The organism is Gluconacetobacter azotocaptans, assembly GCF_014174355.1.
Taxonomy (GTDB): Bacteria; Pseudomonadota; Alphaproteobacteria; order Acetobacterales; family Acetobacteraceae; genus Gluconacetobacter; species Gluconacetobacter azotocaptans.
In genome coordinates, this window is the sequence record NZ_JABEQF010000016.1 from 1 (window position 1) to 57671 (window position 57671).

Below are 57671 nucleotides of genomic sequence, written 5' to 3' on the forward strand. Positions count from 1 at the left end.
ATAGAACAGCGCCAGGCCCGGAATGGTCATCATCAGCACCAGCGCCGTGCTGACCAGCATCCACGCCGTGTCGCCCGTGTCGATCGCGGGGTCCGCCGCCAGCGCCGGGGTAGCGAGGAAAAGGGACGCGATCGCGAAAAGGGAGAGAAACGCCTTGATGGTACCCGAAACATGGGGACCCCGTATCGTGGGGGAGGAAGTGCTCATAGGGCGCCTTCTCCCGTTTCTCCTGTACGAATGCGCATGGCTTGCTCCAGATCAAAGACGAAGATTTTCCCGTCACCAATTTTGCCGGTATTCGCGGCCAGACGGATGGCTTCCACCGCACGATCGGCAAAAGCGCTGGGAACAGCGACTTCCAGTTTCGATTTCGCTATGAAATTCGTCTGGTATTCTGCGCCACGATAGATCTCGGTCTGGCCTTTCTGCCGGCCAAACCCCTTCACGTCCGTCACGGTCAGGCCAACCACGCCAATGGCGGCGAGAGCCTCGCGAACATCTTCGAGCTTGAAGGGCTTTATGATTGCTACGATCAGTTTCATGACCTGTTCCCATCCAGGATGCGACAAATTATTTCATTGTCGTTTGTTGAGCGCAATAGATTTGATCGAAAATTCGACTGTCGGAAAATTTACTATCGGCCGCCGCCAAATGCGCGATCGGGAACTATATAAATAAAATATCTATAATATATATCATCTTCACGGATATGTTTCCTCCGTGAAGATGATCCACATCCGACGGATCCGGTAAACGCGCCCGCAATGGTTCAGGCCCGGCCTCCTGACCGGATGAAGCAATATTTTTAATTTTAATAAACTATTTATACTTACAACTTCCCCCGAAGTGCCTTATCCTATCTCGGACAGTATTTTTTACGTAATAATCTTTTCGTTCAACGAAACAACACCCTCAATTACCCAATGTCGAACACAATAATGTCATAAGTCCGGAACGGTCCGGCCGGGCTCGCCGTTCGGGATGATCCGCATGACGCAACGTTCGGGTTCCGATGTGGTTCCCGGCAACGGCGCGACTTCATGGCAATTTTGTGGCGGCCGGCTCCGCTGCTGCTGGCGGCGCGCGACCCGCGCCACCCGCCGGCCAGGGCGACGTTCCGCAGCTCGAAAGCCATACGATAATACCCGGCGAGACGATCACGCAGCCCGCACGAAGGGCGCGGCCCCCGAACAGGGTGCCGTCCGGTCAGGATCGGGGGACGCCAGGCAAGATGCGGCGACAGACCATCGGTTGCACCGCATCTCATATCAGTTTGTGAAATTTAGGGTATATCTTTCATTTTTCCTCATGCCGAATAGATTGGCGCAGCATGAAATACATCCGGATGCCGGTCGCAATGGCCTTTCGACTGGATATGGAACAGACCCTGATGAACGATACCGACAAGATCGGCATTCTCGCCGGGGAATATGACCAGGCGCGCTTGGACAGAAGCGCCGGTGGTCGGAATTCGTCACGCCGTAAACTCTATTTCCGCGAACTGCCCAAGTGACAGGACTGGTCAGGCAGACAGGCCATCGTATGCAAGTGGTCTTCGAAGGGCGTGACGCCGTGGGCAAGGGGGATCAAGCGGATCGCCCAGCGCTGCAATCGGCATATCTGCCACATCGCCGCCCTGTCCGCCCCAACGACCGCGAGCGCGCCCAATGGCATTTCCAGCGCTGAAGCAGCGGAAGATCAGCCCAAGAGATCTGGAAGCCGCCGCCGCTGGGAGGCCTATACCGAGGCGTCAGCACCGGTCGACCCCGGTGCCGCCCGGCCAACGGCACCGGCGACCGTCACGTCCGCGACGGTCTTGTCATGACATGCTCAGGGCATAGAACAGACCCGCCGCGACGGCGATGGTAACCGGCAGGGTGAAGATCCAGGCCGGTGTAACCGGCGGTGGCAATCAGCCCCGCCCCCACCAGTTCGGCTGAAGCCCCCTGCGCCGGGGTCAGATGGGTATTGCCGATCTTCTTCCCCAGCGTATGAACGATGCGCCGATAGCCCACCATCGTGCCGATACCAAGGCATAGCGCGCTGAGCAGACGGACCCACCAGGGCGCATACTCGACCGTGGGGCGCAACTGGTTGCCGACCGCCTTCGCGGTCTTCCTGTCCTGGGCCGAGGTGGCCGGGTCGGCGGCAACTGTCTTCAGCCCGGCCACGACCTCGTAGATGTCGGCGCGCAGCTGCGACGGCACTACAGTGTCAGGCGTCGTCTGCCGCAGGCGCGCGACCGACGCCAGGGCCTCGTCGCGCAAGCCGTGATGGTCGTAGGTATCGAGCAGCGGGGCCACGATCGCCGCGCGTTCGGCCACATGCGTCACGTCCGGCGTGGCGCCGGGGTTGAGCGCGAAGGTCGCAGGCAGAATGCCGATGATGGTCAGCATGATCAGGCCGATGCTCTTCTGCCCGTCATTGCTGCCGTGCGAGAAGCTGACCCCTGTGCAGGTCAGGATCAGCAGGCCGCGCACCCAACCGTGCGGCGGCTTGTCGCCCTTGGGCGGGCTGTACAGATCGGGATCCTTCACCAGATGCTTCAGGATGAAATAGAGCCCCCCGGCGCCGACCAGGCCCAGAACGGGCGAGATCGCCAGCGCCCGCAGCACCTTCCAGATCTGCGACCAGTCGACGCTGTCCCCCAGCGCGCGCGTGTGCAGCAGCGCGTCGCCGATCGCCCCCCCCCGATCACGCAATGGGAACTGGAATTGGGGATGCCGAACCACCAGGTGAACAGGTTCCACGCCAGCGTTCCGAACAGCGCCATCAGCATCGGCACCGCCGGGTCCCCGTTGGGCGGCGACAGCACATCCGCCGGCAATAACTCCACCAGGCCGTAGGCGACACTGATGCCGCCCAGAATGACCCCCACGAAGTTCATCAGGCCCGACCAGACGGCCGCGACCTTGGGCTTGAGCGAGTTGGTGTAGATCACCGTCGCGACCGCATTGGCGGTATCGTGAAATCCGTTCACGAATTCAAAGACGCAGACCAGAAGGAAGCAGGCAACAAGAGCCAGGATGGAAAACGCTGAATAGGGGGCGAAATGCAGCATGGGAATGCACCCCGGGGTTGTTTCGGCCTGCTCATAGTCGAAACATTGAGAAATTTTCATCCACGGCGTTCGTATGTCATGAAATATTCACGGCATTTCGTATTTCGGATGTCCACACAACCCTGCCTACCCTGTCGGGCCGAAAAGCCGCTCAGGCTGGCGCATGCGCCGCGATTCCGGCCCGGACCCCTTTTTCCAGTGTTGCCAGCGGGCATTCCCTCTCCTGCGCGCACGAAGCAATCCGCAGGTCCATCCCCCAGCCCGTGTCGTCCAGCGGAAGGGCGTTCCGCAGTTCCGCCAGGCTCTGATGGAAGATGACGGCCTTGACGATCTGCACCCCGTCCGGCCGGCGCCAGAGTTCGAGCCCCAGCGTCGTGTCGGGTGCGGTCCGGTCGGGCTGGTCCGCGAAATGCCAGTCCAGGCCGAAGATCGTCGCCAGCATGTCCAGCGTCGTGTCATGGCCGGCGAACATCACCAGGCGCGCATGGCCGCCGACGACCGTTCCATCCGGCAGGGTCACCGGATTCCCGTCCAGAATATCAAGGATGGCGGACGTCAGGCCCCGGCCACGCGGATAGGCGATGGCGGGCAGCCGGCGCAGCATATCGCTGGCATAGGCATGCGCCGGCATGATGTCCTCCAGCAGCGCCGGGACGTCGCGCCGCCCCCAGGCGATCGCCTCTTCGGGCATGCCCTGAAGATATTCCAGCAACAGATTTTCCGCCGACGTGGCCGCCAGGGCCAGGCCGGCGGACAGGTGCGGCGCGCCATGCGTCCAGTCGACACCCAACGCCGCGGTAAAGCAGGCGCCGCCCGAGGCGCATCCGTCCGGAGCGACCACCGCCTGCACCGTCGAGAGCGCCTGCCGCACGGTCGCGGAACCCTCGGGGTCGCGTTGCCGCACAACAGACAGTTCGCGCATGATTTCGGCTCGGTTCAGCGTGGCGGCGCCGGCGGCCATCGCGTTGAACATCGGGTCGTGCCGGCCCGCCGGCAGAGACCCCGAGATAGTCGGGCAGCCGCCCGCCAGGGTCCGGGCCATGATCTCGCCGCTCTGGCGTGTGCGATCGTCGGCGGAATCGCCCCAGACGACCACCTCCTCCTTTCGCGGGCACCCTGCCGTCGGCAGCAGGCCCGCCGCCTGGTAATGGTGGGCCAGAAAGCCGCCCATCAGGGCAAGGTCGGCCCGGCCGTGGTCCGTCAATTGCCCCGGCGGTACCGGCCATGCGGGCCAATCCCGGCCGGTCGCCTCCCTCAGCCGTTCGACCGGTTGCGTGGGGCTGCGGATGCCATGCCGGGAAATCAGCACGATTTTTTCCAGAACCGGCTGCGCGGCCGTGGTCCGGCACTGGGCGGCCGACAGGCCGCCCGACATCGTGCTGCCGACGACAAGCGTCAGGCGCAAGAGGGAGGAAAAGCGCATCAGGGCACCGTCATCGTCAGGTTGAAGAAGACGCTGCGCCCCGACAGGCGCCAGTACAGGGGCGCCCCGTCGGGATATCCGGCGCTGGCGGCGGACTGGTTCCCGGCGAAATCGCTGATGGCATGGCTGTCGAACAGATTGGCGATCTTCAGGCTGGGCGTCAGGTCGCGCAGCACCCCGCCGACATTGCGGAAATGCCAGCCCAGCGCCAAATCGGCCGTCACGACGCTGTGGATGCGATACTGGTTGGCGAAAACGGTCTTGCCGGCCTCGTCCGTCGTGCTGTCCAGGCCCCAATGGTTTCCGACATATTTCCCGATGATCGAGAAGTACGGTCCCTTCGGATTTTCATAGAGCAGGCCGAAGGAGGCGAGCGCATTCGGTGTCTCGGCCACGCGGGTGTGCGTGCCTTTGTATTCCGCGTCGTTCACGCTGTAGTTGCCGTAGAGCGACAGGCCGAGACCAAGGGCATATTGCCCCTCGACCTCCAGGCCCTTGTAGACGGCGCCACCGCTGTTGACGTAGGTGGATTCCGTGCCGATACCCGGCACGTTGATCTGCGCCGAGGCAATGTAGTTGGAAAAATCAATGTAGTAGGCGTCGGCCGACAACGTCCATTTCTTCTTCTGGACGACCGTCCCGACCTGATAGTTCCAGGTCGCCTCGGGCTTGACCGAACCGACGCTCTGCACCTGGAAGACGCTCAGCGGCGGCGCCAGGAAGCCCCGCGCGACCTGCGCGTAGGCGCTCCAGCCGGGCAGGATGATCTGGTTAAGCGCAATGGACGGCTGCCAGGACGTGAAGGTCTGCCGGTCGTTCAGGGGCGTCTTCGTGCCCTTGTTGATCGGCGCGTCATAATCGCGATGGAAATAGGAATATTTGATTCCCGGCTTGACCGTCATGCCCCGCAGCGGGTGCCAGTCGAACTCCAGATACGGCTGCAGCGTCGTGTTGAGATCGTGAATATCATAGCTATAGGCCGATCCGGTCTTTCCGGGCACCGCGACGCCGCCCTGCGACAGATCCAGCGCATAGGTATAGCGTCGATCGTCCTGCACATCCGCCCACACCCCGGCCAGCACATCGCCCACCGGCGTCCGGGCTTTGAAGCCCAGCGTATCACCGTACGAGCGGAAAGCGGCGTCGGCATATTTCCCGGGAATGTCGTTCTTGTAGGTGGCCACTTTCTTGCCGGCGGCATTGTAGAAGGTGACCCCGTTCGCCGACGGGTCGTCCTGGCTGGCATCCGTCGATTCCGTATAGGAATGTTCGAACCCGTTCATGTACAGGCGATTTTCAAAATCGAGCCAGGGCGTCAGCTTCGTCTTGAGATTGATGTAGCTGAAATCGGACTGATAGGCACTCGGATTATAGCCGTAGAAGCATTGCAGCTTGGCGTTGTCGCACAGGCCGTAATTGTTGCCGTAGCGCGCATATTCGTCCAGGGTCGCCCCCTGCGTGGTATATTGCCATTCCTTGTTGTAGGTCGTGGCGATTGTCAGCGTCGTCTCATCGCCGAGACGCACGACATCCTTGAACAGGATATTGCTCCGCCGTTCGGCGGAACGGGTGAGGTAGCCGTCGGTTTCCTCGTGCTGCAGGTCCAGCACCATCTTGCCCAGGCCGGTCTTGCCGCTATCGACCTCCACCCCCCCGGCGCGGGTGTTGAAGCTGCCATAGGTGCCGTAGGGCGTCACCCCGAAATGGTCGGCCGGCGTCCGGGACGTGAAGCCGATCGTGCCGCCGAACGTCGCGTTACCGATCGTGGACGCCGTTCCGGGACCGCGATCGACCTCGGCCTGCCCCAGGAAATGCGAGATGAACAGCGAAGATGTCGTGTGATGCAGGTCGCTGGCATCGCCGAACGGGATGCCGTCGAAGGTCATGTTGTACTGACCGTCCTGGAAACCGCGCAGGCTCATGGTCTCGGCCTTGCCGATTCCGGGGCCGTTGGGGTTCTGCGTCCAGACGCTGGGCTGGAACTTGATGATGTCATCGACGCTGGCCAGCGGGATGATATTATTGGCGATGAATTTGCTCTGGATGATCGAGGTCGGCTGCGTGATCCACAGCGGCACCGTCGAGGGCGCCAGACGTTCAGCCCGACCGATCACCGTGATGGTCTCGGCCTTGCCGTCCCACCGATCCGTGCTACGCGCCTTGCGCGCCGCTGCCCCATCGGCGGCGACCGCGTGCGGTTGCCCAATCAGCACGCTGCCGTCGGCCTGCGTGACCAGCCGCAATCCCGTCCCGGCCAGCAATCGGCCGACGGCGTCCTGCACGCTGATCCGGCCGTCGATTGCCGGCGCCGTGCGGTTGCCGATATCGCCGGGAGCAAACAGGATGTCGTGTCCGCTTATGCGTGACAGATCCTCGAGAGATTGCGAAAGCGGTTGCGCCTTCAGATGCACGGTGACGACATCCGGCGCCGCGTGCGCCATGGATGCGGCCACCCCGCCCAGGCTCATGGTCATCAGAACGATCGAGGGCCGCAGGCCCGGCAGGCGGGGCATCGAGGAATTCCCATCAGTGGTGCCGATCACTCGGCTTGCTGACAGGACGAACGAGGGTGCGGCGACCTCAGTAAAAATTGAGTGCTTTCATAAAAGCTTCATGATGTGGATAGTCTGCCCCTGCCTGACCTTCACAGGCAGCAGCGCCTGCAGGGCACGGACGAAGCCGGCCGTATTGCCCGCATGGTAAAAGCCGCTGATGCGCAGCGTCGCCACGCCATCGGGCGCCAGTTCCATCTTGGTGATGCTGTAGCGGTTCATTTCCCGCACGGCATCACCCAGGGGAGTCTCGCGAAAGGCCAGGCGTCCGCTCTGCCAGGCCATCAGGTCCTCGACCGGCGGGCGATCAATGCGCGGCGGCAGGTCCGGATCGACGCGCAGGCGCTGCCCGGCCTCCAGCCTGACCGGCTGCCCCGCCCCGGCCGTGCGGGGCAGAACCGCGAGACTTCCCGCCAGGACCGTCGCCGTCAGCCGGCGGTCGATCAGGCGAATGTCGAACTGCCCGCAATCGGCCAGCAGGGCATGGGTGGGGGTTTCGACACGATAGGGATGGTCGCGCTGCGCCAGCCCGATCGCCGCCTGTCCGCACCTGAGGACAAGGCGGCGGTGCCGCGCGTGCGGCGGCACCAGAATTGTCGTGTCGGTGTCGAGCAGGATATCAATCTTCGGGCCGAGGTGCAGACGACGCTGCTGCCCGATGGCCGTCGTGTAGATCTCGGCTTCGGCCGGACGCGGCGCATCGACCAGCAGGCCCGCCCCCAGCAGCATCCCACCGGCCAGCACCGCGCGGCGCGTGGGCATCCGGTGTCCCGCCCGCAACGGGGCGCGCCTGGAAATGGCGGCCGATGGCGCGTGCGACGGCGCAAGACCGCCGGCCTCGGCCCATACGTCCGACGCCTGCTCGAAGATCGCGCGATGGCGGGCGTCTTCCGCCAGCCACGCGCGGAAGGCCTGCCGGTCGGCTTCCGAACAATCCTCTGCATGGAGCCGCGCCATCCAGCGCGCGGCCGTCCGTGTGATCGACGATGACATGGCCGTTCAGTCCATGACCCATTCGGTCAGGAAACAGATCGCCTTGCTGACATGCTTTTCGACAGCACTGACACTTATCTCCAGCCGCAGGGCGATATCGCGGTACGAAAGCCCTTCCAGCCGATGCAGCAGGAAGATCTCGCGGGTCCGGGCGTCCAGTTGCGCACACCCCTCGCGCAGCCTCTGCAAACGCTGCCGCGCCATAAGCACCGCGTCGGGCTGCGGGCTCGGGCACGGCACCGATCCGACGTCGTCCCCTTCATACGGCGCAACCGCGCCATGCCGTTCACGCCGGGCCTGATCCACGGCCAGGTTGCGGGCCGAGCGGACGAGGTAGGCGTCCGGATTCTGGACCCCCTCCGGACCACGTTCAAGAAAGCGCTGAACGGCGGCCTGCAACAGATCTTCGGCATCGTGGCGCCCCGTGATGCGCCTGATCCGGGCATGCAACGACAGCCAGCGCGGATGGGGAATGGCCCAGGCTGTCATGAACTTGCCGTCATGAACTTAATCCGTCATGGGTCGAACCGGCGCCCCTGTTGGATGCCCCGCCCTGCCTTCGCATCATCGCCGATCCCGCCGTTCCGCCGTCCCGAGGCCATCGCCAAGATCGCGGCCTTGCGGCGTGGTAGGGGCGGGTTGCCGCCATGTCATCAGGCCGAAGCCTGTTTTCATGAAATCTTCACCAAAGCCGGCGGCAGGGCACTGCCCTCCACCCCCTGGTCGTCAGGGTCGGCAAGGGCCACGACCCTTGCATCCCATTCCATTCATAATTTCTGGTGTTTTCCAAAGGGCTATGCCCTTTGGAGGGTCAAGGGCAACGCCCTTGCCTTCGCCCCTACCGCACCGCGGCGCGCAGGTGCGGGCGGCGGCGGTCCCACAGGCGCATGCCGCGCAGGGCCATGTCGGCCATGGCGGGTAGCAGGCGGGGCTGCATCAGGTCGGGGTCGAATTCCTTCATCCGCCGCGCGTTCTCGCGGTAGCAATCCTCGACGAACTGCGCGAACGAGAACTCGTCGAGGAAGACGTTGGCCTGCGTCACCGCGAAGTCGCGCCCGTCATTGGGCTGCTGCCCACGCCGCACCATCGCCAGCAGTCGCCCCAGCGCCCGGCCGTAGAAGCGCGTCGATTTCAGCGCGCGCCGCACCCGCCCCAGCCCGCGCTGCCGTTCACGCCAAGCCATGTAGTTGATGAAGAAGACGATATGCCGCGTTTCCTCGAACATCAGCACATCGAAGATCTCGAACAATCCTTCGGGCAGGAAGTGCGACTGGCGGGCGTTCTTGAACGCGCCGAAGCCCAGGAAGGCGTCGAGGCATTCGCCGAAGCCGAAATCGATGAAGGCGGTTTCCAGATCGGCGGGAAAAGTCTCGATCGGCTGTTCGGTCGCGTCGAGGCCGTAGCGGTCGATCATCACGCGGATCAGCCTGGCGTGGCGCGCCTCCTCCAGCCCCTGCAGGGCCACGGCCTCGCGCACTACCGGGTCATCGATCTGCGGAGTGAAGGCGTCGACGATCGCGCCGGCGCGGCGTTCGGTGTGGTACACCTCCTGCCAGAAGGGGATGGTCCGCAGGCGGGCCAGTTCCTCGTCCGTCAGTTCGGGCCAGGGCAGGGTCTCGGGGTCGAAGACCTGATGAGTGGCGACGAACTGGCGGCAGAACAGGTCTTTATGGGCCTCGGACCCGGCTTCGATACGGCTCAAGCAGCGTGCTCCACCTGCCGGGCGGCCGAGGGTTTCTTCATGAACCGGCGGATGAAGCGGGCCAGGTTCGGCGCCAGTTTCGGCCGCAGCAGGCGCGGGTCGTACCCCGCGAAGCGACGATCGTTTTCCTCCAGGCACAGATCCATCAGCTCGCCCACGCTGATATCCATGTCCGCAACATCCTTGGCGCCGCTGACGGTGAAATTATTGTCCTGTTCGTGGACGTTGCCGTCGGCGTCCATGGTGCGGGCCAGCCCCATCCGTTCGTAGGCCAGGAACACCCATACCGCCAGGACCCGGATCTCGAACCACGGGCGCTTCCAGGCCGGCATCGTCGCGCGGTGCCAGGCCAGCCAGTTGGCGAACAGCAGGATGTGGCGACATTCCTCCTGCATCACGGGCTCGAACGTCTCGATCAGTTCGGCGGGGAAGAAGCCGGATTGCCGGGCCAGCGCGAACAGGCCGAAGGCGAAGAAGCTGTCGACGCATTCCGAGAACCCGGTGACCAGGTACGCCCATTCGACGTCACGCGGTTCGATGTACGGGGGCTCGGGGGCCATCTTGATGTCGTAGGCCTCGACCAGCCGCGACAGGACCTCCTTATGGCGGTTTTCCTCCCACGCATTGCGCGACAGGGCATCCTTCATGTCGGGGTCGTCGATCAGCCGCGCATAGGCGGCCATGCGCAGGCGGGCCTTGCCTTCGGTCTGCACCGCAATGTCCCAGATCGGCAGCGAGGTCACGCGCTTCAGCGTCGCCGGATCCAGCTTGGGCCAGTCGATGACCGAGGGCTTGTAGGGATTGAACGTGTCGCGGAACATCGCGGCGACGGCGCGCTTGTGCTCGGTGCTGCCGGGTTTCAGGGGGCCGGGAACCGGGCTGGACCAGTGGCGGGCGTTGAAATCGGCCTCGGCCACCGTGCGGGCGTCGGCGCCCTTGGGGTCAATGGCCTCGGGCAGCGAGGAATAGATATCGGCAAGAGAGTTCATGGTCATGCGGGCTCATTAAGCAGAACGGCGCCGCCCGACCACAGGGCCGGCGCGACACCACCTGGCAAGAGCGCCCCGCCCGGCCGCGCGGGCGGCAGGCGGACGGGGCGTTCCCGTCGGCTAGCGGATGTCGTTCAGGGCGGTGATGACCCGGGTGACGAGGCCGTAGGCGATCGCCTCGTCGGCCGACATCCAGTAATTGCGGTCGGTGTCCTTGCAGATCTTTTCGTAGCTCTGCCCGGTTTCGCGCGCGAACAGGCGATTCAGGCGCTCGCGCATCTTCACGATTTCCCGCGCCTCGATGTCGATATCGGTCGCGGGGCCGCGCACGCCGCCCATCGGCTGATGCAGCAGGAAGCGCGTATTGGGCAGGCAGAAGCGGCGCTGCGGGTTGCCGGCGGCAAAGATCAACGCGCCGGCCGAGGCCACCCAGCCGGTGCCGATCACGTTCACCGGGGCCACCGAATCGACGAACCGGATCATGTCGTGGATCGTGTCGCCGCTTTCGACATGGCCGCCGGGCGAGTTGACATAGACGTCGATCGGGTGGTCCGACGCGCCGGCCAGCGCCAGCAGGCGGCCGGTGACGTCACGGGCCAGCTTGTCGTTGATCGCACCGAAGATCAGCACCTTGCGCTGGTCGAACAGCCGGCTTTCCAGCTCGCTGATCGGCGAGGACAGGGTCTTGTTGTCGCCCGGCTCCTTGGGTTCGGGGCCCTGGGGTTCGGGGATGTCGGGACCGTCCGGATCCTCATCATCCATCCGGATGCGGTTTTTCGGCTGCATGCCGGTCATTCTCATCTCCCTGTATCCAGGACTGTAATAGTCACGTGTTCCATCCTGCGCCGCCTTCGCCCCGGTGCCAAGACCCGACCTGCCCCCCATTGCCGGGAGGGGGACGGGCGATGCGGTATCGCACGCTCTCTCGCTAATGGCGGGAGAGCGGGCTAGAAGAGCGGATCGCCCCTGTTCGTCGCGATCAGGATTCGTCATGGAGAGAAGATGGGTATGACGGCGCCGCTGCCAAGAGAGCGTTCTGCACGCGCCGACACGCGCCGCGCCGTCCGGGCCGGGCGGGCAGCGCCCACGCTGGCCCTGCTGCTGCTGGCGGGGTGCGGGCACCGCGATGCGTTCGACGCGACGCTGGACTGGTGGCACCAGTACGAAGGCGGGGTGATCGCCCAGCAGCGCCCGCCGCCGCCCGGCATCCACGATCCCTATCCCGCGGTGGGCCTGACGCCCACCACGCCACCTGCCGTCCCGTCTGCCGCCCTGCGTCAGAGCATCACCGAAAACCTGGTCGAACAGCGGAACCTGGCCCATCGCCAGGCGGTCGAGATCGGCCCGCTGACCGTCACGGCGCCTGGAACGCCCCCGGGGGCGGCGAAAGGCGGCCCGGCCCGACCGGCCCCGCCCGCCGGCCCCGAACAGCCATCCGCCACGCTGGAGGCCGCCGAACGCCCGCCGCAGGCCGCCCCAACACCGACCGCCCCCACGACATCGGCCCCGCCGGCCCGCGCCACCCGCACCGACGAGGCGCCGGCGGCCATGCCGGAGGTCGCCATGCCCGAGGTCGGGGCCGATGTCGGCGGCGTCGGTGGCCCGGCCGTGCAGGCCGCCGCCCCGCCGGACGTCGCGGCGCGGCCGCCGGCGCCGCCCCGATTCCCCGGATTCGCCGTACCCGAGGACGGCGCGCTGGCGACGCCCGAGCGGCCGGCCTACGATCTGGCCGACCCCCAGGGCACGCGCATCCGCTTCCTGACGGCGTCGGACCAGCCGGTGCGGGGTCAGGACCGCCCCCTCGCCGAACTGGCGGGGCAACGGGGCACGCGGCCGATCTTCGTCCATGGCTATGGCGAGGCCACGTCCACCGACCCCGCCGAGCAGGCGCGGTCGATGAGCCTGGCCCTGTTGCGGGCACAGACGGTGGCCGACCTGCTGGCCGCGCGCGGCGTGCCGGCGAACATGATCCATCTGCGCGCCCATCCGTTCGGCGACGGCGTGCGGGTCAGCCTGAACCAGTAAGCGCGGCAAGATGACGCGCGCGCCCCTTCGGCGCGGTTGCCTGCCGGGCGGCGGCGTCGCTATACCTAGAGGGGACCGGACCCGTTCCTGCCATTTTCCGATATGCCGCCGACAAGAAGCGGCCCGGAACGGCGCCCCGGCGACCGTCCTGAACCAGCGTCCCACGAGCGACCAATGACCGAAGAATTCCACCGCATCCGCCGCCTGCCGCCCTACGTCTTCGCCGAAGTCAACAAGGCCAAGGCCGCGGCGCGCGTCCGGGGCGAGGACATCATCGATCTGGGCATGGGCAACCCCGACACCCCCACCCCGCCGCACATCGTGCAGAAGCTGGTGGAAACCGTGGCCGACCCGCGGTCGCACCGCTATTCCGTCAGCCGGGGCATTCCCGGCCTGCGGCGGGCGCTGGCGGGCTATTACGCGCGCCGCTTCGACGTGAAGCTGGACCCCGAGACCGAGGTGATCGCCACCCTCGGCTCGAAGGAAGGGCTGGCAAACCTGTCGGCAGCCATCACCAGCCCGGGCGACACCATTCTGGTGCCCAACCCTTCCTACCCGATCCATCAGTTCGGCTTCATCATCGCCGGCGCGTCGGTCCGCTCGATCCCCGCCACGCCGGACGAGGAGATGCTGCGCGCGCTGGACCGCGCGGTGCGCCATTCGGTGCCCAAGCCGACGGCGCTGATCGTCAATTTCCCGTCGAACCCCACGGCCTATGTGGCGGACCTCGATTTCTATCGCGAACTGGTGGCCCTGGCCCGCCGGCACGACATCTGGATCATGTCCGACCTGGCCTATGCCGAGATCTATTTCGGCGACCGGGTGCCGCCGTCGATCCTGCAGGTGCCCGGCGCGCGCGACATCGCGGTGGAATTCACGTCGCTGTCCAAGACCTATTCGATGGCGGGCTGGCGCATGGGCTTCGCGGCGGGCAATCCGCGCCTGATCACCGCGCTGACGCGGATCAAATCCTATCTGGACTACGGCGCGTTCACGCCCATCCAGGTCGCGGCGGTCGCGGCGCTGAGTGGCCCGCAGGATTGCGTGGCCGAGATCCGGACCATGTATCGCGACCGGCGCGACGTGCTGATCCGCGGGCTGCACGCGGCAGGATGGGACGTACCCTCGCCCGAAGGCTCGATGTTCGCCTGGGCGCCCCTGCCCCCCGCCTTCCGCGAGATGGGCAGCGTCGATTTCTCGAAGCTGCTGCTGAAAGAAGCCGGCGTGGCCGTGGCCCCGGGCCTGGGCTTCGGCGAGTATGGCGAAGGTTTCGTGCGGATCGGCCTGGTCGAGAACACCCAGCGCCTGCGCCAGGCGACACGGGCGATCAAGCAGTTCATGATCCGCCACGGCGTGACGCCGCCCCCGGCGCGGCCGGAAACCGGCGGCGCGGCCGTCCCCCGCACAGAAGCCGAGGCGGTGGCGAACGCCGACGCCTGACATTCCGGCGGACGGCGCCCCCGGAAGACGACACACGATTGACGAGACGACGACAGGATATCAGGTGACCGGACAGAACATGATTGCTGACAGCGCGGGCGGACAGGCACGGGGGGCAATTACGGCCCCGCTGCGGATCGGCATTGCCGGGCTGGGCACCGTGGGCGCGGGCCTGGTCAAGCTGCTGCGCGGGAACGAGACGATCGTGGCCGCGCGGGCCGGTCGGCCGATCACGATCACCGCCGTGGCCGCGCGCGACCGCACGCGCGACCGGGGCGTCGATCTGTCGGGCCTGACCTGGCATGACGACGCGGCGGCGCTGGCGACCGACCCCGATGTCGATGTGGTGGTGGAACTGATCGGCGGGGCCGAGGGCGTGGCCCGCCGGCTGGTCACCACGGCGCTGGAGGCCGGGCGGCCGGTCGTCACCGCCAACAAGGCGCTGATCGCGGTCCATGGCGCCGAACTGGCCGCCCTGGCCGAGCGCGCCGGCGTGCCGCTGATGTTCGAGGCCGCTGTCGCCGGCGGCATCCCGGCCATCAAGACGGTGCGCGAGGGGCTGGCGGCCGACCGGCTGACGCGGGTCGGCGGCATCCTGAACGGCACCTGCAACTACATCATGACCGCGATGCGCGAAAGCGGCCGCCCCTTCGCCGACGTGCTGGCCGAGGCCCAGGCCCTGGGCTATGCCGAGGCCGACCCGTCGACCGACGTGGACGGCATCGACGCGGCGCACAAGCTGGCGATCCTGGCCGGGCTGGCCTTCGGCCGGCCGGTCGCGTTCGCCTCGGTGCATGTCGAGGGGATCCGGGGCATCGATGCGCTGGACCTCGATTTCGCGCGGGCGCTGGGCTACCGGATCAAGCTGCTGGGCCTGGCGCGGCGGCGGGACGACGGGGTCGAGGCCCGCGTCCATCCCTGCCTGGTGCCCGAGAAAGCCCCGATCGCGCAGGTCGACGGCGTATTCAACGCCGTGGTGGTCGAGGGCGCGTTCGTCGGCCGCCTGATGCTGGAAGGGCGCGGCGCGGGCGAAGGCCCGACCGCCACCGCCGTCGCCGCCGACCTGATCGACGTCGCGCGCGGCAGCGCGGTGCCGGTCTGGGGCCGCAGCGCCGACGGGCTGACGCAGATCGAGGCCCTGCCGCGCACCGCCTTCCACGAGGAATATTACCTGCGCCTGAACGTCCACGACCGCCCCGGCGTGATCGCCGACGTCACCGCCGTGCTGCGCGACCATGGCGTGTCCCTGCGCAGCATGCTGCAACATGGGCGGGCCGACGCCGTGCCGCAGGATGGCACGGCAGGCGACCCCTCGGTGCCGCTGGTCCTGGTCACCCACCGCACGCGGGAATCCGCGATGATGGAGGCGCTGGGACGCATCGCGGCACTGTCGGCCGTGATCGGCGCGCCGGCGATGATCCGGATCGACCCCGGCTGACGCCCGCCCTCGCCGTGCGCGCCCCGGCCGGGCGCGCGTGGCAGACCCCATACGGGGCGGCCCCTCGCCCCGGACGTGCCGGCATCCAGAACCGGCAAGCAGAAGAGGATCATCGACGATGACGTCCACACCGAACCCGGGCTACAAGGTTACCGACCGCAACCTGGCGCTGGAACTGGTCCGCGTGACCGAGGCGGCGGCCATGTCGGCGTCGCAATGGACGGGCCGGGGCAAGAAGAACGAGGCCGACGGCGCCGCCGTCGAGGCCATGCGCCTGGCCTTCGACACGGTCGCGATCAACGGCACCGTGGTCATCGGCGAGGGCGAGATGGACGAGGCGCCGATGCTGTATATCGGCGAGAAGGTGGGCGCCGGCGGCCCGGCGATGGACATCGCCGTGGACCCGCTGGAAGGCACCAACCTGTGCGCCAAGAACATGCCCAACGCCCTGACGGTGCTGGCGCTGGCCGAGGCCGGGAATTTCCTGCACGCGCCCGACATCTACATGGAAAAGATCGTGGTCGGCCCCGACCTGCCCGAAGGCGTGGTGGATCTGGATGCGTCGATCGGCGCCAACCTGCGCGAACTGGCGCGGGCCAAGCGCAAGGATATCGGCGACCTGACCCTGTGCGCACTGGAGCGCGAGCGGCATGAGGAACTGATCGCCAAGACGCGCGAGGCCGGGGCCCGCGTCATGCTGCTGAGCGACGGCGACGTCGCGGCCGCCATCGCTGCCTGCCTGCCCAACGGACGCGTCGACATCTATGCCGGGTCAGGCGGCGCGCCGGAAGGCGTGCTGGCCGCCGCCGCCGTGCGCTGCGTCCATGGCCAGATGCAGGGCCGCCTGCTGTTCGAGGATGACGAGCAGATCCGCCGTGCGCAGGAAATGGACCCGGGCAAGGACCCCTCGCGCAAGCTGGGCCTGTATGACATGGCGCGGGGCGATGTCCTGTTCTCGGCCACCGGGGTCACCACCGGGCCGCTGCTGCGCGGCATCCGCCGCGACGGCAACCGGGCGATCACCCATTCCATCGTGATGCGCTCCAAATCCGGGACCGTCCGGTTCGTCGAGGGGCATCATGATTTCTCGACCAAGACCTGGGGTGCGATCTGACGCGTCCCATGTCTCCTGCTGCCCAATGTCCTGCTGCCCAGTGTCCTGCCGCCCGGCTTCCCGCCCGGCACCCCGGCCTTGAGACCGGCCGTGCCGGTGTCTGACAGTCTGCTCCCGCCCCAGGTGCCGACAGCCGAGCATCCCGTCTCCGATGGTGCGCGTCCCCGTGCAGCCGGTCCGGGGACGGGGCCTGGACCAGGTATCGGCATGGAAGACACCGGGATGGACGAAGCGGATCTGGTGCTGGGCGTGCGCACCAGCCTCGGCGGCCGGCGCTGGCGGTGGCGCGACCGGCTGCTGGCCGACCCGGACGGCCGGGCCGGGCTGATGATCGCGCAGCAGGCCGGCGTGCCGGAGATCGTCGGCCGGATGCTGGCCGCACGCGGCCTGGACGGACGCACGGCGGCCAATTTCCTGGACCCCACCCTGCGCGCCCTGATGCCCGATCCGTCCGCCCTGCGCGACATGGACGCCGCTGCCGCCCGGTTGGCCGACGCGGCGCGCTGGGGAGAAACGGTGGGGGTATTTGGCGATTACGACGTCGATGGGGCCTGCGCGGCGGCCGTGATGACGCAATTGCTGCGCGGCCTGGGCTGCCCGGTGACGACGCATGTGCCTGACCGGATGACCGAGGGCTACGGCCCCAACGTCCCGGCGCTGGACGGGCTGGTGGCGCGGGGGGCGACGCTGATCGTCTGCGTCGATTGCGGCACGGCGGCGGCCGACGTGCTGGCGACCCTGGCCGGCCGGGCCGACATCGTGGTGCTGGACCACCATAAGGCCGAAGGCCCGCCGCCGCCGGTCCTGGCCACCGTCAATCCCAACCGGCTGGATTGCGACTCCGGCCAGCGCGGCCTGTGCGCGGCGGGGGTCGCGTTCCTGACGGCGGTGGCGACCCTGCGGGCGCTGCGTCGCGCGGGCTGGTTCGCCGGCCGGCCGGAACCCGATCTGATAGCCTTGCTGGATGTGGTCGCGCTGGCGACCGTGTGCGACGTGATGCCGCTGACCGGTCTGAACCGCGCGCTGGTAACGCAGGGGCTGAAGATCATGGCGCGACGGCAGCGCACCGGCCTGGACGCACTGCTGGAGGTCGCGGGCGCGCGCGATCCGCTGTCGGCCTTTACCTGCGGGTTCGCGCTGGGGCCGCGCATCAATGCCGGCGGGCGCATCGCCGAATCGGGCCTGGGGCTGGAATTGCTGCTGTGCGATGACGCGGTCGAGGCCCGGCGCCTGGCCGAGCGTCTGGACGCCGTCAATCGCCGCCGCCAGACGGTGGAAACCGGCATCCTGGACCGCGCGATGGAGGCCGCCGAGGCCCAGCGCGCGGCGGGGCACCCGGTGCTGGTGCTGTCGGGCCAGGACTGGCACCCCGGCGTGGTGGGCATCGTCGCGGGCCGCATCAAGGAACGGTTCAACCGCCCCGTCCTGGTGGGGGCGGAACTGGAGGATGGCACCGTCAAGGGATCGGGGCGCTCGGTCGCGGATATCGACCTGGGCGCCGCCATCATCGCGGCGCGTCAGGCCGGATTGCTGACGACGGGCGGCGGCCATGCGATGGCGGCCGGCTTCTCGCTGCCGCGCGTGGGCGTCGCGGCGCTGCACGATTTCCTGAACGATCGGCTGGCGGCGGCGGCGGCACTGCCCGACGCAGTGGACCTGCCGATCGAAGGCGTGATCCATGTCGCGGGCGCCACCACCGAACTGGCGGCCGAGATCGGGCGTCTGGCCCCCTTCGGCGCGGGCAATGACGAACCGCTGCTGGCCATCCCGCGCGTGCGGGTGGTGCGCGCCGACCGGATCGGGCGTGAGGGCAACACCCTGCGCGTGCTGGTCGAAGGCGAAGGCGGCGGCCCGCGCCTGAAGGCGCTGCTGTTCCGCGCCGACGACCACCCCGCCGCCGCGATCCTGGAAGACCGCAACGCCCCGCCCCTGCATCTGGCGGGCTGGCTGCGCGCGGAAAGCTGGAACGGACGGGTCAGCGCCGGCTTCTTTATCCGCGACGTGGCGATGGTCGCGCACCCGCCCCGGTGACTGCGACCATAAAATCACCCCGATCCGATCTTGGGGCTTGACCGCCCGCCCCGACCGCGATACCAACCCGCCAAGCCTGATGTCCCATTCGTCTAGAGGCCTAGGACGCCGCCCTCTCACGGCGGCAACAGGGGTTCGAATCCCCTATGGGACGCCAAGGCTAAAATTTCCATTATAAATCAATATCTTGATCGGGCGTTTAGAAACGCCGGGATTGAGTTTTACACGCACGATCCGCTCCATGGCCTCGTGCGCAAGGCCCACTTGGTCAGCGGGCGCGCGTGTGGCGCTTCGCCTCAGGCAGAGTCTTGTAGCCGGTGATGGCCAAGGGGCGCCTGCGCGTGCTGGCGCTTCAGAGCACGCTGGACCTTACAGAAGAAGATTGGCGAGCGCTTACCGGCCGTATCTGCACAATCGCATACACCACGCTCTCCTCCCGGACGCCGCACCGGCGCCCGGAAGCGGCCCAACGTCACGTATTCTTCGGATCTACGCTGCGGAAGCCATAGGTCCTGTATTCGGTCGAAACGTGATTACCATTCACATGCACGACCATGTACCCCTCGGGGGTTCCCAGATGCGTGCCGTGCCACCAGTTGCCGCTCACCGCGCCGCCGGTAATGAAGGGAATGCCACCGTGCACCACCCGCTCCAGAACATGCGTATGGCCCTGAAGAACCGCCAGCACATTATGTGAGGCGATGAGTTGCAGGATTTCGCGCGTGTTGACCGTGCTCAACGCCTGGTGCTTGAAAAGAGAGGGGCTCTCGTCGGCATAGGTGTAGAAGGCCGTCACGATTGGAATATGCGACGATATGATCAGCGGCGTTCCGGTCGGGATGGCCGAGAGATAGGCCTTGAGCCAGGCAACCTGCTCCGCGCTGATCCTTCCTTCGTAATCCCGGTCGGGGGTGATGGTGACCGAGTCGAGAACGATGAAATGCACCCCCTTGTGCACGAAGGCGTAATACGTCTCGCCAAACGCCTTGCGGAAATAGTTCTTGCCGAACTCCGGGTCTCCCGTCGAGCAACCGCTGCTGGCATAGACACCGAAGCAATCGTGATTGCCGACCGTGTGATACACCTTCTTGCCAAGAATCTGCTCGGTCATTTCGTACAGATCCAGCAGTTTTCCTGCTCTTTCATGCGTGACCTCCATGGCGTCGAAGACATGGTCGCCACCTTGGAGGACAAAATCGGCCGCCTCACCCGACGCCTGACGGAAGCACATCCTGCAGCCCTTCTGCGCATCGAGCTCGGGCTGCAGGTGCGTGTCCGTGATGAAGAGAAACGAAAACTTCTCTCGTGTCCCGGTGTCAGCACCGCCCGCGAATGCGGGCGGCGTTCCCAGTAACGACGTTCCGAGCGCAGCCGAAGCCGAAAGCAGCGCTTCGCGCCGGCGAATGATTGTATTTGCCATGACAGCCCCTTCCGGAAACATAAATCAACTTCGGCCGATCAAAAGAAATGCTTGCTGAGCGTGAAGAATACCTGCCGCGGCGGCGCGGCCTGCAGCGTCTGGTAGGTTCCGCCCGGATCGGAATTGACAAACCCCGTCGTGCCGACACTCGAGATGTAGCGCTTGTCGAAAAGGTTCACGACGTTCACCTGGGCTTCGAGGTTGTTCAACCAGCCCTGACGGTGGAAACGGTATCCGGCGGCGAGGTTGAAGACGATCCTCCCTTTGATCGGGGAATCATTGAGGTAGGTATAGAAGCGGCGACTCTGATACTGCCCGCTGAACTGGCCCCAGACCGTGCCGTCGTCATAGGCCAGCTTTACATTGCCGATGTTGCGCGGCGCCGCCACGACCTGCTTGCCTTTGATCGGCACGACGACGGAACTTCCGGGCACGGCGATATTGTCATCATAATGCGCGTCGTTATACGACCAGGCCCCATACAGCGACCAATTGCGGGCGAAGCGCCAGTTTGCAGCGGTTTCGACACCGCGCGACGTGACGCTGCCGACGTTTTCAAGCACGTTCTGGTTTCCAACGATCACCGAGCTGATCGACGACGCCAGAAGCCTGTTGGCGAAATTGACATAATATCCGGTCAGCGAGAACTGCAGCGCCGCATTGTGGAAGCGGTAGCCCACTTCTTCCGTGTTGGTCGTCTCGGGCTTCAAATTCCCATGCACGTAGTCAAAACCGGCCTGCGTGGTCGAGAAAGGACCGGTCGATGCCGACGCGGTGTAGGCCGCCATGTTCCGCGTGAAATCGGCGAAGACTTCGTTGTGACTATCGAACGTATAGAGAGCGCCTGCCTGCGGGAGAAAACCGTTGGACGCCGATATCGACGCGTTGATCGGGTTTTTGCTTGAAATGGTTTGGGCCGAGCTGTCGGAAACGAGAGACTTGAATCCGGCGTTCAGGCGCAATTTTGGCGTCACGCGCCAGGTATCGCCAATGTGGAACTGATAGACCTTGGTGCGGAACACATATTGCCACTGCACGTCGAACGGATTGTCGTAGAATCTCTCGAAATCGTCCGGTGCTACGCCCGCCTGAAGCGGGTAGAGCTTCGCGGCCTGGCTGAACAGGTTATGCTCGAACCAGAAGCCGGCTTCGATGCGGTGATGCCGAAACCTGTAGGCAAGGCTCGTTGTGACGCCCTCGCGATGCATGTTGTATTCGGTCGTGGACACGGACAGGGGCGAACCCCCGAACTCAGCCGGTGTGGGGTCGTAGGGGTCCGCCCAGGTCCCGGGGCCCCGATCGAGATGTCCGTACACCGTGGTCGCGCCGCTGAGATGGGACGAGATGTCGTAATCGATCCGTCCATACCCCAGCACGTCCTGGCGGACGCCACCGCCCCGATAGTATGTATCGTCCGCGCTCTGATAGGGGGCGGGAATCGGCGTGCCGTTCTGGACGGCTCGGGCAATCTGTTCGGCCAGGGCGTAATTTCTGCTGATATCGTCATGATCATAGCCAAATCGGCCAATCAGGGACTTCGACAGGTCGAGATAGTCGTCCTCTCGTCGGTCATCGAGGTCGAGGTAGGTCGTTACCCTCACCGCGCTGCCGAGCGGCTGGATATATTTGATGTTAAGCTGCTGCTGCTTCTGCTGGCCCCAGCCCTTCCATTTGTCCGCGAACTGGTAATCATAGCTGATGTAGGCCTTGCCGCCACCGGGCAGGATACCCGTATTCACGCGCGCAAAGGTCCGCCACATGTTCGAACTGCCGACCGAGCCGGCAACATCCACCCCATAGTGATCCGTGGGATCGATCGAGGTGAACTGGATCGTCCCCCCCAGATTGCTGGTCGAGGCCGTACCCAGCGCGCCCGCCCCCTGCGCCAGGGTGACGGGGCCGTTGTTCTCGTTTTCGAGCGCGCGCCCGATGCTCAGGCCGTTGTTGTTGCGATATTGCATATTGCCAAGCGGCACGCCATCGAGCGTGTATCCCAGCTGGTCGGTAATGAACCCGCGCACCGTTATCTGCTGCGCCCACTCGTAGGCACCCAGCGGGTCCGACGACTGGAAATTCACGCCCGGCAGTTCGGACAATGTCGCCAGAGGCGACGTGCCCGGCACGGATTTGCGCAACTCGGCCCGCGACAGGATCTGAACCTGGCGGGAATGTCCGGCGCCCAGTACGATGACGCTCTCGGAAGCGCCGGCATCCGCCTTGCCTTGGCCGCCACCCTTGCGGGAATTGCCGGTCGCATCAGGGGCGGGTGCGCTTTCGATCAGGATGGTTCCATCAGCTTGATGCAGACTTTCCAACCCGGTACCCAGCAGCAATGTCGAGAGCGCCGCGTCAGGCTCCAGCACCCCTTTGACCGGATGAGCAATTACGCCGTTGGCTGTGGCCGCTTTCAACACGATCCTGACATTGGCCTGGCGACCGTAAGCAAGAATCGCATCCGCAACAGGCTGACGTGGCAGATCGAACGCGGCAGGACGGGCCTGCGCGGCAGAGAGGAACGGCAGGAACGTGCCGAGGCACGAACAGAGAACGAGGGCCTGGCGATATGTCGGTTTCACAGCAATCCGCTTCCTGGCTGAATGAGCGTTTCAACGGAAGGATGCGTAGGAGAGCTGAATCCGCCGCAACGCACATCAGGAAGATTGTGAAACCTTCATGACAGGCTGAACGATTTCAAAATATGTCGATTTTATCCGGTGATTCGACGTGTTCCGCCCCCAGGATCGAGCAGACCGCGCGTGCGAACGCGGACGGATCGCTCAGACGAAACACGCCGACCAGACGCTGCGCTGACAACGCTGCGCCATGCACCACAATGCGACGCTGATTGTAGAGATTGAGAATTGCGGCAGCCTCGGCCAATGTTTCCGTGCGCAATTCGAGTGTATCGCGACTCCAGGCCGTCCGGCGATACATCTCATCGGCGGACAGCGTCCCCACGCGCGGCGGCATGCCGTCGCCCGCACGCATCCATTGACCCGTTCCGAGGGACCATTCTTGCGATCCGGCATCGGCGCGCACCGCGCCGGCCAGGACAAGTATTTCGGTAGCGCGGGCCGATTGCTGAACCACGAAAGACGCGGCAGCGGGAAAAATCAGCGTCTGTCCCGCCTTCATCACGGGCGCATTCGACCGACCTGCGGTCCAGTCACCTCGAACCCGCCCGCACAGCAGCCGGGTCTCGACCGGACGCCCCTGCTGCACGTATCCCATCAGTAAAGTGTCGCGATCAAGGATAAGGCGACCACCTGGCAAGGGCACGGGGGCCGAGGCGCCGACGGTGGTACGCCAGACATGTTCATGCCCCTGCGAGCGCCCTGGCACCACCAGCGCGGCACATGCCGCGGCGGCCGCAAAGCGCATGACGTGCCGCCGCCCCTGGGACTGAGGGGCACCAGGCGTAACCGCGGGCGGGGCTGGCGCATGAAGGGCACGGGCGCGATCCAGCGACAGCCAGATCGCCTGCGCCCTGACGAAAGCCCCCCGATGCCGCGTGTCCGACGCCAGCCACGCGTCAAGGGCCGCCTGCGCTTGGGCAGGCAGCGCCCCACGATCGAGGCGCGCAACCCAGCCGAACGCAATATCGTCCGGATTATCCGGGGCGATGGTGCCGCCGGATGGATCGGTGTTGCGCCGTTTCACTCCGGGCCACCTCATTTTGGTCCGGGCCGCCCCGGCCAAACGCGCGTCCCAGCAGTCTCAGCGCACGCGCAAGCTGCTTTTCCACGACGTTTTCTGAAACGCCCAGATGATGCGCGACCTGTTTCTGCGACCATCCTTCGACCCTCCTCAACACCAGGACATCGCGGCATTTTTCCGGCAACTCCGCCATCGTCGCATGGAGCCGCGCCAGTTCCTGCCGGGCACCCACGACCTCATCGACCGGCGGTGCATCTTCCATGATGCTTTGGGCGTCGAAATCCGCCAGTGCGACGATCGAAATAATTTTGGCGCGGCGATAGTGCTGCAGGACCAGGTTGCGCGCGACCGTAAAGAGATAGGCCCGTGGCGACTGGATATGTGCGACATCGGCCTCGATCAGGATGGCGTAGGTGTCCTGGACGATATCATCGACCTCGATGCCGGAAAGCCCACGAAGCCACACGCGCAGATGCGGCTCATGCGGGAGAATGTGCTTTGCAATCCATTCCAGCCGGTCCGCCTGCACGACCATGTCCACGGTACCTCAATGCCCACGCGATCCTGGCGGCGTGCGTAGCAGCTTCGCCGGTTCAGAAATGTGACATCTTGATGACGAGAGAGGATGCAGCCCCTCTCTCTACGGGTCATGTCCCGGCGGCGCTCGACAGGGCCAGCCAGCAGCCTCAGGCGCCGGGCCTCGGATTGCACCTCTGTTGTAACGAAGCAGGTTCGTCTACGTCGCCTGCGTCATCGACGTCCTCGGACGACCGCGTCATGCGCACCGGCTTCCCTTGTCCGCTTCAAAGCGTCGCGATCGGCAAATCCGGCAATGAACCCCATTCCGCCCACGAGCCATCATAAACCGCCCCGCGCGGAAAGCCCGCCACCACGAGTGCAGCCGCGAGAACACAGGCCGTCAGGCCGGACCCGCATGTCGTGATGACCGGCCGCCCCCCGTCCACGCCTTCCTGCTCCAGCCGGGCTCTGATGTCCGGCACGGGCAGAAAACGGTTTTCGGCATCGAGAAGTTCACCAAAGGGAACATTCCGCGACCCCGGAATATGGCCGCTCCGGACGCCGGGGCGTGGCTCCTTCGCCGTTCCCGCAAAACGTGCTTTCGATCGCGCGTCGAGAATAACGGCATCGGACGTGCCCAGCAGAGACAGCACGTCCCCCAGCCCCTTGAGGCGGGTATAACGCGGGCTGGCGTAATAGGTCTTCGACACGGGTGCGGCCGCCGGGCCGCTTTCCACAGGACCGTCGACCCGGCTCCATGCGGGCAGCCCACCATTCAGCACACGGATATTGGCATGACCGAACAAGTCGGCCAGCCACCAGCCCCGGCATGCCGACGCGACACCCGTCTGGTCGTAGAAGACCACCTCGGATGACGTCTCGACACCCAACGCCCCGAACAGCCTGCCGAAACGCCCCTGACCGGGTACCATATGCGTCAGTGTCGTGTCGGGATCGGAGAAGCATTCGATGTCGAACCGGCGCGCCCCCACGATCCGGCGCGCCCGGAAATTTTCATCCGGGTCGAACGATTGCCCGGGCAATACGGATGTCGCATCCAGAATGACAAGACTCGGGCGCCCGATCCTGGCCACCAGCTCTTCGGCTTCGATCAACAAGGACATTCGCTTTTCCTTTCCTCTCTTCCCGAGCAGACACGCCGGAAAATCCCGCACAATCCGCCCTGCGGCGGCCTGTCAACGCAAGGGTGAAAAGGCAACCGGAACCACTACTTGCGACCGCATATCCTCGGTCAGAAAGCCTGCCGAGCCGCGTGGCGGCCAGACACCTGCCGCAACCGCTTCCCTGCGGATGCGTGCACGCTCATCAAGGCTGCCGTAAGGCCAGATATGTGCAAACCGCGCAGGGCCATCCAGGCTATACATCGCCGTCAACAGGGGGGAGAGCGGTGTCCGACCGGGCAGCGTCTTCCTGAAACCCTCGGCGACATCCGACAGATGGCCCGGACGGACATGGTAAGTCCGTATTTCGTAAATTTTTCCATATTCGCCGGGCTGGACACAGGGCAGAAACGGCAGGCCGCGCCAACTTTGGTACGAAACGTCGCGGACGCCGATCTCCCTGTCGGGAAAGAGACCCGATTCCAGCAAAGCCTGTCTTGCCTCGGCCAGATCGTCCATCAGCGCGAAGGCGCGCAAGATGATGATCTGGTTCAGCGGCCCGATTTCGCTCACCCAGCAGCCAAGGAAGGTTCCGCCGTCATTCAACGACAGAAGCAAGGGGTGAAGATCCGCCAGAACCTTCGTCTGTGTCCCCGGCAATACGGTGACCGTAATGGTTTCATACAGCATCTGATAACCCTGTCGTCCGCTCGCGGATCATAACGGGACGTTTCCCGATTTCTCTGTGCTGATCACATAGAATATCAGAAACGAAAGAAACATGACGACCGAGTCCATCATCAGGCCGACGGTGTAATGGCCGGTCTCCTGAACCAGCCCCGAGAATATGCTCGGACCGAAAAAATTTCCCAGATTCCCGATACTGTTGATCAACGCGATCCCCCCCGCGGCGGCCGGTCCCTGCAGAATCTGCCCCGGAACCACCCACATCAGACCCAGAACGGTAAACAGCGATGCGATGGCTATCGTGATGAATATTCCCTTCATCATCAGCGGTTGGCAGACAATCGTCAGGATCAGACACAGGAATGCCAGCCCCATCGGAATCAGGATATTCCAGCGACGCTTTCCCGATCGATCCGACCGTGCCGCGCAAATGATCAACGCCACCGCCCCGACGAAATACGGAATCGGCAGAAGATGCATGACCGCGTATTTATCGAACCCGACCGATCCGATCATTTGCGGAAGCCAGAAATGAATCGTACCGTTCACAAAAGACAGACAGAAGAAAATACTGGCCAGTTTCCAGACGTACGGATCGCGGGCCACCGCCAGGAACGAACGGGCCGTACGATCGGTTTTGACTTGCGCGCGTCGGTGCCGGACCTCGAAGAGGTATTCCTTTTCCTCACGGCTCAGCCATCCTGCCTCGCTGACGGAGTTCGGGAGGCAGATAAACAGCAGCATCCCCAGAAACGTGGACGGCAGCCCTTCCAGAAGAAAGATCCACTGCCATCCATGAAAACCCCATGTCCCGGATAAATGCAGGATCATGCCCGACAGGAGGGACGAAACGGCGCTGGAAACCGGAATCACCACGATCAGATAGCTGATGACCCGGCCGTGCCATTTTTCCGGAAAGCTCTGCATCAGGAAAAACAGCGTGCCGGGATAGAAGCCGGCCTCCGCAATTCCCAGCAGGAACCGCAGCAGCAGCAGCTCCCGCCCGTTGCCGATGAACGCCATCCCGGCCGAGATAATGCCCCACGTGACCATCGTCACCGCAAGCCATGTCCTGGCCCCGACTTTCGTCAGGATGTAGTTCCCGGGTATTTCGAAAATGAAATACCCCAGGAAAAATATTCCGGCGCCAAGACCGTATGTCGTGGCCGGAATCGACAGATCGCGCCGCATGTCCATCGCGGCGAAGCTGATGTTTACGCGATCAATAAACGCAAAAAAAAACACAGGATCAAAAGAGGGACCAGCCTCAGGATAATCTTTCTATGCAATGCATCTTCGTCGATGGGCATATCGGCCTCTCAAAGCACGTCTTGAAACAATCAGGCTATACGGAGCCCCAGATTTTTTCTCAGGGTGTCACCCTCATATTCTGTCCTGAACAGGCCACGGCGCTGCAGTTCCGGTATCACGAACCGGCAGAATTTCTCCAGGTCCGGTGGGGACGGCGGCATGATATTGAACCCGTCCGCCCCCCGGTTGACGAACCATTCTTCCAACTGGTCGGCCACCTGCTTGTAGGTGCCGATCGGCTGCCAGTGGCCACGGCCGCAGATGATTTTCTCGTACAGCTGGCGGATCGTCAGATTCTCCCGCCTGGCCTGTTCGACGATGACGCCCTGACGCCCCTTTCCGGCCTCGGTCTCCGGAATCTCCGGAAGCGGGCCGTCCACCGGATATCCGGAAAGATCGAACCCGCCCAGCAATGTGGAGAGAAGTGAGATACCGACCGCGGGATGAAGAAACGACTGCAGTTCCTCGTATTTCTCCTGCGCCTCGCTCTCGGTTTCCCCCATGATCGGGGAGACCCCTGGAAGGATCAGCAGCTCATTTTCGGTGCGGCCGTACTGGGCCAGCCGCCCTTTCAGATCCTGGTAGAAGGCCGAAGCCTCCTCCAGTTTCTGCATCGCGGTGAACACGATTTCCGCGGTACGGGCCGCCAGGTCCCGCCCGGGCTCGGATGAGCCCGCCTGAACGATGACCGGATGTCCCTGCTCGGAACGGGGAACGTTGAGCGGCCCCCGGACCGAGAAGAACTCGCCGACATGATTCAGCACATGCATCTTCTCCGGATCGACGTAAAGGCCGCTTTCCTTGTCCCGGACGAATGCGTCATGATCGAAGCTCCTCCAGAGCCCTTTCACGACATCCACAAATTCCTCGGCCCTTTTATATCTGTCGGCGTGCGCCATATGACGATCGCCGACAAAATTCTTGGATTCACCGGGGAACATGGAGGTCACGACGTTCCAGCCCGCCCGGCCGTGGCTGACCAGGTCGAGGGAGGCGAAACTCCGCGCCAGGTGGAACGGCTGCGTGTAGGTTGTCGAGATCGTCGCGATGAGGCCGACATGTTTCGTATGCTGCGACAGCACCGTCAGCACGAGCATCGGATCGATGACCGATGCACGCTCGATTCTCTTGAAATACTCCATGTCTTCCCAGACATTGTTCGTGTCCGCGATAAAGACAAAATCCATCAATCCCCGTTCGGCCGCCTGCGCGATCTGCACCATGTTTTCGGTGCTGACGCTGGCCTGGGGGTGTGCTTTCGGATGGCGCCAGGCGCTGATATGGCGTCCTGACGGTTCGAAGAACAATCCCAGTTTCATTTTTCGTGAATTCATGGACCTGCCTCACGCATGAGAAAAAACGGCGCTATTAAAAATACAATAAATATTGTTATGCCGGATGCTTACACGACCCTGTTTCGCAAAGGCGTCCCGTTTTCCATGTTGGTTATATTGTCGAGCAGGATGTCCACGACATTGCGTGCATAGAATTGGCTGTCGCCTGCATTATGGGGGGTGACGATCACATTTTCCCTGGACCAGAACGTCGAACCCTCAGGCAGGGGTTCATCTACAAACGTGTCCAGCGCCGCGCCGGCAATCGTCCCCTTGTCCAGTGCGTCCAGCAACGCCGCTTCGTCCACAACCTTGCCGCGCGACACGTTGATCAGATACGCATCCCGCCGCATGGACGACAGGAACGCGGCATCGACCAGACCGTGCGTTTCCGGCGTCAAGGGGCAGCTCAGGACCACGAAATCGGCTTCGGCCACGGCTTCGTGCAGCCGATCCGATGCGACGATATGGATGCCGTCCTCCACCTCCTGCACCACGGTGCGACGCACCCCGGTCACCGTCATATCGAACGCCTGGCAAAGATGGGCGACGCGCCGGCCGATGCTTCCAAGACCGACAACCAGAACGCGCTTTCCGGTCAGTTCCTGAACACGGTTCGTGGCGTCCCGCACCGGCGTACGCCATAGTCCGGCCTTCTGGTCGTCTCGCGCCTCGAAGAGGCGGCGGGATATGTTCAGAATGAACGAGAGAACATGTTCCGACACCGCCCGCGCGTTCACGCCACGCGCGCTGCACAACGGGATGTTCCGGTCCTGCAGCACCTTCTGTGGAAAATGGTCCACCCCTGCGCTGATGGATTGCACCAGCTTCAGTCGCGGCGCGCGATCGAGAAGATAGTCCTTCCATAGCATGGAAATGCAGAGGATTTCGGCCTCTTCTATATAGTTATCGAGATCCGAAAGAGAAAACACCTGTGTGCACGCCGAATCGTCCTGCCGGATGTCCAGCGCCGCCTTCAGATCGTACAGCGGATGCGCGCATACGATGCGCGGGCGACGGTCGAGCCACAATGTCTTCATTCTCAACAAAATCCCACATAGCGTGAAGCGTAAGATAACCGGCAATGGCCAGGCGCCCCGCGCGGGCGACCTTATTTCACACGGTCTTCCCGTATATACAGGGCAGACACATTACGTAATATCGTTATATCATAAGGAAAAATGAAACATCATCAGACACCGGGAAACCTGCACGCGCGTCACGACACGCCGCTCTGGACGAGCCGGATCGAACGAATGTTCCATGTCGCCACGTGTCAGAGCGTGATCCATTTTTGTAACGCTATCGGATGAATTTCGCTTTAGCAATTGGTTTCACCATGATAAAACGCCTCATACTATTCATGGTGGTTATCGATGAATTTGCGGCAGCTCGAAATTTTGCGCGCCATCGTTCGTTACAATACGACGGTTGCAACAGGCCGTGCCCTTGGGCTTTCCCAGCCCGCCATCAGCAATGCCCTCAAGGCGATGGAGGAACAGGTTGGTTTCGCCCTGTTCCAGCGCGTCAATAACCGTATTTACCCAACCGCGGAAACAAAAATCCTGCTGGCGGACGCCGAGTCGATTTTCGAGATCCACAAACGCCTGGAAACCCGAATCCGCGACCTTCGGGATAACCGGGCCGGGCAGCTTCGCGTTGTTGCAACACCACCGCTTGGATATGGCGTCATCGCGAAGTCGATCCATGTGATGCAGATCCGCCGGCCGCGCGTCCGCACCTTCTTCGACGTGAAACGGTACGAAGAAATCATGGAGAGCATCGAGACGCACCAGGCCGAATTGGGCTTTATCATGGGCTTCGCGGAACAGCCGGGCATCCGCTCCGAAGTCATGTACGAAGGCGAGATGATCTGCGTCATGCAGGCCACACACCCGCTTACCGAACTCGATGTCATTACACCGAGAGATCTGCGCCGGCATTGCTTTATCGCACTGGAAGGCGGCACGAAACTGGGAAGCGCCCTTCGTCAGTCGTTCGAGCAGGCGGAAGAGGAGTTCCATTTTTCCGTCGAGGTCAGATACGGCCTCACCGCCTGCGTCCTGGCCGATGCAGGGGTGGGCGTCGCCGTGGTCGATCCCCTCACCGCGTCGTCCGCCGGGCGGTTCTCTCTGGTTCACCGGCCGTTTCGTCCGCAGATTTCCGTTTCCGCGTCGGTCGTCTGGGCCGAGAACCGTTCCCTGACACGACTGGCCCACACATTCCTTAACGAGGTGCGTACGGTGATCGCGACGCAGGACCCATGACCGATGGCGCTGGCGTTGCCCGGCCGTCAGGACGCAGAAAATAGCCGGATGTCCGCCGGCCGGCCCTTTCCCAGAAGGGCCATCGCCGTCTCCATTTCGTTGCGCAGCATCCCGATCATGGCGACGGCACCGGTCTCGCCCCCTGATGCAAGCCCGTACAGGCCCGCCCGCCCCACCAGGACCATCCGTGCCCCGAGGGCAAGGTATTTCAGGATGTCGGTTCCCCGGCGCACGCCGCTGTCGGCCATGATCGTCATCCGCCCCCCGACGGCCTCGGCAATCCGGGGCAGCACATCGATCGGTCCGGGCTGGGGGTCGAGATTCCGGCCGCCATGCACCGAGACCACGAGTCCGTCGACACCCAGTTGTGCCGCCCTGCGCGCATCGTCGACATTCACGATGCCCTTGACGATCAGTTCCCCGTCCCATCGCTTCCGCAGTTCGGCGATGTCCTGCCAGTCGAGCGACCGCTTCAGCCCCACGGCGGACGCGGATGCCCGCATCACATTCCCCTCGAGGCCGGAGGGATAATGTCCGTAGCGCGGCACGCCGGACGTGGCCAGAAGAGGCAGGAGGACCCGCGCCACCCAGCGTGGATGACGCGCAAGATCCAGCATTCCGGGCACCGAACACCGGAACGGCACCGTGAAGCCATTTCGCGCATTATATTCGCGGTTCAGCGGTACCGGCGTATCCGCCGTCACGACCAGCGTCCTGACCCCGCTGGCACCTGCGCGTCGTATCAACGCATAGGACAGGGACACATCATTCCAGACGTAAAGCTGAAACCAGAGGTCGGCATCGGGTGCGCCGGCCCGTATCCGCTCGATCGTCGTGATCGACTGGGTTGCGACACAGAAGGGAATGCCACATCGGGCCGCCGCCCGCGCCAGTTCGGTTTCGCCATCATGCCATACCATGCCCGCCAGTGCCGTCGGTGCGATCGCGATCGGCAGCGCCGAGGTGTGGCCGAACAGCGGGGTCGACAGATCGACGACCGGCGCGCCGGCCAGAACCGACGGCATCAGCATGACGCGATCGAAGCTCTGGCGGAGATAACGCAGCGCGTTCTCGTCTTCCGTGCCCCGATCGATATATTCGAAGAGCCCCCGGGGCAGGACGGATTTGGCACGCGCCCGATAATCGTCGTAATTCAGCAAAGACGGCACGGGCCGCTCCCGATGTTATGGCAGGGGGCCGGGCCTACGACAGTCCTGCCGTGGAAAAGCCCGCCGGCCGGCCGGACGGGGAACCCAGCACCTCATCCTCACGCATCACGATTTGGCCCCGGATCACCGTCATGGCCGGCCAGCCCGTGCACTCATATCCGTCAAACGGGGTCCAGCCACAGGGGGAGGCAATCCAGTCCTGTTCGATGGTGCGACGACGGTCGGGGTCCACCACCGTAAAGTCGGCATCGTATCCGATCGCGATCCGGCCCTTGTTGGCCAGGCCGTAGACGCGGGCGGGTCCTTCAGCCATCAGCTGGACCATGCGCTCCAGGCTCAATCGCCCTTCGCTGACATGATTCAGCATGACCGGAACCAGTGTCTGAACGCCCGTCAGGCCTGCTGCCGTCTCCGGCCACGGCCGTTCCTTCGCTTCGCGGGAATGGGGGGCGTGATCGGACCCGATACAATCCACCATGCCATCGCGCACTGCCGCCCATGCGGCGTCATAATGCCGCCTGTCCCGGATGGGCGGATTCATGACCGCGAACCCACCATGCGTGTCGTAGATATCCGGCCCGAAATGCGTCAGGTGATTGACCAGAAGTTCGGTCGTCACAAGGTCGCGGAAATCCTGGAGATAGGACAGCTCTTCCGCCGTGGAGACATGCAGGATGTGGATCGGCCGCCCCGTACGCCGCGCCAGCGCCGCCAGCCGGCGCGTCCCCAGGAAAGCGCATTCCACATCATGCCAGTCGGCATGCAGCCGATGGGGACCACCGGCCAGGAACAGTTTTTTCCGCTCCTGCAGACGCGTTTCGTCCTCCGAATGGAAACAGATGCGCCGCGCGCCATCACGCATGATCGTCTCGACGCTGGCATCATCATCCACCAGCAGTTCGCCCTTGGCGGATCCCAGGAAAACCTTGATGGCGCAGACGTTCTCCTGCTGCTCCAGCGTCCCCAGTTCCACCGAATTGGTTTTGGTGGCGGCCAGATACAGTCCAACGTCACACCAGATCTGGCCCGACATCAGTTCGATTTTCCGCTCCAGCCGGTCGCGACTGGTGACGGGTTCGGCCGTGTTGGGCATGTCGAACAGCGTGGTGATGCCGCCCAGCACCGCACCGCGCGTGCCGCCCAGGAAGGTTTCCACGCGCGGGTCGCCCGGGTCGCGCAGATGCACGTGCGGATCGATCAACCCCGGCAGGACCGTCAGGTTCGTGCAGTCGATGACCTGCGCACCCGACGCGGTACGGAGATCCCCGATCGCGGCGATTTTTCCGCCGATGCATCCGACATCGGCCCGACAGCGCCCGTCGGCGATCACAACGCCATTGCGCAGGATCAGGTCGTAATGGTCCATAATGTCTCCCCCGGCGGGCAATGGCCACAGGGCTCACCTGCGGGACAGGGAGGCCACTGGGCGGGTCGCCCCCTCCTATCGGGCAGAGGACACCCGATAGGATGGCCCCGCCCCTATCCGCCTGTTACAGGCGGAAATCCGTTCCCACGTTTTCGATCAGGCGCAGGCAGGCATTCCACGCCATCCGCTCGATATAGAGCTGCTTGTCAGAAACCGCCTGTTGCCCCATCCGGGTCTGGATCGCCTCGGGCGGCACCACGAGTTCCGATCCGCCGGCCAGAGCCGCCACCTGAATCTCGCAGGCGCGTTCGATATTGTAGATGCGGTTCCACGCCTCGGCCGCCGTCGATCCCACTGCGATGAGGCCATGGTTGCGCAGGATGACGGCTTTGTGGTTCCCCAGATCGCGCACCAGACTGGCCCGCTCGGACTGCGAGAGGACGAACCCTTCGAACTCGTGATATCCGACCGCGCCGTGGAACATCATGGCCTGCTGGCTGATCGGCAACAGGCCATGGCGCTGCGCCGACACCGCGGCGCCGGCGCGCGTATGGGTGTGAATCACCACCCCGACATCGGGCAATGCCTCATGAATGGCGCTGTGGATGTTGCAGCCGGCGTCGTTGATGTCCGCCCCTTCATATTCGGGGCTCAGCGCACCGCTTTCGTCGATTTCAATCAGGCTGGATGCCGTGACCTCATCAAAGAGAAGATTGTACCTGTTGATCAGCAGTGTGTTCGATTTGTCCGGCACCCGCGCCGAGGCATGGGTGTGGATCAGATCGGTCATACGAAAATGCGCAAGGATCCGGAAGATCGCCGCCAGTTCCTGCCGGATGGACAGCCCCGCAGGGTCGATAGGAAGATTGTTCCAGGCCAATGCTCAACTCCATCAAGAAATTTCGTGCGGAAACGATAACAGATCGTACCTCTGGGGAGAGGCATAAAATGAACAGGCTGCCCCGAACGGGGCAGCCTCTTCTTACAGGGCGGCCGAGACGGAGAACATGGCGGCAAAGCCCGACCCCACGATATAAAGCGGCGCGCTTCCCGAAACCATGGTCCCGTTCACGGCACGGGTTGTCTTGGCATTGAACTGGGTGCTGTAAATTCCTGCCAGATAATGATTGTTTGTCAAATTCACGAGGTTCAGCTGAAGCTTCGGCGCCTTGACCGGCCCCACATTGGGGAAACGATAGCCGAGTGACATATCCACCGTCTTGTAGCCCGGCAGCTTCTCATCGTTCATGAACGTCGCATACTGCCCGCTGACGTAGTGCATCTGGATGTTGCCGAAAAACTTCGAGTCATCGTAGCTCAGACTGACGTTTCCGGTCCAGGTCGGCGAACCCGTCGCCGTCTTGCCGGCCGTGGGCAGATAGGTCCCCTGCCGGGGCACGTTGTTGTCGATCGTCGCATGCAGATACTCGCCCGAGAGGAAGAGCGAGAAATGATGGAACGGCCGCGACCCCACGGACACGTCGGCGCCACGGCTGGTCTGGCCACCGGCGTTCACATACTGGGTGACCAGTGTGTTGTTCTGGTTGACGACGGTGGAAACCTGGCGGTTCGTGAAATTGTAATTGAATAAAGTTGCCTGGGCGGTCAGGTAATTGTCGTTATAACGATAACCGAGCTCCTCGATGATCGAGTTCTCGATCTTCTGGTCGCGGGAGGCCCGTCCCGTAATTTTGCCGGTCGTCGCCGAAACCGAGTCCGCGATCTGGCTGGGATCCGGCACCCGCGAATTTACGCCGGCATCGAGGAAGACCTCGTGATGGCTGTTGAAATCGTAGCGCGCCCCAAGGCTGGGCATGGGCGCCGTCTGGTTGTTGTTGGTGTTGTAGGTGACGCCCGGAATACGATTGAAGTTCTGCGCACGGTAGAACAGATATTTGAAGCCGAATTCCAGCGACAGCCGGTGATCGAGGTAGTTCATCCGGTCGCCCAGAAAGATCTGGTCGGTCTGGACACGGTTCAGGACGTCGGCGAACGAATAGATCTTGCCGTTGGGCAGGTAAACGGCCGAGCTACGCGCACCCCAGAGGCTCTCGGGCGAACCGGAGGCGTTCAGATAATTGAACTGCCCGAACGAGGACTGCTCGGTGAAGGCATACCAGTCGCCGAAGATGAACCTGTTATGACGGTCGATATCCCAGGCCAGGCTTGCGTTGATGCCCGAACGCAGGAACAGCGCCGGCGATCCGGAATAGAGGGTGGCAGAGTTCGCGGTCGGTCCGTTCTGGGTCTCGAGCTGAAGGCCCTCGATCTTCTGCGTTCCGGTGTAGGCCGACGTGGGCGACAGATTCACGGCACCCGGCGCCGCGGCGCGGGCATAATAGACGTACGGCGCCACGTTCAGCATCAGGTTGTGACGCAGGATGATCTTGTTGTTCAGGGTCGCGAACATGCCCTCGTAGACGTTCTGGTGCAGCTTGTAATAGTTCGTGTCGCCGGGCGTGAAGGTTGAGGTATAATTGTAGTTTTTTCCATACGTATTCCACGCCGCCATGGTCGGCGGACGCTCGAGCTGGAAATTGAGGTCCGTCCATTCGACCGACAGCGCGGTCTGGCTGCCGTTGTGCCAGTCCTTGATGATCTTCGAATCGACGTGCTGCCGCCAGGTGTTGCCCGGCCCCCGCCAGTCGTTACCCAGGAAATTCGAGTACGACACGAACGCGCGCAGGCCCGTATGCCCGATATCGCCCGTTTCGAACCGTCCGAACACCTGCCGCGTGTCATACGATCCATAGGTGACGTTCACCATTCCACCCATCTTGTGCGACGGGTCATGGAGCGCCATGCGAATGGTGCCCGCCGCACCGTTGGACCCCGGCACATCGAAATTTGTCGAACCCGGGCTCAGCCGCACCTCTTCGAGGTTCAGGGCGTCGACCGCCTCGTTGGGGTAGAAGGTCCCGTCATTGGTGATCGGGGAATCTTCGAAAAGCCAGATGATTTCGTTATTATTCAGTCCACGAACCGTGATGCCGCCCGGCTGCACACCATAGGGGTCCTGCGACGCCACGACGGCCCCCGGCTGCATGGCGATCAATCGCTGTGGATTGGTCGTCGCCGGCTGGGTCTGGATATAGGCGCGCGTGGATGCGACCGACGATTTCACGCTGTTCGAAATGGCCAGCAGGCCGCCACCGGCGGAACGGTGCGTCAGCCCGGTAACCGCCACGTCCTCAGCGCTGCCGCTTCCGTCGATCGTGGAATCGTCTTCGGCCGACGGCGCAGGACCGGGTTTCGACGCCGGCTTCGCGACGGTCTTCGCCGTCCCCTTGCCATGGGCGGCATCGGGCTGTGACGCGACGGGCGCGGCGGCAGTGGCCGCACGGGCAGCGGGCATCGCGCCGGCAATGCTCAAAACCGTGGTAGAAAGAAGTATCAGTCGAGAAATCGACAGGGGCACCATAACGCCGAATTCCTTCTTCATCAGCATTCCATCCTCCGATTACGTTCCGAGGGACAAATTATATTTCTAATTCCGGGCGCGCTTTTTCCGTTCCATGATCGGATTTCCGGATAAGCCACGCCGGTATGTTGCGTTATCGTCACAAGGTAAGCATAGCCGCTGCCGGATCAGCAATTAGGTTCACTATCATCATATCGGGCACACTATACTGAAGAGTTATAGGGCACGTCCCGCCGATTCGGAATTTTCAGAATTATTCTTCTGATTCAATATCTTAAATCCATACGCCTCCGTCACCACGAAGGGCACGAAGTCTCTTTCAACACGGCTGAGAGTCGGATAAATTGTGCCACAACAGAATGAAACAGGCCGGCAATCAAACATCACATAGTCCAGTTTCCATCGGCGGCCATTCGATTTGACGTTGCAGAGGATCACTGATGTGGCGTTACAAAGGGTTTCAATTCCCTTCACCTGAAGGCCTTCGGGAAGGAAAGAATCTTCTCTTGCTATATCGTAAATTTTCTGCTGCCTATCGGCCCTTCATTCATCTTCATCCGCGTGCGCGATCCTGTGTGCCGCATGGCGTCATGTGCAGGGTGACGGGTTAAAGGTATCGCACCGATCCGAATGTGTACGGGCCCTGATGCGAAACCTTCAGACAATTAACGATGTTTAATACTCAAATATAGAAAAATCTTTTCTTTTCATGAGGTACCGATGCTAATCAGAGGTGGGTGGGTCGTTGTCGATCCGCAGACAATCGTCAAGGACGCCGCGATTCACGTCGTTGACAATCGGGTCGCCGAAGTCGGGACATGGTCCGCGCTGCGCGAAAGATACCCCGATGACGAGGTCGTCGGCGGTGCGACCTCCATTGTCATGCCGGGCCTGATCGATGCCCATTCCCACGGACGCGGGCTCTCACCCATTCAGAAAGGCGTCCTGTACGACTATCTCGAGAACGCGTTTCTCGACTGGTCGTCCATGGTGTACCTGCCCAACGATCTCTGCGCCGCCCTTTCGGCCGTACGGCATCTGCGCATGGGCTGCACCAGCATCCACCACACGGGCTGGAATGACGAAGGGCCGAAAGCGCTGGAAAACGCGCATCTGGCGATCGGCAGCTACCGCACATCCGGGATTCGCCTGGCCTATTCCCCGGCCGTCCGGGACCGTAACCGGTTCTGCATCGACGAGGAAGGGTTCGTCGACACGCTCCCGCCGGAACTGCGGGAATTCGTGACGCCGATGACGCGATACGATGCGAAAGCGATCGCCGACGACTACATGAATCTGTTCGAGACGCTCCATGCCTCGGACAATTCGCCGATGACCCGCGTCCTCCACGGGCCGTCATGGGCCCACGGCACCACCGACGATTTTTTCACGCGAATCCGCGACAGCGCCGCGGCCCACGACAATACACCCGTCCATATCCATACGCTGCAGACGCCGCATCAGCGGGCATGGAGCATCAAGACCTTCGGCTGCTCGCTCGTCGAACATCTCGACCGCCTGGGCGTTCTGGGGTCGAACACGACGCTGGGCCATGCCGTATGGCTGTCCGAACGCGATATCGAACTGATTGCCGCGCGAGGCACCAGCACCACCCATCATGCATCGTGCAACCTTCATGTCCGGAACGGCATTTCTCCGATCTGGCACATGATGAAGCAGGGCGTGAACGTCGCGCTGGGGATCGACGACAAGTCGCTGAACGATGACGACGATCCGTTCATGGAACTGCGCATGTCGGCGGTGCTCTCGCGCGTGCCGGGCTTCGACCTTGGCGAGACCCCCGCCCTGACCTCGGCGCAGATCCTGTCCATGGGCACGGTCAATGCGGCCAGAACCCTCGGTTTCGATCGTCTGCATGGAACGCTGCAACCGGGCGCCCCCGCCGATGCCGCGATTCTGGATACGGCGTCCATGTTGCATGATCCGTGGACGTCGGACAGGCTGGCCATTCCCGATCTTCTCGTCTGGCGCGCCAAGGGCCAGGACGTGACCGACGTCGTCGTCGACGGCAAGGTCGTCATCCGGGACCGCCGTTTCACGACCATGGACGTCGAGGCGCTGTACGCCGAGGTCCGGGACTACGTGAAGCATTACGAGGCCAAGCCGGCTTCGCCGGAGCGTACTGCGGCACTGGCCGCCCTGCGGCCCCATTTCCACGCCTGGCATCGCAAGATGCTGACCCATCTGGATGTCAGCGAGCCGTTCTATCGCGTGAACGGCCGCGCCTGATCGCACGGCGGGTCGCGCGCATCATTCCGATGCGCGCGATCCGCCAGGGCCTGGAGCGTTTTCGATAAATTAATTTGACCGAGGAACGTTTCCGGGTGTGTTGGCGGACCCCGCCCGATGGCAATCGGCGAGACGGACCATTACGAACTGTTCGCCAGACACGATCCGTGCCCCGCGCGGACGACACGCATATTACGGAGGATCCATGCTTCGACGTCGTTCCCTGATGCTTGGCGCCGCCGCCACGATCGGATCCGGCCTTGTCGGCACGGCCCGGGCCGCGACGCCCACCGCGGACGATATTCGTCGGCAGGGCTATATGCGCATCGCGACCACCGGCCTGGACGCGCCTTACAATTATGTCGATCCGGATGGGCAGGTCATGGGCTTCGACATCGACTGGTCCAGGATGATCTGCGCCAGCCTGGGGGTCGAGGCCCGGTTTTCATGCCTGGCATGGCACGGCATCCTGCCCGGCCTGATGGCGGGGCAGTTCGACGGCGTCATGAGCGCGGTGCGAATCACGCCCGAGCGCCAGGCGAATTTCACCTTCTCCGCCCCCTATACGACAGATTCCGTCGCCGTCCTGGTGCGACAGGACAACACCACGATCAAGGAGATCGAGGACCTGAAAGGTCTGGTCGTGGGCACCGCATCGGGCAGCATCCTGGAAGCCACGGCAAACGAGATGGCCCATGCCGCCACGCTGCGCTCCTATCCAGGCCTGCCCGACATTCTCATGGACCTGATTTCCGGCCGGCTGGACGGCGCCGTCGTGGGACGGGCTGGCGCGCTCTACGCCATTCACACCCACAACCTGCCGTTGAAGGTGGTCGGACGCGCCATCCGGCCGCAGCCCATCGCGATGATCCTGCCCAAGGGCGCCACGGACCTGGCATCGGCGGTCTCGAAGGCCATTGCCGACCGGCAGGCCGACGGGCAGGCCAGGACCCTTGCCGACCGCTGGTTCAAAGCTTGAGTATCGTCAGATGATCGACTGGAATTTCATGGTCACCTATAGCCCGCGGCTGCTGAAGGCCTGCGAGGTGACGTTCGGGATCAGCGTCACCTCGCTGGCCCTTTCGACGGTCGCGGGCCTTGGCATCGCCCTGCTGCGCCTGTCCCCCCGCCGGATCCTGTCGTCGACCGCATGGATCTATGTCTGGATCGTGCGGGGCACCCCCCTGCTGCTGCAGCTGTTCGCGATCTACTATGCCATGCCGATGACGGGACTCCGCCTCGACCCGTGGACGGCGGGCATCCTGACGCTGAGTTTGAATTCTTCGGCGTATTTTTCCGAAATCTTCCGATCGGCCATTCAGTCCATTCCCACCGGACAGACCGAAGCCGCGATCGCGATCGGCATGGGGCCGCTGCAGACCCTGCGGCGCATCGTCATCCCCCTGTCGCTGCGCCCGGCCCTGCCGCCCTATGTCGGCCAGGCCATCACGCTGCTCAAGAATTCGTCGCTGGTTTCGATCATCGCGGTGCCCGACCTGATGCAGACGGCCCAGAGCATCTATTCCACGACGTTCAAGGTGGTGGAGGTCATGCTGATGACCGGTGTGCTCTACCTCATCATGACCAGCCTGCTGCAGATCGCCCAGACGTCCCTGGAACGCCGCCTCAGCTATTATACGGTGAAATGATATGAGCATCGTATCCTTCCGGGACGTCTCCAAGACGTTCGGTTCCCACCCGGTGCTGCGAAACGTATCTCTGGATATCGAGGAAGGCCAGGTCGTTGCCATCATCGGCCCCTCGGGGGCCGGAAAATCGACCCTGCTGCGCTGCGTCAATCAGCTTGAGCGTCACAGCACGGGCGAAATCCTGATCGACGGTATGCCCATCGGCGGCAACCAGCGGAACCGCGACCTGATCCGGCTGCGCCAGACGGTCGGCATGGTCTTCCAGTCCTTCAACCTGTGGCCGCATCTTTCGGCGCTGGGCAACGTGATGGAGGGCCCCGTCACCGTGCTCAAGACCCCGGTCGCCGTCGCCCGCCAGCAGGCCGAGGCACTGCTGAAGCAGGTCGGCCTTGCCGATCATGCCGCCAAATATCCCGGCCAGCTTTCCGGCGGCCAGCAACAGCGCGTCGCGATCGCCCGGGCCCTGGCCATGAAGCCGCGCGTCATGCTGTTCGACGAGGCGACCAGCGCGCTGGATCCCGAAATGGTTCAGGAGGTCCTGCGGGTTATGGAAAGCCTGGCCGCCGACGGCATGACGATGCTGGTCGTCACGCACGAGATGGGGTTCGCCCGCAAGGTCGCCGACCGCGTGGTGCTGATGGCCAACGGGCAGGTCGTCGAGGAGGATGTGCCCGAAACCTTCTTCACCAACCCCAAAGAGGAGCGCAGCCGGGCCTTCCTGAGCCGCGTGCTGTCATCATGAGCCGGATCGAATCTGTCGAACCCTATGCGATCCGTCTGCCGCTTCACCTGTCGGGGGGCGGCCGCACGGAGGAATGCTTCCTTCTGCGCATCGTCACCGAAGACGGTCTGGAAGGGTGGGGCGAGGCCCATGGCAGCCCCTACCTGTCCCGCGCGGCCATAGACGCCCCGACGACCCACGTCACGGCACAGGGCGTGCGAACGCTGCTGCTGGGGCAGGATTCCTCCGACATCGCGGGCCTGCGCCACCGGATGGAGAAGGGCACCCAATGGATCGGCCGCGACGGCGCCGTGATGCAGGCCATCGCCGCCGCCGAATTGGCCTTGTGGGACCTCGCGGGGCATCGCGCGATGCTGCCGGTCGCCCGGCTGTTGCACGACGCACCACGGATGCGCCTGCCCTGCTATGCCAGCGACAAGGTTGCCGCGACACCGGCGCTGACCGAACGGCGCATCGCCGCCGAACGCGCGGCCGGCTTTGTCGCCCACAAGATCGGCTGGCCGCCCTTCGGCCAATCGGAAGAGGGCGACGTCGCTTTCCTCGAAGCCGCACGGCGCGCCGCCCCGGACGCCACCCTGATGGTCGACGCCGCACAGGCGTTCGACGAAGCGACCGCCGTGGCCCGTGCCCGGGCCTTCGAACGCTTCGGCCTGGCCTGGATCGAAGAGCCGCTCGACCGCGACGATCTTGACGGGCAGGCACGCCTGAAGCAGGCAAGCCCGGTCCCGATCGCCTCGGGCGAAGGGGAATGCGGATTGCCCGGCCTGATGCGCGTGGCCCCGCTGGTCGACATATTGCAGGCCGATATCACCCGCTGCGGCATTCTGGCGGCGCAGGCAGCAGCGCGGCATGTGCCACAGGTCTGCAGCCACTCCTTCACCACGCCCCTCAACGTGGCCATGCACGCCCACTGGCTGGCCGCGACGCCCAATAGCTGGTTCGTGGAATGGCCCATCGCGAAGATCGCGATCTGGCAGCCCTTCTTCCCGGATGGACCGTGCCCCGTCGACGGCGCCATCAGTCTTGGCGAACAACCGGGATGGGGCGTCCGCCCCGACCTTCCGGCGTTGACGCCGTTTCTGATCCCGGCCGCCGGGTAAGCCCCCCGACAGGCGAGGAGGGACGCCATTCCCCGATGGCGTCCCTTCCGCCGCGTCAGACGCTCCTGATCAGCCCGCCGTCCACGCGGACGCTGCTGCCGGTGATATAGGACGCACGCTCGCTCGCCAGAAACGTCACGACGTCGGCGAATTCCTCGGGGCGACCATAGCGATGGGCCGGAATCGTGCTCCAGGATTCGGCCGCGATGTCATCGGGCGTCAGGCCCCGGCGGCGGGCCGCCAGCCCATCGAGCTGATCGACCCGGTCCGTGTGGATCCGGCCCGGAATGACCATGTTGACCGTAACTCCGTCGGCCGCGACCTCATTGCTGAGTGTCTTGGACCATCCGGAAATGGCGGACCGGATACTGTTCGACAGGGCCAGATTGGGAATCGGCTGGATGATTCCGGATGAGGCCACCGTCAGGACCCGTCCCCATTTCTTCCTCTGCATCGCGGGCAGAAGCAGATTGGTCAGCAGGAAGATCCGGCCGGCCATCATGTTGAACTGGGCCGTCCACACATCCGGCCCCAGCGACGCGACCGCCCCTGGTGGCGGACCACCGCTGTTATTGACCAGAATATCCACGCCGCCCGCCGCGGTCACGGTGTCGGCCGCGGACATGACGGATGCGTCGTCGGACAGGTCGAGCGAGAGAGGCATGACACGCGCCTGCTGCTCCATCGGCAATGCGTCTTTCCATTCCCGCACGGCGTCCAGATTTCGCGCCGCCGCATAAACGGCGACGCCTTCCGCCAGAAGAGACCGCGCAACGGCACGTCCCAGGCCGCGGCTCGCCCCCAGAACCAGCGCCGTTCGTCCATTCAGTCCGAGGTCCATTGGCAACTCCATCCATCGAAAGAGAGAAAGGTATTATCCGTCCCGCGGACAGGCCCGTCGCAATCGCCTGGGGCAAGGACCATGGCGGAACGTCTTGTCCCGAAGATGAACGCATACAGCAGGATGTTTCGACCGCGCCACTCTTTCTCCACCACCCTTGCCTGTCGATAAGTTTTAAAAATAGTCTCCGTCCATTTTTCATAGAGACCCTGCCGGACCCGCCTTGCATGTCGAACCCGGAATGATAGCCTTTCGACATCTGCATCGGATCCAGGAGCGTCCCTTTGTCATGCATCAAGATCCGATCAAGGCCAGTGACCATCGCCTGCAGGCCCTGCGTCATCGGGCCCGCGACGAACTGGTCCGGATCGCCCATCCCCAGCGCCCGTGGACCATTCCCCATCCAGGCCCTGACGGAACGCCCGTTCTTGACGTCCTGATCGTCGGGGCCGGACAGAGCGGCATCGCCGCAGGCTTTGGCCTGCAACGCGCGCAGGTGACGAATTTCCTGATCGTCGATCAGGCCGAACGCGGCATGGAGGGGCCATGGCTGACCTACGCGCGCATGCGCACGCTCAGAAGCCCGAAGGAGTTCACCGGCCCCGACCTCGACATCCCGGCTCTGACGTACCAGACATGGCACGAGGAAAAATTCGGAAAGCAGGACTGGGACGATCTGAACCTGATTCCACGCGAAGACTGGGCGGAGTATCTGCTCTGGCTGCGTGATACGCTCGAACTTCCGGTCCATAACGGCATGAGCCTGGCCGGTGTCGCACCGTGGAGCGATTATCTCGCCGTCACCTTGCGCGATGCCGCCGGCGTCGAACAGGTCCGATACGCACGCAAGCTGGTTCTGGCCACGGGCCAGGACAGTCTGGGGCGCTGGACGATGCCCTCGTTCATCGCGGAACTGCCATCCGCGTTGCGCGCCCACACGGCCGATCCGATCGATTTTTCCGCCCTTCGCAATAAGCGCGTCGCCGTGCTGGGCGCCGGAGCATCGGCTTTCGATAACGCCGCCATGGCCCTTGAGGCCGGCGCGAAAGAGGTCCACCTCTTCTGCCGGCGTCCGGACCTTCAGCTTGTCCAGCCCTATCTTTGGCTGACATTTACGGGATTTCTCTGTCACTTTTCGGAACTGGACGATGCGTGGAAGTGGCGGATCATGCAACATGTCCTGAGCCTGCGCGAAGGCTTTCCGCAGGCGACCTGGGACCGGTGCGCACGTCATCCGAATTTTTTCCTGCATACGCAAAGCCCGTGGACGGACGCACGCGTCCACGCCGGTGGCGTCGAACTGACGATCCCGACCGGCACCTTTCAGGCCGATTTCGCGATTTGCGGCACCGGGATCGAGATCGACCCGGGCACCCGTCCCGAACTGTCCCACGTCGCCTACAATATCGCCAGTTGGGGTGACCGCTACGCGCCGCCGCCGGACGAATGCAATCCACGGCTGTCGCGTTTCCCATACCTGGGGGCGGATTACACCTTGCAGGAAAAGACACCCGGCCTGACGCCCTGGCTGAAACACATCCATCTCTTCTCCATCGCGTCGACCATGAGCTTCGGGCCGTCCGGATCCTCGATCAACGCCATGAAATTCGCCGTCCCGAAACTGGTCAGCGGCATCACCAGCCATCTGTTCCGGGACGATATCGAGGCCTATTGGGGCGACCTGCTGCGGTACGACGTCCGCCAGGCGGAGATTCGATGGCCGTCGCGGGCGTGACCTCGGGCACGCCATGCGGTGGCATCGGTCATGAAGGAGCACGCGGCATGGGCATTACCCGCAGGCAGGGTCTTCTCGGCGCACTCTCCTTCGCCACGCCGGCCGTTCTGCCTGTCATGGCCAATGCGCGGCAGAACGGAACGACCCTCCGGCATATCACCGGAAATACCGTCAACACGCTGGACCCGACCATGCTGGGCGCCACGCACGAATCATTCGGCGTCAGCATGAATGTCTACGATCGGCTGGTGACGTTCGGCAGAAAACAATCCGGGTCCATCTGGACATTCGATCCGGACGTCATCACGGGCGAACTGGCCGAACGGTACGAGATCAGCGACGACGGATGCACGATCACATTGCATCTGCGTCCCGATGCCACATGGCATGACGGAACGCCGGTTACGGTCGACGACGTCAAATGGTCTCTCGACCGTGGCGTTTCGGCCAGATCGCTGACCGCCCCCCAATTTTCCAGCGGTTCCCTGACATCGACCGAACAGTTCCGGGTTGCCGGAGCGCGGACGATCGAAATCCTGCTGCCCCGGCCGGACCGTCTGGCGCTGGCCAATCTTGCCATGCCGTACGCGATCATGATCAACAGCCGGCTGGCCCGCCGACATGCCACGCCCGACGATCCCTGGGCCCAGCAATGGATGCAGCAGAATACGGCCGCCGGAGGAGCCTACCGGGTCGAACGCTTTACCCCCGGCGTCAATATCATCCTGACCCGAAATGATGCATGGGGCGCCCGTTCGTCCGGCACATCGCCCTTTTTCGAACGGGTCATCAGCCAGACGGTCCCCGAAGCCACGACGCGCGCCAGCCTGATCGAGCGTGGCGACGCGGACATCGTCATCGATCTGGAAGCCTACGACGTCATCGCCATGACGGCCCGCAGGCGTGTCAGGATCAATTCGGTTTTCCAAAGCAACTGCTTCACGCACCTCGCCTTCGACACGCAGAGCCCGCCATTCGACAATGTGAAAGTCCGGCGGGCCGTCGCATCGGCGCTGCCCTACCAGGACATGTTTACCGCCAGCCTGTTCGGGCGGGGCCATCCTCTGTTCGATGCGGACTGGCGGGAAGTGCCGCCGGATATTTCCTTCCCCCAGGCCCTGCCACTGGCGACCGACCTGAAGCTGGCACGACGCCTGCTGGCCGAGGCCGGATTTCCCGACGGGTTCGCCACGACCTTCTCCTACGCCACCAGCCAGGCCACGACGGCCGAACCCATGGCTGCGCTGATACAGGAAGCCCTCAAGCGGATCGGCATCCAGGTCGATATCCGCAAATTGCCGGATGCCGAGTTCAATACGCTCGAGGCCGAAAAGAGACTGCCGTTCTACACGGACACCGCCGCCGGCTGGATCCAGCGCACGTATTATTTCTTTTATCTCTATTTCACCCGCAATCAGCGCTGGAACTTCTCCAGCTGGCGCTCTCCCGAAATGGTCGAGCTGACCGGCACCGCACGCTTCGAAACCGACAGGGCCCGATACGAGGACGCATGCCGGAAGATGATCGCGCTTCTGGCCGATCAGGTCCCGCTGATCATGCTCTGGCAGCCGAACATGGATGCGGTGACCTCGCCGGACATCGACGGCTTTACCTACCAGTTCCATCGCCAGATCGATTTTCGAAATCTGCGCCGCGTCTGACGGGAAGGAACGATGTCCATGATGCAGACATTCCGGCGACGGATCGGCGCACGCGCCCTGGCGTCACTGCCCGCATTGCTGGGGGTGATCGTCTTTACGTTTATCCTGATGCGGGTTCTCCCCGGCGATCCGGCGGTGTATTTCGCCTCGGGCCCCAATGCCGGCCAGGCCGAAATCGACGGTCTGCGCCACAAGATGGGTCTGGACCGGCCGATGCCCATTCAGCTGGCGCACTATGTCGCGGGGATCGTGACCGGCGATCTTGGCAATTCCCTGACCACCGGTCAGCCGGTGATGCACGATATTCGGGCCCGGCTTCCGGCGTCGCTCGAACTGACCCTGACGGCATTGGGCCTGAGCCTGCTGCTCTCGCTGCCGCTGGGCATTGTCTCGGCATGGTACGCAAACAGCCGGTGGGATCAATGCATCCGCACGCTATGCACAATATGCTTCTGCATTCCGCCTTTCGTATCGGCTATTTTCCTGATCTATGTCTTCTATTACATCTTCGGCCTCGTGCCGGACCCTACCGGCCGCATCAACATATTCACGCCGCTGCCGCATGACATCACCGGCTTTCTGCTCGTCGATTTTCTGTTGACGGGCGACCCCGCCGGGTGGCGGGAGGCCGCGGGGCAGCTTCTGCTCCCGGCCGTCACGATGGCGTTGTTCGTGCTGTCTCCCTTGACGCGCATGACGCGCGCCTCGCTGCTGACGGTCATGAATTCCGACTTCATCCGCACGGCACGCGCCATGGGTCTTCCGACATGGCGCATCGTCACCGTCTATGCGTTGCGCAATGCCCTGTCGCCGATCCTGACGACGGTCGGCATCGTCTTTTCGACCATGCTCGGTGCGAACGTTCTGGTCGAGAAGGTTTTCTCATGGCCCGGCGTCGCGTCCTATGCCCTCGACGCGCTCGTTGCGTCGGATTACGCGCCCGTGCAGGGCTTTATCCTGCTGATGGCGATCCTGTTCATCATGGTCAATCTGCTGGTCGATATACTGCAAGGCCTCGTCGATCCACGCGTATCGATGGAGTGAAAACGACAATGCCCTCCCTGACGGCAAGACGGGTGTCTCCCGCCGCTCGATTTTTCAGCCATAGCCCGACGACCGGCATCGCCGCGGGCGGCACCCTTATGCTGGCGTTTCTCGCGCTTACCGCCCCATGGATCTCGCCGTACGATCCGCTGGCCTCGGACGTGCCGCATGCCCTGCAGGCGCCCGGACCGCACCACTGGTTCGGAACGGACGAACTGGGGCGCGACGTTCTCAGCCGTGTTCTGGCGGCCGGTCGTCTCGACCTGACCATCGCGGTGTCCGCCGTCAGCCTGTCGCTGGCCGCCGGCGTGACCGTGGGTTGCTTCTGCGGTTATCTCGGCGGCCGGCTGGACCGTCTGGTGGGGCGGGTGGTGGATGTGCTGACGGCGTTTCCCCTGTTTGTCCTGGCGATGGCGCTGGTCGCGGCACTGGGAAATTCGGTTGAAAACCTGATTTACGCGACCGCGATCATCAATTTTCCCTTCTATATTCGCGTAGCAAGGGCCGAGGTCGCCGCCCGCCGCCACCTGGGCTGGGTGGAGGCCGCGCATCTGTCCGGCAACGGCACATCGCGCATCGTCATCGCCTTCCTGCTGCCGAACATCCTGCCGACCGTCGCCATCCAGGCATCGCTCAATCTGGGATGGGCGATCCTGAACGCGGCGGGCCTGTCCTTTCTTGGCCTGGGCATCACGGTTCCGACCCCCGAATGGGGGGTAATGGTTGCGAACGGGGCGCATTTCATGTCGTCGGGCCGGTGGTGGCTGGTGCTTTTCCCGGGCTCGGTCCTGATGCTGACGATCCTGTGTTTCAATCTTCTGGGCGACGGACTGCGCGACCTTCTGGATCCAAGGACACGGACATGATGCAGGGCATACTGGACATCGATGCCCTCAGCGTCAGGTTCGCGGGCCGGAACAGCCATTTCGATGCACTGCGCGGCGTATCCCTGTCCCTGGAACAGGGCAGGATTCTTGGCGTCGTCGGCGAAAGCGGGTCGGGAAAATCCGTTACCGGTCTTTCGGTCATGGGCTTGCTGCCGCAGCAGGCATCCATAACTGGCGGACGTATCCGGTTCAAGGATCAGGATATTACCGCCCGAACGCCGCGCCACCTGCGCGGCGCATCCATCGCCATGGTCTTCCAGAACCCACGCGCGGCACTGAACCCGACCCGGCGAATCTGCGATCAGCTGTCGGATGTCATTCGGGCCCATGAGTCCCTCGACAGCGGCGCGATCAGGCAACGTGTCATACATCTTCTGGAATCGGTCAATTTTCCGGATATTTCCCGTCGAATGGGTGTCTATCCGCACGAACTGTCCGGGGGACTCTGCCAGCGCGTCATGATCGCCATGGCTATAGCATGCTCGCCATCCGTCATTATCGCCGATGAACCGACGACGGGCCTCGACGTCCTGACCCAGAAAGCGGTGATGGACCTGCTGTTCCGCCTGTCGCGGGAACGGGCCATGTCGATGATGCTGATCACGCACGATCTCGGTCTGGCGGCACAATACTGCGATTCCATCGCCGTCATGCAGAAAGGCACGGTTGTCGAATCCGGCTCGCCAGCCAGGATCTTTTCGAACCCCCAACACGCCTATACGCAGCGGCTGGTCGATGCCTGCATGACCATGCACCCGGCCCAACCCCACCCGGCCGGGAAGACGACCTCCCGGAAGCGGCGCCCCCTCCTGGAAGTCTCAAACCTTCGCAAGCGCTACGCCAATGGCCATCTCGCGGTCGACGGTGTTTCGTTCGCCATCGCACCGGGCGAGAGCCTCGGCCTGATCGGGGAATCCGGGTCGGGCAAAAGCACCCTGTCCCGCCTTGTCGGCCGACTGCTGGATCCGGACGACGGCGCCATCAGGTTCGAGGGCCGGTCGATCGGCACGATCGGGGCGCGCGACTTCTTTCGGGCGGAACAGAGACCCCATATACAACTCGTGTTTCAGGATGCGGCCGGAAGCCTCAATCCCCGTTTCACCGCATTTGACTCGATCGCCGACCCGGTGCGCCGGCTGGGCCCCGCCAGAAACCCCGGCGCGCTGCGGCATCACGTCGAGAAATGCGCGGCAGATGTCGGCCTGGCTCCCGCTCTGCTCGACCGTTACCCCCATCAGCTTTCGGGTGGACAATGCGCGCGCGTAGGTATCGCACGGGCCATCTCCGTGGATCCGAAACTGCTGATTCTGGACGAACCGACGGCCGCGCTCGACGTCCTGGCCCAATCCGAAATTCTTGCATTGCTGGAACGGCTGCGACGCGAGAAGGGCATGTCCTATCTTTTCGTCAGTCACGACCTGCACATCGTCAGGATGATCTGCGACAGGATGGTCATCCTGCAGAACGGCAAGATCGTCGAAACCGGAAACTGCGAGGAGGTTTTCCAGAACCCACGGGCACCCTATACGGCGCAGCTTCTGGCTGCGATCCCACATTTCCGACCCGCATCACAGGAGGCCGCAGCAGCCACCGGAACCGAGTTCGCCGGATCGTAAAGCACCCGAGACGACGACAGAGGCAAGCGCCATCGGCCAGGCATCGGCGGCGCCTCGGACGGACACCCGTTCATATAACCAATCCAAATAGGATCGAGGTTTTCTTTATAAGGGGTAATATTGAATCCAATCAGGCGATTGGATACCATCAGTATTACCATATACCTGTGGCCGGATCATGAATCCTTCCATTCCCAACATCGATGCGAGAGAAATATGAGTCGCGTTATTCGGATCGCTGCGGCCCAGATGGGACCGACCCAAAAGAACGACAGTCGGGAGGCCACCCTCAACCGGATCATCGCACTCCTCGAAAAAGCGTCCGATGCGGGCGCGAATCTGGTCGTTTTTCCGGAACTGGCGTTCACAACGTTTTTCCCCCGCTGGATACTGGACGGCCAGAGCCTGGACTCTCAGTTCGAGAGCGCGATGCCCAATCCGAACGTCCAGCCCCTGTTCGACCGGGCGCGTGAACTCAAGATCGGTTTTTATATCGGATACGCCGAAATCACGCCGGACAACCGCCGGTTCAATTCGTCCATCATGGTCGATACGAAGGGCAATATTGTCGGCAAATACCGGAAGGTTCACCTTCCCGGTTCTGTCGAGCCCCGGCCGAATGCCGTCTATCAGCAGCTTGAAAAGCGTTACTTCGAATACGGCGACATGGGGTTCCCCGCATTCCGGGGCGGCAAGGATCTTCAGGATGCCATCATGGGCATGCTGATCTGCAACGACCGTCGCTGGCCCGAGGGTTGGCGGTGCCTCGCCCTGCAAGGGATGGAACTGCTGTGTGTGGGATATAATTCCGCGGCGTACGATCCCAATGGCGGAGAGTCGGAATCCGCCGAACTGCGCACCTTCCATGCGCAGCTGGTCGTTCAGGCCAATGCCTACATGAACGCGTGCTGGGCCGTCGCGGTCGCCAAGGCCGGCAATGAGGATGGATCGGGGCTGATCGGTGGCTCCTGCATCGTGGACCCCAACGGCCGCATCGTCGCCGAAACCAAAACGCTTGCCGATGAAATTGCGGTTGCAGATTGCGATCTCGATTTGTGCGAGCAGGGAAAATCGAAAATGTTCAACTTCGAATCCCATCGTCGTCCCCACTGGTATTCCCGCATCGTCGAACAGACGGGCGTCGGGTGCGTGCCGGAGACGGTTGCGGAATAACCGCAGGCCGAAAGATGGTTCCCACGTTCGTGGAAACGACGCCGCTTCTCAAGCCTTGACCTGTGATAACCTGGGGCAACACGCAAGATAGGCTGCCTTCCATGTCGGACAAAAAACGAATACTGGTCATCAACCCGAACGCGTCCACGCGCGTGACCCAGGTCATTGACCGCGAATTGAATGCGATACGGAAGCAGACGTCGTTCACAATCGACGTCTGCGACCATCCCTCGGCTCCCCCGGGAATTGCCCGGCAGCAGGACGCCGATATGGTCGCCCCCCTGGTGCAGCAGACCATCCGCAGGGAACGGGCATCGGCCTATGTCGTCGCCTGTTTCAGCGACCCGGGACTGACCGGAGCCCGGGAGGAGTCGAAAGGTTCTCTCGTTCTTGGCTGCGGTGAAAGCGCCATCTTGCATGCCCTGACGATCGGCGACCAGTTCGGCATCATTTCCCTGTCCGATCTGTCGACCCTTCGTCAGCGCCGGATGGTCCGCATGATGGGGCTGACGTCCCGCTATGCCGGCAGCGCCGCCATTTCCGCCACGGCCGAGGAAGCGACGTCCCCCCTGCTGATCGAAAAGATGGTGGAAGCCGGTCGCGCGCTGGCATCCGGGGGGGCCAATGTCATCCTCATGGGATGCGCCGGGATGGCCCATTTCCGGTCGTCTCTGGAAGACAGGCTTGGAATGCCCGTTATCGATCCGACAAGTTCGGCGGTTGCGATGGCGCTCGGCCTGTGCACCCTTCGCGAAAGCAGACTGAATGAATCCGACCCATAAGATGATCGGCGTCCTGGGGGGAATGGGGCCCGCGGCAACAGCCGATTTCATGAGACAGGTGATCCTGTCCACCCCGGCCAGGCGCGATCAGGACCATGTTCCGCTCCTGATCTTTTCCGATCCGACAATACCGGATCGCAGTTCATCGATTATCGATTCGACCGTCCCTTCGCCGCTGCCCATGTTGCGCGACTACGCCTTGCGCCTGCAGCGCGCCGGGGCGACGGCAATCGTGATCCCCTGCAACACGGCTCATCATTTCTACGACCAGATCGCCGGCTGCGTCACCATCCCGATTCTTCATATCGTCGATGCGGTGCGCGAAGAACTGGATGAAAACACCGACCTGCGCTCCGGTGGCGTCGCAATCATGGCAACGGCGGGGACCCTTCGCTCGCGCTTCTACGAACGCAAACTTGCCCAGGCCGGATATGGGTGCATCGTCCCGACCGAGACGGAACAGCATCTGGTGGACCGGACCATACAATTGATAAAGGGTGGACAATCCGAAATGGCAAAGCCGTTTGCCATACAGGCGGTTCAGTCTTTTCGTCAGAGAGGCGCCGGGTCCGTCATACTGGGCTGCACGGAGCTTCCTCTTATCAAGGAGGTGTTTGACGATATCCTGCCTCATGTCGACTCGACGAAAGCGCTGGCCCGGCGCTGCATAAGATATATTTCGGACGGTACGTCCTGATTTTTCGAACGACGTGAATTTTCAGAGACTTTATACCAATGACGCCTCGCGAACTCAGAATGACTGGATACATTAAAAGCCATGGTTGAAAGTGCATTATTCCGGGAAGGCATGTCGTGGCTTGGATCGGCCGTCAATATCATCACAACGGATGGGGCCGCTGGGCGACACGGCTTCACGGCCTCCGCCGTATGCAGTGTCACGGACACCCCACCGACCTTGCTTGTCTGCATGAACCGGACCGTCAGTTCCCATGAGGCTTTTCTTCAAAACAAAGTCCTGTGCGTCAATGTCCTCAGGGGCGACCACAAGACGCTTGCCAATGGCTTCGCAAGCCGGCGCTTGTCCATGGATGACCGTTTCGGCCAGGCCGAATGGACCCGTCTGAAGACGCAGGCGCCTGCCCTGGTCGGCGCGACGGTGAATTTCGACTGCATCATCGATAAAGTCACCAGCGTCGGAACGCATGACGTTTTGTTCTGTACCGTTCAGGCCGTCAGGCTGGCAGACAATCGGGAAGGCCTGATCTGGCTCGGCCGCAGCTATCATGAACTGCAGGACCCATCCGCCTTCGGAAGCCAAATTTAAAACTCTATAACTCTCTCGTATGATGGGGCCAATCTGCTGATAATCAGGACGGTTGTCAGTGGCGGCAACACTGTCTAGTTTGACCCCTGCCAGCCCCTGACCAGGCCGGATATATTTACTTACATAGTTCGCTACCATCTATATATGGATAATTATATTATTTTATACTCGCGATCGTTTCGTTCGAAATTATCGGCCGGGCGGATGATTTCCAAAGACGACCGTTTTCATGGCTACCGATTCTCCGGCCGCGACTTGCAAGCGGCGCCCTTCACCTTGCCCGCGTGGGGCCGGTCTCCACAGTTAAAGTAAAGATATGAAAAGGAGAAGTTTTCCATGACTCGCGCCGACAATCGTACTGCGGATCCTTCGATCCTCCGGCTTCTGGTCGACCGCTGGTCTCCTCGCGCCTTTACCGGGGAAACCATTTCCGAGGAAGAACTGAAGGCGATTCTCGAGGCCGGGCGCTGGGCGCCTTCCCAATATAATTCGCAGCCCTGGCGGTTCATGTACGCCCGCCGGGATACGCCGCACTGGGGGCACCTGCTGTCCTTGCTGAAACCCGTCAACCAGCGCTGGGCGAAGTCTGCGGCGGCCCTGGTGTACGTTGCCTCCTGCAAGACCATGATCCCCCGTACCACGCCGGACCCCGTCTTTTCACGCACGCATTCCTATGATGCCGGCGCCGCCGCGATGCTGGTTCTGCTTCAGGCAACCTATGCAGGCTGGTCCGCCCATACCATGAGCGGCGTGAGCAACGTGGACGAAACGCATGCCAGTCTCGGTCTGCCGGCGTCCTATGCCTTTGAAACAGTCATCGCCATCGGAAAGCAGGGATCGCCGGATCTGTTGCCCGAGGACCTGGCCATCCGAGAGGTTCCCTCGACCCGCCGGCCGCTTGATGAAATCATGTTTGAAGGTCCCTACCCCGCCAGCTGAGGCGCCTTTCGGCGGGGGCTGTTCCCGACCAGATCGAACAGGCGGCGGTTGTTGAACCCGTCCGCCCGTTCAAGGGAGCGTATTCCACGGCCCCTCCCTCGCCCCGTCCAGACCTCAATTACGGCCATACCACGCACACCGGATGCGCGACCTGCTGCCTTTCGCCGATCAGACGCCAGACTTCACGAAAGGATAGCGCCGCCGCCGTTGCCCCGTTGCCGCGTAAATTGCATTGCCCAGGGCGGGAAAGGCCGACACCGTACCGACCTCGCCGATGCCGCCCGGCGGTTCGTCGCTGGGGATGATCGAGACCGCGATGGCCGGGCATTCGTTGATCCGCATTACGCGGTAATCATTGAAATTTCTTTGCTCGACACGCCCGTTCGCGAACGTGATCTCGCCATAGAGCGCCGCCGAAAACCCGAAGAGCAATCCGCCCTCGATCTGCGCGCGTACCGTGTCCGGATTGACCACGATACCGCAATCGACCGCGACCGTGGCCCGCACGATCCGCAGCGCCCCCTCCGGCGGGGCCGAAACCTCCACGATCGCGGCGCAACAGGACCCGAACGCATTGTGCAGCGAGACGCCCCGCCCCGTCCCCGGCGGCAGCGGACCGCCCCATCCGGCCTCGCGCGCCACACGGTCGAGGACGGCGCGCGAACGGGGATTTTTCCCCAACAGCCGCCGCCGGTACTCGACGGGGTCCACACCGGCGACCTCGGCCAGCTCGTCGATGAAGCTCTCGACCACATAGGCATTGTGCGCCGGCCCCACGCCCCGCCACCAGCCGATCGCCACCGGCGGATCGACCCGCGTCCACATCACCCGCATGCGCCCGAGGTCGTAGGGCGTGTCCACCGCGCCGGCGACGGCGTCATGGTCGAGCTGCCCCGCCGGAAGGCCGCCGGGCATGGACCGGTCGACCACCGACCCGCCGGTGACGTGATGGACCCAGGCGCGCGGCAGGCCATCCGCCCCCAGCGACGCCGCCATCCGGTCGCAATAGGCGGGGCGGAAATGATCCTGGCGGATGTCCTCCTCGCGGCTCCAGATGAATTTGACCGGCCGTGACAGGTGCCCGGCGAAGCGGACCGCCTGCTCGATCGAATCCGTGGCCAACCTGCGCCCGAAGCCACCCCCGATCATCTGGTTGTGGATGGCGACCCGCCCGGGCGGCAGGCCGGTCAGCCGGGCCACGATCTGACGTGCGCGCGTCGGCACCTGCGTGCCCGCCCAGACGTCGCAGCCATCGGCGCGCAGATGGATTGTCACGTTGATCGGTTCCATGGCGGCATGCGCCAGGAAAGGCAGCTCATACACCGCCTCGACCCGCCTCCCGCCCTCCGACAGCGCCGCGTCGATCCCCTCGGCGTCCCGCGCGATGACCGCCGTGCCCCCTGCCGCGCCCTGGCGCAGGGCCTGCATGAGGTCGGCCGACGACAGGCGGGCGTTCGCCCCGCCGTCCCATTGCGGGTCGAGGGCCGCCAGCCCCTTTTGTGCGGCCCAGTACCGCCGGGCGACCACACAGACGGCGGTGCCGATGCTGACGACATCCGTCACGCCCGGCACGGCACGGGCGGCCGCCTCGTTCATCCGCGCCAGCGTGCCGCCCGGCACCGGACAGGCCGACACGGCGCCGTAGCCCATGTCCGGCACCTGCAGGTCGATGCCGAACATCGCCCGGCCCGTCGTCTTGTCCGGCACGTCCAGACGCGGGACAGGCCGGCCGATCAGCCGCCACGCCGACCGCTCGCGCAGCGGCACGGCCGTCGGCACCGGCAGCGCGCCGGCGGCCTCCGCCAGGGCACCGTAGCGCGCCTCCAGCCCCCGCGCCGGACAGGACACGACGCCCGCCTGCGCGCGCAACGCCTCCACCGGCACGCCCCAGCGCCCGGCCGCGGCAGTCAGCAGCATCATCCGCGCGGCCGCCCCGGCCTCGCGCAACGAACGCCACCCCTTGCGGATCGATTTCGAACCGCCGGTCGACAATGTCCGCAGCAACTCCGGCGGCGCGGCCGGAAGATCCTGCGGCAGGGCGGTCACGACCCGCACCTGCTCCAGCGTGACCTCCAGTTCCTCGGCGATCAACATCGCCTCGGCGGTGTAGATGCCCTGCCCCATCTCGATATTCGGCACGACGAGGGAAATCGTGTCGTCCACGCCAATCCGGACGAAGCCGCCAAGCGACACCGGGCCGGCGTCCGGCCGCGACAGACTGTCGCCCCGCGCGCGGGGCGCGGCGGCAAAGGCCAACACCAGGCCGCCGCCGGCCAGCAGGCGCCGCCGCGTCAGGCCCGTGCCGTCAGATGGCGACATGGGCCCGGATCGTGTCCACATCCAGCGTCCCGACCGCGCCGGACGCCACCACCTGCCCGCGATCGAGCACGACGACGGACTGGGCCAGCGCATAGGCGAAGTCGAAATATTGCTCCACCAGCAGAATCGCCATGTCGCCCCGCTGCCGCAGCAGGGCGATGACGGCGCCGATATCCTTGATGATGCTGGGCTGGATGCCTTCCGTCGGCTCGTCCAGCACCAGCAGGCGGGGCCGGATGACCAGCGCGCGGGCGATGGCGAGCTGCTGTTGCTGCCCGCCCGAAAGATCGCCCCCGCGCCGGTTGAGCATCTGCGCCAGCACCGGGAACGTCTCGAAAATCGTGTCGGGTACCTTGCGCTGTCCGCGCGGAAGCAGCCCGAATCCCGTCTCGAGATTCTCCCGCACGGTCAGCAGCGGAAAGATGTCGCGGCCCTGCGGCACGGTGGCGATGCCGCGTCGCGCCCGCTCGCAGGCGGGCAGGGCCGTGATGTCCTCCCCTTCCCACAGGATGCGGCCCGACGAGACGGCGTGCATGCCCGTGACCGCGCGCAAGACACTGGTCTTGCCCACGCCGTTGCGGCCCAGCAGACACGTGACGGCCCCCGGA

The 57671-nt window shown here is 63.6% G+C and carries 47 protein-coding genes, 1 tRNA gene and 3 pseudogenes (1 of these 51 running past the window's edge); 24 read left to right on the forward strand and 27 right to left on the reverse strand.

The window, feature by feature from the left end:
• Window positions 1–207: pseudogene (locus HLH34_RS15825) on the reverse strand (ammonia channel protein); the annotation flags it as partial.
• Window positions 204–542, reverse strand: coding sequence for a P-II family nitrogen regulator (locus HLH34_RS15830; protein WP_183120537.1), 339 nt, complete (start codon window positions 540–542; stop codon window positions 204–206). The pseudogene HLH34_RS15825 and the gene HLH34_RS15830, both read right to left, overlap by 4 nt.
• An 848-nt stretch (window positions 543–1390) precedes the next feature.
• Here HLH34_RS15830 and HLH34_RS19695 point away from each other — a divergent pair.
• Both HLH34_RS19695 and HLH34_RS15835 read left to right on the forward strand, forming a co-directional pair.
• A complete protein-coding gene (locus HLH34_RS19695) occupies window positions 1391–1513 on the forward strand; it encodes a hypothetical protein (protein WP_264784180.1) in 123 nt (40 codons plus the stop codon).
• Window positions 1510–1686, forward strand: coding sequence for a polyphosphate kinase 2 family protein (locus tag HLH34_RS15835; protein WP_220792214.1), 177 nt, complete (start codon window positions 1510–1512; stop codon window positions 1684–1686). The genes HLH34_RS19695 and HLH34_RS15835 overlap by 4 nt, the downstream gene beginning before the upstream one ends.
• 133 nt (window positions 1687–1819) lie before the next feature.
• Here the strand turns inward: HLH34_RS15835 and HLH34_RS15840 are convergent.
• The 8 genes and pseudogenes from HLH34_RS15840 to HLH34_RS15875 all read right to left on the reverse strand — a co-directional run bounded on the left by HLH34_RS15840 (window position 1820) and on the right by HLH34_RS15875 (window position 11515).
• Window positions 1820–3061, reverse strand: a pseudogene (locus HLH34_RS15840) (inorganic phosphate transporter).
• Between the two features lie 151 nt (window positions 3062–3212).
• A complete protein-coding gene (locus HLH34_RS15845; RefSeq protein ID WP_183120539.1) occupies window positions 3213–4484 on the reverse strand; it encodes a histidine-type phosphatase in 1272 nt (423 codons plus the stop codon).
• Entirely contained in the window at window positions 4484–6997 is a 2514-nt protein-coding gene (locus HLH34_RS15850; protein WP_244960002.1) for a TonB-dependent receptor domain-containing protein, read from the reverse strand. Before HLH34_RS15850 ends, HLH34_RS15845 begins: the two co-directional genes overlap by 1 nt.
• 87 nt (window positions 6998–7084) lie before the next feature.
• A complete protein-coding gene (locus tag HLH34_RS15855; protein WP_183120540.1) occupies window positions 7085–8029 on the reverse strand; it encodes a FecR family protein in 945 nt (314 codons plus the stop codon).
• A gap of 6 nt (window positions 8030–8035) precedes the next feature.
• Complete coding sequence (locus HLH34_RS15860; RefSeq protein ID WP_183120541.1) at window positions 8036–8518, reverse strand: RNA polymerase sigma factor; 483 nt, start codon at window positions 8516–8518, stop codon at window positions 8036–8038.
• A 349-nt stretch (window positions 8519–8867) separates the two neighbouring features.
• Window positions 8868–9731 carry a hypothetical protein gene (locus HLH34_RS15865; RefSeq protein ID WP_183120542.1) on the reverse strand — a complete coding sequence of 288 codons (864 nt, stop codon included), beginning with the start codon at window positions 9729–9731 and terminating at the stop codon, window positions 8868–8870.
• The gene (locus HLH34_RS15870; RefSeq protein ID WP_183120601.1) at window positions 9728–10720 is read right to left on the reverse strand and encodes a ferritin-like domain-containing protein; all 993 of its coding nucleotides are present in this window, start codon (window positions 10718–10720) and stop codon (window positions 9728–9730) included. Before HLH34_RS15870 ends, HLH34_RS15865 begins: the two co-directional genes overlap by 4 nt.
• A 120-nt stretch (window positions 10721–10840) precedes the next feature.
• A complete protein-coding gene (locus HLH34_RS15875; protein WP_183120543.1) occupies window positions 10841–11515 on the reverse strand; it encodes an ATP-dependent Clp protease proteolytic subunit in 675 nt (224 codons plus the stop codon).
• A gap of 213 nt (window positions 11516–11728) precedes the next feature.
• Between HLH34_RS15875 and HLH34_RS15880 the strand changes: the two genes are divergently transcribed.
• From HLH34_RS15880 to HLH34_RS15905, 6 genes are all read left to right on the forward strand, one after another.
• The gene (locus tag HLH34_RS15880; RefSeq protein WP_183120544.1) at window positions 11729–12745 is read left to right on the forward strand and encodes an OmpA family protein; all 1017 of its coding nucleotides are present in this window, start codon (window positions 11729–11731) and stop codon (window positions 12743–12745) included.
• A gap of 174 nt (window positions 12746–12919) precedes the next feature.
• Complete coding sequence (locus tag HLH34_RS15885; protein ID WP_240162056.1) at window positions 12920–14185, forward strand: LL-diaminopimelate aminotransferase; 1266 nt, start codon at window positions 12920–12922, stop codon at window positions 14183–14185.
• 79 nt (window positions 14186–14264) lie between these two features.
• Window positions 14265–15623, forward strand: coding sequence for a homoserine dehydrogenase (locus tag HLH34_RS15890; RefSeq protein ID WP_183120545.1), 1359 nt, complete (start codon window positions 14265–14267; stop codon window positions 15621–15623).
• 118 nt (window positions 15624–15741) lie between these two features.
• Window positions 15742–16737: a class II fructose-bisphosphatase gene (gene glpX, locus HLH34_RS15895; protein WP_183120546.1), complete on the forward strand. Its 996-nt coding sequence runs from the start codon at window positions 15742–15744 to the stop codon at window positions 16735–16737.
• Between the two features lie 222 nt (window positions 16738–16959).
• A complete protein-coding gene (gene recJ / locus HLH34_RS15900; RefSeq protein WP_244960003.1) occupies window positions 16960–18768 on the forward strand; it encodes a single-stranded-DNA-specific exonuclease RecJ in 1809 nt (602 codons plus the stop codon).
• Window positions 18769–18849: 81 nt separating this feature from the next.
• Window positions 18850–18925 (forward strand) — tRNA-Glu (locus tag HLH34_RS15905).
• A gap of 315 nt (window positions 18926–19240) precedes the next feature.
• On the opposite strand, the gene HLH34_RS15910 is transcribed toward HLH34_RS15905, so the two are convergent.
• The 10 genes and pseudogenes from HLH34_RS15910 to HLH34_RS15950 all read right to left on the reverse strand — a co-directional run bounded on the left by HLH34_RS15910 (window position 19241) and on the right by HLH34_RS15950 (window position 29857).
• The gene (locus HLH34_RS15910) at window positions 19241–20188 is read right to left on the reverse strand and encodes a metallophosphoesterase family protein (RefSeq protein ID WP_183120548.1); all 948 of its coding nucleotides are present in this window, start codon (window positions 20186–20188) and stop codon (window positions 19241–19243) included.
• 38 nt (window positions 20189–20226) lie between these two features.
• Window positions 20227–22764 (reverse strand): TonB-dependent receptor, encoded by a 2538-nt coding sequence (locus HLH34_RS15915; RefSeq protein ID WP_183120549.1) that lies wholly within the window; start codon window positions 22762–22764, stop codon window positions 20227–20229.
• 115 nt (window positions 22765–22879) lie between these two features.
• Window positions 22880–23569: a FecR family protein gene (locus tag HLH34_RS15920; protein ID WP_240162057.1), complete on the reverse strand. Its 690-nt coding sequence runs from the start codon at window positions 23567–23569 to the stop codon at window positions 22880–22882.
• Between the two features lie 108 nt (window positions 23570–23677).
• Window positions 23678–23863, reverse strand: a pseudogene (locus tag HLH34_RS19840) (DUF4880 domain-containing protein); the annotation flags it as partial.
• Window positions 23799–24374, reverse strand: a complete 576-nt coding sequence (locus tag HLH34_RS15925) for an RNA polymerase sigma factor (RefSeq protein WP_183120551.1) — start codon at window positions 24372–24374, stop codon at window positions 23799–23801. The pseudogene HLH34_RS19840 and the gene HLH34_RS15925, both read right to left, overlap by 65 nt.
• 274 nt (window positions 24375–24648) lie before the next feature.
• Complete coding sequence (locus HLH34_RS15930; protein ID WP_183120552.1) at window positions 24649–25488, reverse strand: sulfurtransferase; 840 nt, start codon at window positions 25486–25488, stop codon at window positions 24649–24651.
• Between the two features lie 72 nt (window positions 25489–25560).
• On the reverse strand, window positions 25561–26175 hold the full coding sequence (locus HLH34_RS15935; RefSeq protein WP_183120553.1) for an NIPSNAP family protein: 615 nt from the start codon (window positions 26173–26175) through the stop codon (window positions 25561–25563).
• A 27-nt stretch (window positions 26176–26202) separates the two neighbouring features.
• Window positions 26203–27417 (reverse strand): MFS transporter, encoded by a 1215-nt coding sequence (locus tag HLH34_RS15940; RefSeq protein WP_183120554.1) that lies wholly within the window; start codon window positions 27415–27417, stop codon window positions 26203–26205.
• A gap of 95 nt (window positions 27418–27512) precedes the next feature.
• Window positions 27513–28802: an LLM class flavin-dependent oxidoreductase gene (locus HLH34_RS15945; RefSeq protein WP_244960005.1), complete on the reverse strand. Its 1290-nt coding sequence runs from the start codon at window positions 28800–28802 to the stop codon at window positions 27513–27515.
• Between the two features lie 83 nt (window positions 28803–28885).
• Window positions 28886–29857 carry a D-2-hydroxyacid dehydrogenase gene (locus HLH34_RS15950; RefSeq protein WP_183120556.1) on the reverse strand — a complete coding sequence of 324 codons (972 nt, stop codon included), beginning with the start codon at window positions 29855–29857 and terminating at the stop codon, window positions 28886–28888.
• Window positions 29858–30193: 336 nt separating this feature from the next.
• On the opposite strand from HLH34_RS15950, the gene HLH34_RS15955 reads away from it, so the two are divergent.
• On the forward strand, window positions 30194–31084 hold the full coding sequence (locus tag HLH34_RS15955) for a LysR family transcriptional regulator (protein ID WP_183120557.1): 891 nt from the start codon (window positions 30194–30196) through the stop codon (window positions 31082–31084).
• A gap of 26 nt (window positions 31085–31110) precedes the next feature.
• On the opposite strand, the gene HLH34_RS15960 is transcribed toward HLH34_RS15955, so the two are convergent.
• The 4 genes from HLH34_RS15960 to HLH34_RS15975 form a co-directional block, all read right to left on the reverse strand.
• A complete protein-coding gene (locus tag HLH34_RS15960) occupies window positions 31111–32253 on the reverse strand; it encodes an alpha-hydroxy acid oxidase (RefSeq protein ID WP_183120558.1) in 1143 nt (380 codons plus the stop codon).
• Between the two features lie 34 nt (window positions 32254–32287).
• Window positions 32288–33619, reverse strand: coding sequence for a dihydroorotase (locus HLH34_RS15965; protein WP_220792215.1), 1332 nt, complete (start codon window positions 33617–33619; stop codon window positions 32288–32290).
• 124 nt (window positions 33620–33743) lie between these two features.
• Window positions 33744–34499: a class II aldolase/adducin family protein gene (locus HLH34_RS15970; protein WP_183120559.1), complete on the reverse strand. Its 756-nt coding sequence runs from the start codon at window positions 34497–34499 to the stop codon at window positions 33744–33746.
• Between the two features lie 102 nt (window positions 34500–34601).
• A complete protein-coding gene (locus tag HLH34_RS15975) occupies window positions 34602–36974 on the reverse strand; it encodes a TonB-dependent receptor (RefSeq protein ID WP_220792216.1) in 2373 nt (790 codons plus the stop codon).
• 786 nt (window positions 36975–37760) lie between these two features.
• Here HLH34_RS15975 and HLH34_RS15980 point away from each other — a divergent pair.
• From HLH34_RS15980 to HLH34_RS16000, 5 genes are all read left to right on the forward strand, one after another.
• On the forward strand, window positions 37761–39290 hold the full coding sequence (locus HLH34_RS15980; RefSeq protein WP_183120561.1) for an amidohydrolase family protein: 1530 nt from the start codon (window positions 37761–37763) through the stop codon (window positions 39288–39290).
• A gap of 205 nt (window positions 39291–39495) precedes the next feature.
• A complete protein-coding gene (locus HLH34_RS15985; RefSeq protein ID WP_183120562.1) occupies window positions 39496–40269 on the forward strand; it encodes a substrate-binding periplasmic protein in 774 nt (257 codons plus the stop codon).
• 10 nt (window positions 40270–40279) lie between these two features.
• Window positions 40280–40939, forward strand: a complete 660-nt coding sequence (locus tag HLH34_RS15990) for an amino acid ABC transporter permease (protein ID WP_183120563.1) — start codon at window positions 40280–40282, stop codon at window positions 40937–40939.
• Window position 40940: 1 nt separating this feature from the next.
• The gene (locus tag HLH34_RS15995) at window positions 40941–41681 is read left to right on the forward strand and encodes an amino acid ABC transporter ATP-binding protein (RefSeq protein ID WP_183120564.1); all 741 of its coding nucleotides are present in this window, start codon (window positions 40941–40943) and stop codon (window positions 41679–41681) included.
• Window positions 41678–42781 (forward strand): mandelate racemase/muconate lactonizing enzyme family protein, encoded by a 1104-nt coding sequence (locus HLH34_RS16000; protein ID WP_183120565.1) that lies wholly within the window; start codon window positions 41678–41680, stop codon window positions 42779–42781. Before HLH34_RS15995 ends, HLH34_RS16000 begins: the two co-directional genes overlap by 4 nt.
• Before the next feature lie 55 nt (window positions 42782–42836).
• Here the strand turns inward: HLH34_RS16000 and HLH34_RS16005 are convergent, their stop codons facing one another.
• Window positions 42837–43622 carry an SDR family oxidoreductase gene (locus HLH34_RS16005; RefSeq protein ID WP_183120566.1) on the reverse strand — a complete coding sequence of 262 codons (786 nt, stop codon included), beginning with the start codon at window positions 43620–43622 and terminating at the stop codon, window positions 42837–42839.
• A gap of 289 nt (window positions 43623–43911) precedes the next feature.
• On the opposite strand from HLH34_RS16005, the gene HLH34_RS16010 reads away from it, so the two are divergent.
• The 10 genes from HLH34_RS16010 (at window position 43912) to HLH34_RS16055 (ending at window position 54744) form a co-directional block, all read left to right on the forward strand.
• Complete coding sequence (locus tag HLH34_RS16010; RefSeq protein ID WP_183120567.1) at window positions 43912–45357, forward strand: NAD(P)-binding domain-containing protein; 1446 nt, start codon at window positions 43912–43914, stop codon at window positions 45355–45357.
• Between the two features lie 47 nt (window positions 45358–45404).
• Window positions 45405–47018, forward strand: coding sequence for an ABC transporter substrate-binding protein (locus HLH34_RS16015; RefSeq protein WP_183120568.1), 1614 nt, complete (start codon window positions 45405–45407; stop codon window positions 47016–47018).
• An 18-nt stretch (window positions 47019–47036) separates the two neighbouring features.
• The gene (locus HLH34_RS16020) at window positions 47037–48062 is read left to right on the forward strand and encodes an ABC transporter permease (RefSeq protein ID WP_220792217.1); all 1026 of its coding nucleotides are present in this window, start codon (window positions 47037–47039) and stop codon (window positions 48060–48062) included.
• 8 nt (window positions 48063–48070) lie between these two features.
• On the forward strand, window positions 48071–48928 hold the full coding sequence (locus HLH34_RS16025; RefSeq protein WP_183120570.1) for an ABC transporter permease: 858 nt from the start codon (window positions 48071–48073) through the stop codon (window positions 48926–48928).
• Window positions 48928–50565, forward strand: coding sequence for an ATP-binding cassette domain-containing protein (locus HLH34_RS16030; RefSeq protein WP_244960008.1), 1638 nt, complete (start codon window positions 48928–48930; stop codon window positions 50563–50565). Before HLH34_RS16025 ends, HLH34_RS16030 begins: the two co-directional genes overlap by 1 nt.
• Window positions 50566–50781: 216 nt before the next feature.
• A complete protein-coding gene (locus HLH34_RS16035) occupies window positions 50782–51738 on the forward strand; it encodes an N-carbamoyl-D-amino-acid hydrolase (RefSeq protein ID WP_183120571.1) in 957 nt (318 codons plus the stop codon).
• A 101-nt stretch (window positions 51739–51839) separates the two neighbouring features.
• Entirely contained in the window at window positions 51840–52520 is a 681-nt protein-coding gene (locus HLH34_RS16040; RefSeq protein WP_204738696.1) for an aspartate/glutamate racemase family protein, read from the forward strand.
• A 1-nt stretch (window position 52521) separates the two neighbouring features.
• A complete protein-coding gene (gene cuyB / locus HLH34_RS16045) occupies window positions 52522–53217 on the forward strand; it encodes a cysteate racemase (RefSeq protein WP_183120573.1) in 696 nt (231 codons plus the stop codon).
• A gap of 81 nt (window positions 53218–53298) precedes the next feature.
• Entirely contained in the window at window positions 53299–53805 is a 507-nt protein-coding gene (locus HLH34_RS16050; RefSeq protein WP_183120574.1) for a flavin reductase, read from the forward strand.
• A gap of 336 nt (window positions 53806–54141) precedes the next feature.
• Window positions 54142–54744, forward strand: a complete 603-nt coding sequence (locus HLH34_RS16055) for a nitroreductase family protein (protein WP_183120575.1) — start codon at window positions 54142–54144, stop codon at window positions 54742–54744.
• Between the two features lie 168 nt (window positions 54745–54912).
• On the opposite strand, the gene HLH34_RS16060 is transcribed toward HLH34_RS16055, so the two are convergent.
• Both HLH34_RS16060 and urtE read right to left on the reverse strand, forming a co-directional pair.
• Window positions 54913–57063: a xanthine dehydrogenase family protein molybdopterin-binding subunit gene (locus HLH34_RS16060; protein WP_183120576.1), complete on the reverse strand. Its 2151-nt coding sequence runs from the start codon at window positions 57061–57063 to the stop codon at window positions 54913–54915.
• On the reverse strand, window positions 57050–57671 hold the 3' portion of the coding sequence (gene urtE, locus HLH34_RS16065) for an urea ABC transporter ATP-binding subunit UrtE (protein WP_183120577.1). Its footprint extends 74 nt past the window's final position; 622 of the gene's 696 nt are visible here — the last part of the coding sequence; its start codon lies off the right edge, out of view; it ends in the stop codon at window positions 57050–57052. Before urtE ends, HLH34_RS16060 begins: the two co-directional genes overlap by 14 nt.

Excerpts from the sequence above, each read along its gene's own strand:
- HLH34_RS16025 (WP_183120570.1), top strand. The coding sequence starts at position 48,071 with ATGCCCTCCCTGACGGCAAGACGGGTGTCTCCCGCCGCTCGATTTTTC.
- HLH34_RS16055 (WP_183120575.1), top strand. The coding sequence starts at position 54,142 with ATGACTCGCGCCGACAATCGTACTGCGGATCCTTCGATCCTCCGGCTT.
- HLH34_RS15855 (WP_183120540.1), bottom strand. The coding sequence starts at position 8,029 with ATGTCATCGTCGATCACACGGACGGCCGCGCGCTGGATGGCGCGGCTC.
- HLH34_RS15845 (WP_183120539.1), bottom strand. The coding sequence starts at position 4,484 with ATGCGCTTTTCCTCCCTCTTGCGCCTGACGCTTGTCGTCGGCAGCACG.
- HLH34_RS15885 (WP_240162056.1), top strand. The coding sequence starts at position 12,920 with ATGACCGAAGAATTCCACCGCATCCGCCGCCTGCCGCCCTACGTCTTC.
- HLH34_RS19695 (WP_264784180.1), top strand. The coding sequence starts at position 1,391 with ATGAACGATACCGACAAGATCGGCATTCTCGCCGGGGAATATGACCAG.
- HLH34_RS15850 (WP_244960002.1), bottom strand. The coding sequence starts at position 6,997 with ATGCCCCGCCTGCCGGGCCTGCGGCCCTCGATCGTTCTGATGACCATG.
- HLH34_RS16015 (WP_183120568.1), top strand. The coding sequence starts at position 45,405 with ATGGGCATTACCCGCAGGCAGGGTCTTCTCGGCGCACTCTCCTTCGCC.
- HLH34_RS15935 (WP_183120553.1), bottom strand. The coding sequence starts at position 26,175 with ATGCTGTATGAAACCATTACGGTCACCGTATTGCCGGGGACACAGACG.
- HLH34_RS15955 (WP_183120557.1), top strand. The coding sequence starts at position 30,194 with ATGAATTTGCGGCAGCTCGAAATTTTGCGCGCCATCGTTCGTTACAAT.
- HLH34_RS15890 (WP_183120545.1), top strand. The coding sequence starts at position 14,265 with ATGATTGCTGACAGCGCGGGCGGACAGGCACGGGGGGCAATTACGGCC.
- HLH34_RS15965 (WP_220792215.1), bottom strand. The coding sequence starts at position 33,619 with ATGGACCATTACGACCTGATCCTGCGCAATGGCGTTGTGATCGCCGAC.
- HLH34_RS16010 (WP_183120567.1), top strand. The coding sequence starts at position 43,912 with ATGCATCAAGATCCGATCAAGGCCAGTGACCATCGCCTGCAGGCCCTG.
- HLH34_RS15830 (WP_183120537.1), bottom strand. The coding sequence starts at position 542 with ATGAAACTGATCGTAGCAATCATAAAGCCCTTCAAGCTCGAAGATGTT.
- HLH34_RS16050 (WP_183120574.1), top strand. The coding sequence starts at position 53,299 with ATGGTTGAAAGTGCATTATTCCGGGAAGGCATGTCGTGGCTTGGATCG.
- HLH34_RS15910 (WP_183120548.1), bottom strand. The coding sequence starts at position 20,188 with ATGGCAAATACAATCATTCGCCGGCGCGAAGCGCTGCTTTCGGCTTCG.
- HLH34_RS16020 (WP_220792217.1), top strand. The coding sequence starts at position 47,037 with ATGATGCAGACATTCCGGCGACGGATCGGCGCACGCGCCCTGGCGTCA.
- HLH34_RS16035 (WP_183120571.1), top strand. The coding sequence starts at position 50,782 with ATGAGTCGCGTTATTCGGATCGCTGCGGCCCAGATGGGACCGACCCAA.
- HLH34_RS16040 (WP_204738696.1), top strand. The coding sequence starts at position 51,840 with ATGTCGGACAAAAAACGAATACTGGTCATCAACCCGAACGCGTCCACG.
- HLH34_RS15945 (WP_244960005.1), bottom strand. The coding sequence starts at position 28,802 with ATGAAACTGGGATTGTTCTTCGAACCGTCAGGACGCCATATCAGCGCC.
- HLH34_RS15930 (WP_183120552.1), bottom strand. The coding sequence starts at position 25,488 with ATGTCCTTGTTGATCGAAGCCGAAGAGCTGGTGGCCAGGATCGGGCGC.
- HLH34_RS16030 (WP_244960008.1), top strand. The coding sequence starts at position 48,928 with ATGCAGGGCATACTGGACATCGATGCCCTCAGCGTCAGGTTCGCGGGC.
- HLH34_RS15975 (WP_220792216.1), bottom strand. The coding sequence starts at position 36,974 with ATGCCCGCTGCCCGTGCGGCCACTGCCGCCGCGCCCGTCGCGTCACAG.
- HLH34_RS15995 (WP_183120564.1), top strand. The coding sequence starts at position 40,941 with ATGAGCATCGTATCCTTCCGGGACGTCTCCAAGACGTTCGGTTCCCAC.
- HLH34_RS15860 (WP_183120541.1), bottom strand. The coding sequence starts at position 8,518 with ATGACAGCCTGGGCCATTCCCCATCCGCGCTGGCTGTCGTTGCATGCC.
- HLH34_RS16060 (WP_183120576.1), bottom strand. The coding sequence starts at position 57,063 with ATGTCGCCATCTGACGGCACGGGCCTGACGCGGCGGCGCCTGCTGGCC.
- HLH34_RS15980 (WP_183120561.1), top strand. The coding sequence starts at position 37,761 with ATGCTAATCAGAGGTGGGTGGGTCGTTGTCGATCCGCAGACAATCGTC.
- HLH34_RS15920 (WP_240162057.1), bottom strand. The coding sequence starts at position 23,569 with ATGCGCTTTGCGGCCGCCGCGGCATGTGCCGCGCTGGTGGTGCCAGGG.
- cuyB (WP_183120573.1), top strand. The coding sequence starts at position 52,522 with ATGATCGGCGTCCTGGGGGGAATGGGGCCCGCGGCAACAGCCGATTTC.
- HLH34_RS16000 (WP_183120565.1), top strand. The coding sequence starts at position 41,678 with ATGAGCCGGATCGAATCTGTCGAACCCTATGCGATCCGTCTGCCGCTT.
- HLH34_RS15990 (WP_183120563.1), top strand. The coding sequence starts at position 40,280 with ATGATCGACTGGAATTTCATGGTCACCTATAGCCCGCGGCTGCTGAAG.
- HLH34_RS15950 (WP_183120556.1), bottom strand. The coding sequence starts at position 29,857 with ATGAAGACATTGTGGCTCGACCGTCGCCCGCGCATCGTATGCGCGCAT.
- HLH34_RS15875 (WP_183120543.1), bottom strand. The coding sequence starts at position 11,515 with ATGACCGGCATGCAGCCGAAAAACCGCATCCGGATGGATGATGAGGAT.
- HLH34_RS15985 (WP_183120562.1), top strand. The coding sequence starts at position 39,496 with ATGCTTCGACGTCGTTCCCTGATGCTTGGCGCCGCCGCCACGATCGGA.
- HLH34_RS16005 (WP_183120566.1), bottom strand. The coding sequence starts at position 43,622 with ATGGACCTCGGACTGAATGGACGAACGGCGCTGGTTCTGGGGGCGAGC.
- HLH34_RS15870 (WP_183120601.1), bottom strand. The coding sequence starts at position 10,720 with ATGAACTCTCTTGCCGATATCTATTCCTCGCTGCCCGAGGCCATTGAC.
- recJ (WP_244960003.1), top strand. The coding sequence starts at position 16,960 with ATGGACGAAGCGGATCTGGTGCTGGGCGTGCGCACCAGCCTCGGCGGC.
- HLH34_RS15880 (WP_183120544.1), top strand. The coding sequence starts at position 11,729 with ATGACGGCGCCGCTGCCAAGAGAGCGTTCTGCACGCGCCGACACGCGC.
- glpX (WP_183120546.1), top strand. The coding sequence starts at position 15,742 with ATGACGTCCACACCGAACCCGGGCTACAAGGTTACCGACCGCAACCTG.